Source organism: Butyricimonas sp. DFI.6.44 (assembly GCF_022132345.1).
Lineage (GTDB): Bacteria > Bacteroidota > Bacteroidia > Bacteroidales > Marinifilaceae > Butyricimonas > Butyricimonas muris.
The window spans coordinates 1-57671 of the sequence record NZ_JAKNJD010000017.1; the positions used below are offsets into that span (position 1 = coordinate 1).

General features: G+C 43.8%; 45 protein-coding genes and 1 tRNA gene (1 of these 46 running past the window's edge). 20 read left to right on the plus strand and 26 right to left on the minus strand.

What is annotated here, in order from left to right:
* Positions 1–264: 264 nt before the first annotated feature.
* From L0M98_RS19935 to L0M98_RS19970, 8 genes are all read left to right on the plus strand, one after another.
* Positions 265–852: an RNA polymerase sigma-70 factor gene (locus tag L0M98_RS19935; protein WP_227217478.1), complete on the plus strand. Its 588-nt coding sequence runs from the start codon at positions 265–267 to the stop codon at positions 850–852.
* Between the two features lie 99 nt (positions 853–951).
* Complete coding sequence (locus L0M98_RS19940) at positions 952–2136, plus strand: FecR family protein (protein WP_227217477.1); 1185 nt, start codon at positions 952–954, stop codon at positions 2134–2136.
* 81 nt (positions 2137–2217) lie between these two features.
* The gene (locus L0M98_RS19945) at positions 2218–5778 is read left to right on the plus strand and encodes a SusC/RagA family TonB-linked outer membrane protein (RefSeq protein WP_227217476.1); all 3561 of its coding nucleotides are present in this window, start codon (positions 2218–2220) and stop codon (positions 5776–5778) included.
* Positions 5779–5789: 11 nt separating this feature from the next.
* Positions 5790–7352, plus strand: coding sequence for a RagB/SusD family nutrient uptake outer membrane protein (locus L0M98_RS19950; protein ID WP_227217475.1), 1563 nt, complete (start codon positions 5790–5792; stop codon positions 7350–7352).
* Positions 7337–8032 (plus strand): hypothetical protein, encoded by a 696-nt coding sequence (locus tag L0M98_RS19955; protein ID WP_227217474.1) that lies wholly within the window; start codon positions 7337–7339, stop codon positions 8030–8032. Before L0M98_RS19950 ends, L0M98_RS19955 begins: the two co-directional genes overlap by 16 nt.
* 12 nt (positions 8033–8044) lie before the next feature.
* A complete protein-coding gene (locus tag L0M98_RS19960; protein ID WP_227217473.1) occupies positions 8045–8830 on the plus strand; it encodes a hypothetical protein in 786 nt (261 codons plus the stop codon).
* A gap of 191 nt (positions 8831–9021) precedes the next feature.
* Positions 9022–10302 (plus strand): thioredoxin family protein, encoded by a 1281-nt coding sequence (locus tag L0M98_RS19965; RefSeq protein WP_227217472.1) that lies wholly within the window; start codon positions 9022–9024, stop codon positions 10300–10302.
* Positions 10299–13073, plus strand: a complete 2775-nt coding sequence (locus tag L0M98_RS19970; protein ID WP_227217471.1) for a M16 family metallopeptidase — start codon at positions 10299–10301, stop codon at positions 13071–13073. The genes L0M98_RS19965 and L0M98_RS19970 overlap by 4 nt, the downstream gene beginning before the upstream one ends.
* Before the next feature lie 56 nt (positions 13074–13129).
* Here L0M98_RS19970 and L0M98_RS19975 read toward each other — a convergent pair whose 3' ends face one another.
* Entirely contained in the window at positions 13130–14296 is a 1167-nt protein-coding gene (locus L0M98_RS19975) for a SpoIIE family protein phosphatase (protein ID WP_227217470.1), read from the minus strand.
* A 36-nt stretch (positions 14297–14332) separates the two neighbouring features.
* On the minus strand, positions 14333–14911 hold the full coding sequence (locus tag L0M98_RS19980; RefSeq protein ID WP_227217469.1) for a PDC sensor domain-containing protein: 579 nt from the start codon (positions 14909–14911) through the stop codon (positions 14333–14335).
* A 542-nt stretch (positions 14912–15453) separates the two neighbouring features.
* Here L0M98_RS19980 and L0M98_RS19985 point away from each other — a divergent pair.
* From L0M98_RS19985 to L0M98_RS20000, 4 genes are all read left to right on the plus strand, one after another.
* Positions 15454–17046, plus strand: a complete 1593-nt coding sequence (locus L0M98_RS19985) for a thiamine pyrophosphate-dependent enzyme (RefSeq protein WP_227217468.1) — start codon at positions 15454–15456, stop codon at positions 17044–17046.
* 51 nt (positions 17047–17097) lie between these two features.
* Entirely contained in the window at positions 17098–17685 is a 588-nt protein-coding gene (locus L0M98_RS19990; RefSeq protein ID WP_099293979.1) for an indolepyruvate oxidoreductase subunit beta, read from the plus strand.
* A gap of 161 nt (positions 17686–17846) precedes the next feature.
* A complete protein-coding gene (locus tag L0M98_RS19995; protein WP_227217467.1) occupies positions 17847–18149 on the plus strand; it encodes a GNAT family N-acetyltransferase in 303 nt (100 codons plus the stop codon).
* A 12-nt stretch (positions 18150–18161) separates the two neighbouring features.
* Positions 18162–18380 (plus strand): (4Fe-4S)-binding protein, encoded by a 219-nt coding sequence (locus tag L0M98_RS20000; protein ID WP_227217466.1) that lies wholly within the window; start codon positions 18162–18164, stop codon positions 18378–18380.
* A gap of 187 nt (positions 18381–18567) precedes the next feature.
* Here L0M98_RS20000 and L0M98_RS20005 read toward each other — a convergent pair whose 3' ends face one another.
* The 9 genes from L0M98_RS20005 to L0M98_RS20045 form a co-directional block, all read right to left on the minus strand.
* The gene (locus tag L0M98_RS20005) at positions 18568–19368 is read right to left on the minus strand and encodes a metal ABC transporter permease (RefSeq protein WP_099293983.1); all 801 of its coding nucleotides are present in this window, start codon (positions 19366–19368) and stop codon (positions 18568–18570) included.
* A 63-nt stretch (positions 19369–19431) separates the two neighbouring features.
* Positions 19432–20187 carry a metal ABC transporter ATP-binding protein gene (locus L0M98_RS20010; protein WP_227217465.1) on the minus strand — a complete coding sequence of 252 codons (756 nt, stop codon included), beginning with the start codon at positions 20185–20187 and terminating at the stop codon, positions 19432–19434.
* A 4-nt stretch (positions 20188–20191) separates the two neighbouring features.
* The gene (locus L0M98_RS20015; protein WP_186978020.1) at positions 20192–21055 is read right to left on the minus strand and encodes a metal ABC transporter solute-binding protein, Zn/Mn family; all 864 of its coding nucleotides are present in this window, start codon (positions 21053–21055) and stop codon (positions 20192–20194) included.
* A complete protein-coding gene (locus L0M98_RS20020; protein WP_099293988.1) occupies positions 21052–21534 on the minus strand; it encodes an S-ribosylhomocysteine lyase in 483 nt (160 codons plus the stop codon). The genes L0M98_RS20015 and L0M98_RS20020 overlap by 4 nt, the downstream gene beginning before the upstream one ends.
* A gap of 2 nt (positions 21535–21536) precedes the next feature.
* Entirely contained in the window at positions 21537–22232 is a 696-nt protein-coding gene (locus L0M98_RS20025) for a 5'-methylthioadenosine/adenosylhomocysteine nucleosidase (RefSeq protein WP_099293989.1), read from the minus strand.
* 6 nt (positions 22233–22238) lie between these two features.
* Positions 22239–22877, minus strand: coding sequence for an MBL fold metallo-hydrolase (locus L0M98_RS20030; RefSeq protein WP_227217464.1), 639 nt, complete (start codon positions 22875–22877; stop codon positions 22239–22241).
* Positions 22878–22936: 59 nt separating this feature from the next.
* A complete protein-coding gene (locus L0M98_RS20035) occupies positions 22937–24037 on the minus strand; it encodes an MBL fold metallo-hydrolase (RefSeq protein ID WP_304503027.1) in 1101 nt (366 codons plus the stop codon).
* Between the two features lie 164 nt (positions 24038–24201).
* Positions 24202–25098, minus strand: coding sequence for a YitT family protein (locus tag L0M98_RS20040; protein WP_099293994.1), 897 nt, complete (start codon positions 25096–25098; stop codon positions 24202–24204).
* Between the two features lie 4 nt (positions 25099–25102).
* Positions 25103–26806 (minus strand): glutamine--tRNA ligase/YqeY domain fusion protein, encoded by a 1704-nt coding sequence (locus L0M98_RS20045; RefSeq protein ID WP_227217462.1) that lies wholly within the window; start codon positions 26804–26806, stop codon positions 25103–25105.
* An 80-nt stretch (positions 26807–26886) separates the two neighbouring features.
* Between L0M98_RS20045 and L0M98_RS20050 the strand changes: the two genes are divergently transcribed.
* From L0M98_RS20050 to L0M98_RS20060, 3 genes are all read left to right on the plus strand, one after another.
* On the plus strand, positions 26887–28866 hold the full coding sequence (locus tag L0M98_RS20050; protein WP_227217461.1) for a putative porin: 1980 nt from the start codon (positions 26887–26889) through the stop codon (positions 28864–28866).
* Between the two features lie 250 nt (positions 28867–29116).
* Positions 29117–30508 carry a transglycosylase SLT domain-containing protein gene (locus L0M98_RS20055; protein WP_227217460.1) on the plus strand — a complete coding sequence of 464 codons (1392 nt, stop codon included), beginning with the start codon at positions 29117–29119 and terminating at the stop codon, positions 30506–30508.
* 223 nt (positions 30509–30731) lie between these two features.
* Positions 30732–31481 carry a hypothetical protein gene (locus tag L0M98_RS20060; protein WP_099294001.1) on the plus strand — a complete coding sequence of 250 codons (750 nt, stop codon included), beginning with the start codon at positions 30732–30734 and terminating at the stop codon, positions 31479–31481.
* 75 nt (positions 31482–31556) lie between these two features.
* Here L0M98_RS20060 and hydG read toward each other — a convergent pair whose 3' ends face one another.
* On the minus strand, positions 31557–33062 hold the full coding sequence (hydG, locus tag L0M98_RS20065; RefSeq protein ID WP_227217459.1) for a [FeFe] hydrogenase H-cluster radical SAM maturase HydG: 1506 nt from the start codon (positions 33060–33062) through the stop codon (positions 31557–31559).
* A gap of 135 nt (positions 33063–33197) precedes the next feature.
* Complete coding sequence (locus L0M98_RS20070) at positions 33198–33647, minus strand: GatB/YqeY domain-containing protein (protein WP_099294003.1); 450 nt, start codon at positions 33645–33647, stop codon at positions 33198–33200.
* Positions 33648–33742: 95 nt separating this feature from the next.
* Here L0M98_RS20070 and L0M98_RS20075 point away from each other — a divergent pair, with 95 nt between their 5' ends.
* From L0M98_RS20075 to L0M98_RS20085, 3 genes are all read left to right on the plus strand, one after another.
* Positions 33743–35074, plus strand: a complete 1332-nt coding sequence (locus L0M98_RS20075; protein ID WP_227217458.1) for an MATE family efflux transporter — start codon at positions 33743–33745, stop codon at positions 35072–35074.
* A gap of 112 nt (positions 35075–35186) precedes the next feature.
* Positions 35187–36086, plus strand: coding sequence for a lytic transglycosylase domain-containing protein (locus L0M98_RS20080; RefSeq protein ID WP_237961903.1), 900 nt, complete (start codon positions 35187–35189; stop codon positions 36084–36086).
* A 59-nt stretch (positions 36087–36145) separates the two neighbouring features.
* Complete coding sequence (locus tag L0M98_RS20085) at positions 36146–37816, plus strand: nucleoside kinase (protein ID WP_227217456.1); 1671 nt, start codon at positions 36146–36148, stop codon at positions 37814–37816.
* Between the two features lie 283 nt (positions 37817–38099).
* Here the strand turns inward: L0M98_RS20085 and L0M98_RS20090 are convergent, their stop codons facing one another.
* The 8 genes from L0M98_RS20090 to L0M98_RS20125 all read right to left on the minus strand — a co-directional run bounded on the left by L0M98_RS20090 (position 38100) and on the right by L0M98_RS20125 (position 48767).
* Positions 38100–39542: a thioredoxin family protein gene (locus tag L0M98_RS20090; protein ID WP_227217455.1), complete on the minus strand. Its 1443-nt coding sequence runs from the start codon at positions 39540–39542 to the stop codon at positions 38100–38102.
* A gap of 91 nt (positions 39543–39633) precedes the next feature.
* Complete coding sequence (locus tag L0M98_RS20095; protein WP_227217454.1) at positions 39634–40689, minus strand: hypothetical protein; 1056 nt, start codon at positions 40687–40689, stop codon at positions 39634–39636.
* Positions 40690–40708: 19 nt separating this feature from the next.
* Positions 40709–42220 carry a RagB/SusD family nutrient uptake outer membrane protein gene (locus tag L0M98_RS20100; RefSeq protein WP_227217453.1) on the minus strand — a complete coding sequence of 504 codons (1512 nt, stop codon included), beginning with the start codon at positions 42218–42220 and terminating at the stop codon, positions 40709–40711.
* 12 nt (positions 42221–42232) lie between these two features.
* Positions 42233–45955, minus strand: coding sequence for a SusC/RagA family TonB-linked outer membrane protein (locus L0M98_RS20105; protein ID WP_227217452.1), 3723 nt, complete (start codon positions 45953–45955; stop codon positions 42233–42235).
* Positions 45956–46053: 98 nt separating this feature from the next.
* Entirely contained in the window at positions 46054–47238 is a 1185-nt protein-coding gene (locus tag L0M98_RS20110) for a FecR family protein (protein WP_227217451.1), read from the minus strand.
* Positions 47239–47292: 54 nt separating this feature from the next.
* On the minus strand, positions 47293–47865 hold the full coding sequence (locus L0M98_RS20115; RefSeq protein ID WP_227217450.1) for an RNA polymerase sigma factor: 573 nt from the start codon (positions 47863–47865) through the stop codon (positions 47293–47295).
* Positions 47866–47965: 100 nt separating this feature from the next.
* Positions 47966–48622 carry an HAD family hydrolase gene (locus tag L0M98_RS20120; protein ID WP_227217449.1) on the minus strand — a complete coding sequence of 219 codons (657 nt, stop codon included), beginning with the start codon at positions 48620–48622 and terminating at the stop codon, positions 47966–47968.
* 72 nt (positions 48623–48694) lie between these two features.
* Positions 48695–48767: transfer RNA gene (locus L0M98_RS20125), tRNA-Trp, on the minus strand.
* An 81-nt stretch (positions 48768–48848) separates the two neighbouring features.
* On the opposite strand from L0M98_RS20125, the gene mnmA reads away from it, so the two are divergent.
* On the plus strand, positions 48849–49910 hold the full coding sequence (gene mnmA, locus L0M98_RS20130; protein WP_227217448.1) for a tRNA 2-thiouridine(34) synthase MnmA: 1062 nt from the start codon (positions 48849–48851) through the stop codon (positions 49908–49910).
* On the opposite strand, the gene L0M98_RS20135 is transcribed toward mnmA, so the two are convergent.
* The 5 genes from L0M98_RS20135 to lysS form a co-directional block, all read right to left on the minus strand.
* Complete coding sequence (locus L0M98_RS20135; protein WP_227217447.1) at positions 49887–51548, minus strand: putative transporter; 1662 nt, start codon at positions 51546–51548, stop codon at positions 49887–49889. The two genes, mnmA and L0M98_RS20135, sit on opposite strands and share 24 nt — an antisense overlap.
* 42 nt (positions 51549–51590) lie before the next feature.
* Positions 51591–52778 (minus strand): hypothetical protein, encoded by a 1188-nt coding sequence (locus tag L0M98_RS20140; protein WP_099294741.1) that lies wholly within the window; start codon positions 52776–52778, stop codon positions 51591–51593.
* A gap of 4 nt (positions 52779–52782) precedes the next feature.
* Positions 52783–53724, minus strand: coding sequence for a nucleoside recognition domain-containing protein (locus tag L0M98_RS20145; RefSeq protein WP_227217446.1), 942 nt, complete (start codon positions 53722–53724; stop codon positions 52783–52785).
* An 11-nt stretch (positions 53725–53735) separates the two neighbouring features.
* Complete coding sequence (locus tag L0M98_RS20150; RefSeq protein ID WP_099294037.1) at positions 53736–54740, minus strand: NAD(P)H-dependent glycerol-3-phosphate dehydrogenase; 1005 nt, start codon at positions 54738–54740, stop codon at positions 53736–53738.
* A 92-nt stretch (positions 54741–54832) separates the two neighbouring features.
* Positions 54833–56557 carry a lysine--tRNA ligase gene (lysS, locus tag L0M98_RS20155; protein WP_186978065.1) on the minus strand — a complete coding sequence of 575 codons (1725 nt, stop codon included), beginning with the start codon at positions 56555–56557 and terminating at the stop codon, positions 54833–54835.
* 296 nt (positions 56558–56853) lie between these two features.
* Between lysS and recJ the strand changes: the two genes are divergently transcribed.
* Positions 56854–57671, plus strand: partial view of a single-stranded-DNA-specific exonuclease RecJ gene (gene recJ, locus L0M98_RS20160; RefSeq protein ID WP_227217445.1) — the 5' end (the start) only. 904 nt of this gene lie beyond the right edge of the window; only the first 818 of its 1722 coding nucleotides appear in the window; it begins with the start codon at positions 56854–56856; its stop codon lies off the right edge, out of view.

Here is a 57671-nt window from a genome sequence, read left to right on the forward strand (position 1 = left end):
TTGCTACCGAACGGAATATAGGGACATGGAAAGTCAACGCTTGAGTGCCGCGGAGTTCATTCTCAATGCGTGTAATCCAGCACTTGAATGTTCTCCCCCACCTTCCGCGCGATAGCCGATTTTATCTGCCCGGCATGGGGACACGGGAACCCGATGAGTGTTCCTTTAAAAGGACTTTATGAACTACAATTTTGAATTTTACAGTTTTTCTACTATTTTTGTCCTAGATAGGGAATATCTATCAACAAACAGGAACGGCAAAATATGGATAACAAACAATCAAACGGAGGAATATCAAACACATTTTCCCCAAGCGAACGTGACACAATTCGGGAATTATTCGAGCAACACTACACCCCGCTAGTCTTGTTCGCGAGAAATTATGTCCCCGACATGGAAGCCGACAAGGATATCGTTCAAGAAATATTCCTCGCCTTGATCGAATCCGCCAAAACATTCGGGACGCCCGACGAACTGAAAGCCTATCTTTATACTGCCGTCAAAAACAAATGCTTGAAACACCTGCGCCACGAGAAAGTGAAACAGGAATATTCCGACGCCCACCGGGATGAACCCTCGGAAGAAGAGACCTACTTCAACCGGGTGTTGGAAGAGGAAGTATGTTACTCGCTGCTCGTGCAGGAAATCGAACTTTTGCCCGACCAATGCCAGAAGGTATTCAAGTTGATACTGGAAGGGAAAGCGAACCCGGAAATCGCCGCAGACTTACATATCAGCATCGAAACGGTCAAATCGCATAAACAAAGCGGCAAAAAGATACTCCACGATCGCCTTGTACATATCGTGGAAAGAAGTATTCTCCTTTTCATATTGGAAAAAATGGGGTTGTAAACAACTGATATTCCATGTCCTAAAAAATATTTCAAAAAAAATCATATTTTCACTCACTCTTTTTCTCACTCGGGGGTTTTACAAGAAAGAACAACCCCAATGACTCAAAAAGAGAAAAACATATTCCGCCTGTCCCGTGCCATCACGAACTCCCTGCGAGGGGTTGCCAGTGAGAAAGAACGGGGTACGCTGGAACAATGGCTCGCCGCCTCGAAGAAAAACAGGGAAATATACGAGGGATTCAAGCAAGGCAGCTATCTGGAACAAAAACTATCGGATTACAACGCCGTCAACAGGCTCGGCGATTACGAGCGATTCATCACGACACGTCGTAAACGAACCCGTTTTTCCATCAAGACATTCGTCCGCTACGCGGCGATCCTTATCCTGCCCTTGGGATTAGCCCTCGTCCTGTTGTTGCGTGAAAAACAACCGGAACCCGTGATTGCCATATCGGAGGTAATCACACCCGGAAGCCACAAGGCGATACTGACCATGGGAGGCGGAGAGCGCATCGTATTATCCGACAGCACGTTCACCCCGTTGCAGGAACAGAACGGAATGATTGTCAAGATACAAAATAGCAAAGTATCCTATCTTACACCGACAGATACCTTGATCAGTGAAACCACCCCGATATACAACACCTTGCAAGTACCCCGGGGAGGAGAATATTTCCTGACACTTTCCGACGGCACGCAGGTATGGTTGAACGCCGAATCTGAAATTCGCTACCCGGTACGCTTCACTGGAAGCAAACGGGAAATCTTCCTCGAGGGGGAAGCCTTCCTCACGGTAACCCCGAACAAAGAGAAACCCTTCGTTGTCGTGTCGTCGAAAGCCTCGGTTACCGTGCTGGGAACCGAATTCAACTTCCGGGCTTACCCGGATGAAGAGAACGTGCAGACCACGCTGGTCGAGGGTTCGGTTATCATGCAATCGGCAAGATACAAACAGCAGATAAGGCTGATTCCCGGGGAACAGGGAACCCTCGAAATAGAAACCGGAAAACTCTATAAACAAGAGGTCAACACGTACCTCTACACGGCATGGAAAGACGGACGCTTCGCCTTCCGGAATACCCGACTGGAAGAACTGTTCAACATCCTGTCCCGGTGGTACGACCTGCACGTGTTCTACCTTAACCCGGAAGCGAAAGACATCCGGTTCACGGGGGACATCAACAAAACCGAAGATTTCAACGCAATATTGAAAATAATAGAAAATAACGAGAGAGTAATATTTAACGTGAACAAGAGAACAGTATCAGTACAGCTGAAGTAATAAAAACGAGAGCATCCGGTGCGCTAACACCGGATGTTCTATTAAAATTGTTTTAGTTTCCATTTAAAACATTACAAATGTATGAAAAAAATGAACAGTAACGGCCATTCCTCGGGAGGATTATGGCAAAAAGAATTTAGAATTATGAAATTGTGCCTTATTTTTACATTTATCGGCGTGATGCATATCTCTGCAGCCACTTACTCGCAGGATGTAAAACTGGACTTGAAGGTGAAAAACGCCTCTCTGGAGAGCGTGATGAACTCCATTCGCACGCAATCAGAGTATAGCTTTTTCTTCGACGACATCGCCGTGAAAAAAATCTCGAATATCACGTTAGACCTCAAGAGGGCTAGCATCGAGGAAGTACTGACCTCTTGCCTGAAAGGCACGGGATTCGGTTTTCGGGTACTCGACAAGACAATCATCCTTTTCAAGGAACAGGCGAAAGACGACAAGAAGAAATCGTACATCATCCAAGGAAAAGTAGTGGACGAAAAGAACCTGCCCATGCCGGGAGTAACCGTTATGCTCGACAGCACCACCGTGGGAACAGCCACGGATACCGCCGGACATTTCGTGTTGCCCTTGCCTATGCCCAAGGGAACACTCGTGTTCTCGTTCATCGGTTTTAAAACTCAAAAAGTACAATACACCGAGGGAAAACAAATCGTGGTGAAGATGCAGGAAGACATCTCCGGATTGCAAGAGGTACAAGTTGTTGCCTACGGTTCACAAAAAAAGCGGACTCTGGTCAGTTCCATCTCCACGCTGAAAGCCGACGAGATGAAAGAACTCCCGACGCATAGCTTGGAAAGCTTGTTACAAGGTCACATGGCAGGTGTGGAAGTCAACAACCTTTCCGGTGCTCCCGGAGGTGGTGGTTCCATCGTGGCTATCCGGGGATATAACTCTTTCTTCACGAAAGGGAACGATAATAATGGCGGCGAAGGAGACGACCGAAAATACGGAACTCCACTTTACGTGATTGACGGAGTCCCCATGCAAGCATTCACTTCTCTAATTACGGGCACGAACACCCTTTCCGATATTGATCCTTCTATGATTGAATCTATCGAAGTACTGAAAGATGCAGCATCGGCAGCCATCTACGGTTCCCGTGCCGGAAACGGAGTCATCTTGATCACCACGAAGAAAGGACGCTCGGGTAAAGCCCAATTTACAGCCAATGCCTCCTATTCTGTTTCATGGCTACCGGAAGCTCCCGACCATAGCGGTGGAAATTTAGTTCGCCGGTATAACATAAACGCATTGCGCAACACGGTGAACCCTTACCAGAATGCCGACGGGAAATGGGTTATGCCGACTTCCTACGAAGAGGTATATAAATACACAACGAACACAGACCCCGTGTACAACTATTTCTTCGGACACAAATCCGGAGCAGGAAATGCCTATACATTACAAGACAGTCTGAACGAATTTTACAACAATTCCACGGATTGGTGGAGATACTCATTCCGCACGTCCAACGTGTACAATGCGAATTTACAGGCAAGCGGTGGAAGTGAAACCATGAATTACATGATCGGCGCCGGCTATTACAAGGAGGAAGGTATCATGCTGTCAAGCGGATTCGAACGGGTGAACGTGATCTCAAACGTCCAGGCAAATCCCACGAAACGCCTTCAACTTAACAATCAGATTTCCCTTTCTTATAGCGACCGCAGCCGCGGAGGAAAAGGCGGTAGCGGACAAAAAGTAGAGGGAATATCTGTCGAACTTCAAAATCAATCTTCTTTATTACCCGGTGAAGATTATGTTAAAGAATATATGTTAAAAGACTTGAACTCGAAGATCGAAAAGAACCAGAGTTATTCACTCCGTTACAATCTCGTGCTGGATTATAATATCATACGAGGTCTGAATCTACGTGTATCGGGCGCTATTGACTACAATCAACAAAATCAGAATAATTTCGAACCAAGCACGCTGGACAAAGACTTCCACCGTTCCACAAGCAAAGGAACAATCACGAAAAACATTTCCATCTTGAACGAAAACTTATTGACTTATGATTTCAAGATCAAGCAAGACCACCACTTTAACATTCTGTTAGGACTCTCCTTTCAAAAAGACCAATCTTACTCGAACCAGGGGAAAGCCATCGGCGGACCGAACGATTATGTTCATTACGCGAGCGGAATCTGGGGAGGAACTAACGGAGTGAACAATATCAATTCGAACAAAGACGAAGCACCGCAATATAAATCCGCTTTTGAATATAATTCCAGCCTCCAAGAAGAACGCATGAACAGTTACTTCGGACGGTTAAGGTATGATTACAAAGAAAAATATATGTTTGAAGCGACCATTCGCCGGGACGGTTCATCTGTATTCGGCGAGGACGTGCGGTGGGCTACATTCCCCTCCGTTGCCGCGGGCTGGGCATTCTCGGACGAATCGTTCATGAAACCCCTCTATTGGTTGAGTTTCGGTAAAATCCGCGCAAGCTGGGGACGTTCAGGACAAAAATTCTCACAACCTTATCTCGCCCACGGTTTAATCTCGAGTTCACATCAGGTGTTCTTGGGCAACCAGGGTATGCAACCAGATACCGAGGGAGGATTACTGAACCAGAAGTTAAGCTGGGAGAAAACGGACCAATATGACATCGGATTGGACGTAAGTTTTCTTAATTACCGCCTCAAGTTCACTTTGGATTATTACTACCGGAATACCAAGGGACAACTGCAACAGATGACTCTTCCGGGAGACTTGAATTTCCAGACCTTCCAGTGGCAAAATGCACTAGGCGCATCAAACGAAGGCTTGGAACTGGAATTGACTGCCGACATCTTCCGGGAAACAACCGTGAAATGGCGAATGAAACTGAACGCTACCCGCAACTGGAACCGCTTCAAGAAAAGTAGTGACGGGTACGATTTTAATGAAAATATCATTGGAAAAGGATTGTACAATATAAAAGCATATAAAACAGACGGGTTCTACAACTCGATGGACGAAGTTCCCATTTACGCGTCTGCATGGGGTGTACCTCAACCACTTAAAAGCTTGGTAGGAGGGATATTCACTCCCGGTACTCGAAGAATTCTCGACCTGGATAATAACGGTTCGATTTCATCAAACGATATGTATTATGCTGCCAGTCCCCTTCCCCTTGCACACGGAGGGTTTATCAACGAAATCAAATGGAAACAATTTGATGTAAACATATTCTTCACTTACTCGCTGGGAAGACATATATTGAAAGTATACGACGATATAGAAATCCAACCCAGTGATAAGGGAAGTGCCCTAAATCTTGATATCAGGAAAGTATCGTCATGGACAGGTCCGGACAGTAAAAATCCCGAGTATCCCTACTTGATACAACACGGAGAACGAACACAATATAACGGACGATATGATTGTGATATCGAAAATGTAAGTATGATACGCCTGAAACAACTCACGCTGGGATACAATCTGCACGAACAGTTCGCAAAAAAACTCGGGCTCAGAAGCGCACGCGTGTTCATCACGGGAGAAAATCTATTCTTACTCACGAACTATTCGGGGGTTGATCCGGAAATCATAGATATAACCTCGGGAATCGATGGACTAAATGGTTATCCACTACCGCGCAAATTTACTATCGGATTAACCGTTAATTTTTAAAGTTTATGATTATGAAAAAAATACTAATTCTCATTTTATTTTTCCCCCTGTTCTCGTGCAACGATTGGTTGAACGTGGACTCGGAAGTATCCGTGACTTATCGCAATTATTTCCAAAGCGAACAAGATATTGAAGATATTTTCATCACTATGCTTGGTTTTGAAAGAACAATATTAGCAAATCCCAGTTTGTCTCAATTAGATGTTGCCGGTCTATATTGTACGGATGCTTCCAGTGGAAATTTTCCGTTCCGAAATTTCGAACAACAGGAAATTGTAAAACACATACAAGGTTGGTCTGACTATTATAAAACCATTTATTTGGCAAATATGCTGGAAGATAACAGGCATCGTTTCGAGAATGTTTCAGAAGAACGTGCTGATTATTGGATAGCCCAGGCAAATTTCATCAAGGGATTGATGTATTTCGAGATCGCGAGACAATGGGGCGATGCCCCGATAGCCCCCAGGACAGAGGATCCCTCTCCTAAAGCCAAAAGCCCGGTGGACACGATTCTGGCGTACGCTATCCGTGCAGCGGAAACAGCCTTGATCCTACCGACACACGACAAACTGACTGATGCCCAAGGAGAGAAAGTGTATAGCCGACAATACGCCAGTATCGGATCGGTTCACACGTTACTCGCTAATATCTACGCATGGATGGGAGGATTGTACAACGATGACAAATACTGGAAAAAAGCGGAGGAAGAAGCATCTCTCGTGATTGAAGGCAAAGCAGGGACTTACGATCTCGTGAGCATGAAAGATCTTGTCGAGAAGACACTTGGAAGTGCACGCGACGTGACAGAAGTGATTTTTGCATTGGAAACAAACCAACAGGATCAAGATAACTACGATATAGTATTTTTACTAAAACAGTATCCGGGATTTGAACTGATCAATTTCCCCAATGGCGTAACCAATCCGTGGGAAATCGAGACAGGTGCCGATAATACCAAAATCAGCGTGGAGGACGTGAAGGCATTGTACCCGGACGAAAAAGACCTACGCCGCAAAGAGTACTGGCTCAAATTGGGAGAGAATCCTTATGACGATGATGATGATGATGAAAATATAGATAAAGAGCGGATTCCCTTATATGCCTATCTCAATAAATGGCGCGAACCCGTTTATTCTGTCAATCCCGAAACCAATAAAGATGGTACGAAATTGATCGCTATGGAAGGCAACCGGGTATACTGGCGGCTAGCCGATTTAATCCTACTGAGAGCAGAATGCCGTGCTCATTTAGGTATGCCGGACGCCGTTGCAGACTTGAACCGCATCCGTCACCGTGCCGGACTTGAAGGTTACACGGGTTCCAAGGAAAAAACAGCTCTGCTAAGAGAAATTTTTGACGAACGCGACCGCGAATTGTTCGGTGAAACTCGCCGCTATTACGATATCGTGAGAAACGGGTACGTTCGTGACGAATTACAGGGAAATTATATTACCTTAAAGGAGGAAGATATAAAAAACGGGGCTCTTTACCTCCCCATTAGCGATCAAGCATCCAATAAGAATACACTCATGAAACAAAATACATACTGGTCAATATGGACAATAAAATAATAAACACAATAAAAGGAGTAGCGTTACTGTTACTGGTCAACCTATACTCCTGCACCGACTATAATTACATTGACGGTGGATTAGCAAACGGAGTTCACGATTGCACGATGTGGCAATATTTCGAGAATCAAACCGTGGATTGGGATTCCACGATGATCATGATCGAACACGCCGGGATGAAGTCCTGTTTCGATGGCAGCGGACAATACAAGCAGATCACTTTTTTCGGTATTACCGATATAGCCATTGCAAGATTTATGCTACAACATAACAGCGAATTGGATACTAAAAAAGAAGCTGGAATTCCGGTAGATGACAATGACTATTGGAACAAAGTGGAAGATATGCCGGCAGATAGCTGTGCCGCGATACTAAAAAAATTAATCGTACCCGAACAAAAGATTATGCTGAAAGACATGCCGCGGGGGAATCGGTTATTAGTAGACCAAAAGTATGTCGAAAGCGGAGGCAAGCCATTTACCACGTTATACGGTGACGAAATTTTTACATGGATGGTACCGGGTGACTATGACGAGTTGAAAGATGCCGGTGCCAAAGTCCTTTGGATCGCCCGGCGACGGAACACCTCATCCAACCATAGGATTGCTTCTACTGATATACAGACCACAACCGGAGTGATAAACTCCATGGATTACGGCTTCGCGATGGGAAACTTTTAAACTGAAAGAACAATGAAAAAATTGATCTATTTACTGGCATTTGTTGCCGCGGGATTATGCTACGCATGCCATGATATTACCGTGGGATATTTGATTGTAGGTGAAACAGCCGGGTATCCCAATGACACTATGATTGTTATCACGAAAGCAGAAAACGAGTTACAGAGAGTGAAGAACATAGAAGCTTCGTTTTACTTGGAAAGTCAAGAAATTCAAGACAGAATAGAAGAACTTGATAACCAAATTGACGACATCAAAAATAGCGATGAGTATTGGGACGATGAGTTGTGGTTTGAGGCGGATGAAGACGATTTTTGGGATGATCCTGATGCATGGGAAAAACTCACGGCAAAGGTAGATGAGAAATACGGGATAACACCCCTTCAAACGGAACTTGATGAACTATCCTTGAAACTAAATAATCTTGCAACAGAAATGGGTATCGAATCTCTGGAAATACTGAAAAAAGATATCGAAACTTGGAAAAACAAAGTAGATTATAAACTTCCATATCTTTCATCCGAAATCGATGGAGTTAAAGGAACAGCTATCTTGTATTTCCGTGTCGTTGACGTAAAGAGCGACAACTCGGAAAACGCAGCCAAGTTTATGGATTATGTCGAAGTAAAAGGACACGGGCAAATTAGCGTGAAATATAACCCGGAAGTACCTGTCGGAACGTATCTCCTGACCCTAGAAGTCGAGAATGAAGGAAGATCAAAGATTATCGAAGATGTATTCACGGTGATCTTAAAAGATGTTCCGGAAGAAGCCCCTATACCTATGCCGGACGAATAATTTAAAGAGGCTGTCCAAAAAGGACTTTTATCAATAAACAACTACCCCCTCCGACTCCCCCTTACACAGGGGGAGGGTTGATTACCAAGCGGTTTCTCCCCCTGTATAAGGGGGAGTTAGAGGGGGTAGTTAAAGTAAATTTACTTGTTAGACGGCCTCATTTTCCTCTGTTTATTTAACATTATTAGAATATGAAAAAGACATTTTATTTAATGGTATTCCTAATATTAGGAGTACTGGGAAACTTATCGGCTCAAATGACGCTGTTTAAAGGTACATTTGACGAGGCTTTGCAAAAAGCACAACAAGAGAAAAAGAATTTGTTCGTGGATTTCTTCGCGGAATGGTGCGGACCATGTAAAATGATGGCTACCGAAATATTCACGCAAAAAGAAGTCGGGGAATTTTTCAATGCCCATTTCGTATGCATACAAGTAGACGTGGATGCCAAAGAGAACAAAGATATCGCAAAGAAATATAATGTAACGGCATTGCCGACCATGGTATTTATCAGCCGGGACGGCAAAGAAATGCGCCGGGTACAGGGAGCCGCTCCTGCCGAATCACTTATCAAAGAGGCAAAGATTGCCACGGGCGAGGAATTAAGCTTCGAGCAACTGTACGAGAAATATAAAAAGAAAAAAAATGACCTTGACGTGCAACAACAATTGTTGATCGAGGCTCCGGCATTTATAGCCACGCAAGAGGGATACAACCAACAGAAATGGGGAACCCGTATCGAAAGCCTATTCCCGGAATACTTGAAAAATAAAAAGATTGAGAATATGGTAAACGAAGGCGATTTTCTGGTCTTGACCATGTACCACCGCACGACTTCCAAGGAAGACCCCATTTTCGATTACATGGCACAGAACTACCCCAAATTTGCCAAGGAAATCGGGAAAGACAACGTGGCTCGTTACTTGGTATCATTGAACAACTCGTATGTCATCCAACTTTGCCAAAAAGGAGATCTGAATTATAAAAAACGGCTCGAACGGGTAAACGGAGATTTAAAAGACGTTTACGCTGGATTCTCATTTGGAAACCTTTCCGTGCTGGATGCCATCACGCTACTTGCCGATGCCACGTACAGCCTCTACCGTCATGACGAAAACACTTTCTTCGAGAAGATGGATACTTATCTTGACGGAAAAGGCGACAAGGCGGAGTTAAACGATTATTTTCAACCCTTGCAAGACATCGCCGTCGTGTACGAGGGCAAATTGTCGGAAAACGCTTACCGGAGATGTATTAACTGGATTGCCAAAGCCCTCACATTCGACAACGTGGGAGCGTCAAACCGTACCCGCCTATTGATGATGATGGGTGATTGCTTAAAAAACACGGGCGACAACGCCAAAGCAAAACAATCCTATAACCAAGCATTCTTGGCAAGCGCACAAATCAAGAATAAAATGGAGATGCAACAACTCCAACAAGCTATCCAACAATCGTTACAAGGCTTATGAAAAAAAAACTACTTCTTATATGTATTATCGGATTGTTTACCCCGGCAGTACTACACGCACAAGATAATGCAAACGTGTTCCGCCACGGGAAACTAAACAACGGATTAACTTACTACGTGCGCCACACGACCATGCAGCCGGGGAAAGCAGACTTTTACCTCGTGCAGAACGTGGGAGCGCTTATGGAAGAAGACAACCAGAACGGGCTTGCCCATTTCTTGGAACACATAGCTTTCAACGGGAGCGAGAGCTTCAAGGAAGGGATTCCCAATTTCTTGAAACGCCGGGGAGTGACACGCTTTAACGCCCAAACAGGACAGGACGAAACGGTGTACTACATGACAGGGATTCCCACGAACGACACGGGACTGATAGACTCCTGCATTCTCGTGATGAAGGACTGGTCGGGCTTCCTGTTGCTCAAGCCGGACGAAATAGACAAAGAAAGAGGGGTTATCCGGGAAGAACGCCGGATGCGCCGGAACTTGGGTGCCCGCATAAAAGAACAAACAGACCCTTTCGTCTTCAACAACAGCAAGTACGCCACTCGTAACGTCATCGGCAGCGAAGAAATCATAAACAACTTCACTCCCGAAGAATTACGGGCTTACTACAACGACTTCTACCGCCCGGATCTGCAAGCCGTGATCATTGTCGGAGACATCGATGCCGCCCAAATAGAGGTAGAAATACAGCGTCTTTTCAACCCCATCCCGAAACGGGAGAATCCGAAACCCCGGTTGGTGTACGAGATCCCGAACAATAGCGAACCGTTCTACACGAAAGCGTTCGACAAGGAAATGACGGGATCGTCCATGACGCTGCTTAAACGGGTGCGCCAGACACCACCCACCTCGTTGCAGGAAATGATGAAGGTCAACCTAATCAATATGTTCTACAACCAGATCGTGCAGAAATACCTGCAAAAGTATATCGAAACCCAAGACCCCGCATTCGTGCAGACCACGGTCGGGTTCAGCGGACTGGTGCGAAATTACGACCGTTGGAATATATACGTGGAAGCCTACCCAAACAAGGAACGGCAAGCCTTGAAAGATTTGATGGAAGAACTGGAACGCGTTCACCGCTATGGAATAAACGACAAAGAAGTAAAAGAACAGATCACGGTATATCTCTCCGGACAGGACGAGACGGAAAAAAACAAGGACAAATTCCCGAACGAGATTTACGTGCAAATGTACCAAAATAATTTTCTGGAAGGGAAGCCGCTCACGAGCATCGAGGAAGACATTGCCCTGTCGAGGGAGATACTGTCTGAACTCACGGCAAAAGACATACAGGACTGGATTGCCTCGTGGAACAGCAATAGCAAAAACTGGGTGTTTATCATGCAGGGCAACGACCCGGATTACGATTTCCCGACAAAGGAGGAGATTATGACTATCATGCAGGAAGCCAAAGACGTCAAAGCCGCCGAGGCTACCGAAGAAATCAAAGCAGTTCCCTTATTGGATTACGAGGTAAAAGGCGGAGAGATCGTGAAAACCAAACCGATCAAGATGCTGGATGCCGAGGAATGGACGTTGTCGAACGGCTGCAAAGTATACTACAAATTCAGCGACCAAAACGGAATCAAGGTGAGCCTGTTGGGCGAAAGTTCCGGCGGGATGTCATTGCTCCCGGCAGAAGACCTGCCGTCAGCCTCGGCATTATCAACGCTAGCGATGTATTCCGGGCTGTACAAGCACAACGTGCAGATGATGCAGGAGATACTGAAAGGTCATCACGTGCAGCCCAATATCACGCTCGGGGAAACATTCGAGGGCGTGAGCGGCGTGTGTGACAATAACGAAATGGAAATGTTACTTCAAATCATCTATTTGTTCTTCGAGCATCCCCGGTTCGACCGGAATGATTTTGACAAATTCGTGTACCTGAACAGACTACAAGCGGAAAACACTCCCCGCACGGTAAACGACACGATAGCGGAACAGGTGCAAAAGTTACGGGTGAAAGACTCTCCCCGCTTGTGGAAACAGGATGCCAAATTCTACGATGCCATGAATTACGACAAAATGGTCGCCATCTATCATGACCGTTTCCAAGATGCCTCGGACTTTACCTTTTATCTGGTAGGAAATATCCAACGGGAAGAAGCACAAAAACTGGTGGCGAAATACCTTGGAGCCATCCCGTCCATTCACCGGGTTGAAAAAGCCGCACAACACGACTTGAAAAAGGAAGGTTCCATCACGGAAACCATCACGGCTAATATCCCGGACAACAAGTACATGACGAACATCGAGTTCACGAACACGCTGAAATTAAAACCCGTGGAGGATTTGGCTATCGACGTGATTCGTTTCGTGCTCTCGAACCGTTACCAGAATATCATCCGGGAAGACGAGGGCGGTGCCTACGGGGTAAACGTTGCCGCATCATATAACGCTTACCCGACACACACGCAAGCCATTGCCGTCAACTTCCAGAGCAACACGGAGAAAGGCGACCGGATGCGTGCCATCGTCCACGAGCAAATTGACAAACTCGTCGCCGAAGGTGTAAACGAGGAAGACGTGGAAGATATGGTATTAATGATGAAAAAAGGACGTGCCAATATGCTGGAAAACCGAGGGAACGCCCATTGGCAGGAAGCCTTACGATATTATGCGGAAACGGGAAAAGATATCGACTCTCCCGTGATGTTCGAGAAACCGATTGAAAAACTGAATGCCAAGGTAGTACACGAGGTTGCCAAAAAGTTCTTCGGTTCGGCAACATGCGTGGACATTGTAATACGGTCAAAATAATAAGTAGTGTGCGTGTGTACCAAAGGGGATTGTTGAAAAATAATCCCCTTCCAAATTTACAACCATCTTACCCCTTTCTGTTTCTCGTACCGCAAACTCATGACAGTTAAATCATCCGACTGTTCCGCTTTTCCGGCGTAAGCATCAACATGAGCAATAATCTTCTCAACCAACTCTTTTGAAGACAAATTCTTGTTTTCTTCAATAAATTGAAACAACCGATCTATTTTATAGAATTTAGCATCCTCGTTCTGGGCTTCCGTTACCCCATCCGAGTAAAGAAGCAATTGAGAACCCGAAGCGAAATAACACTCCTGTTCCTCGTATTCATAATCAGAAGACACGCCCAAAGGCAAATTATCGGCAGTCTTAAACATTTCCACCGTTCCATCCGGCTTAATAATTATCGGGTAAGGATGTCCCGCGTTACAGAATCTCAATCGCCGGGTATTCAGATTCAGTACTCCGGCAAAAAAAGTAACAAACATACTCGTGTTACCATTCCGAATAAGGCTGCGATTGATAACATTTACGATGTAATTCAATGAAGTATCTAACATCGCCACGGAACGCATCTGACTAATCGTGGTCGACATAAACAAGGCCGCCGGAACACCTTTCCCGGAAACGTCGCCGATGGCAAACCCGAATTCGTCCTCGTTAAGCATGAAATAATCATACAAATCACCACCCACTTGTTTCGCCGGACGCAATACCGCATGTATATCTATTGTTTCTCTGCCTGAAGGAGGAATAAATTGCTTCGGCACCATTCCCAACTGTATATCATGGGCGATACGCAATTCACTTTGAATCTTCTCGTTGGCAGTCGTGGTATTCCGCAATCGTTCCACGTATTCCGTCAATTGGTGTTGCATAAACTGGAAAGATTCGTACAACTCACCCAACTCGTCTTTAGAACGAATAATCGGCAAAGGCGTGTTAAAATCTCCCCCGGCAATATTTCTTGCCGACATGGAGAAACGGGTCAACGGTTTCGTGATCCGTCGCACGGCTACAAAGCACATGATATAAACAAACACTAACAACAGCAGGAAACCGATTAACATATACATGTTAAACTTATTCAACTTCCCGAATACCTGAGCATAAGGGCACACGACCGCCATATACCAGTCCGTGGCAAAGACTCCGGTATAATAAACGTATGACAATGTCTTTTCATCCTTCACTACCAGACTTCCGCTTTTGCCCGCCGCCATTTCACGAACAAGTCTGGCAACATTGGGATCCGAAGCCTATTCCGCTGTCTGGAACATATTTTTCCCGATAGTCGTTTCCCCTTCTTTACGCATGATATATCGTCCTTGCTTGTCGATAATCACCGTGTAACTCCCCTCGTAAGGTTTCATCGAATTAGCCAAATCCCTCAACCATTTATTCGTCAAATCGACCGACAATACAGCAATCAGTTCCCCATCTTTCCCATGGATCGGCACGGCGTATGAAGTAGTTATCACGTCCGGATCCCCGGCATCCCGATAAGGCTTACTCCAGTATCTGGTTTCCCGGGCTCCTTTATACCATCCCTTCTCGAAATAATTATAATCCTCACTCCCAACCTGCATAGTCTTCACCGTATCCCCACTCATGAAAGAATAGGGAGCGAAATAATGACCTTTCGACGGAAAATAATAAGGCTCGAAAGCGATAGCGCATCCGAATATCTCTTCATTCTCTTTCACGATCCGGCTGGTTATTGAAAACAAGGAATCCGGATCTTCCACGTATGCCACAATCATCCAACCCAAGTTATCCGGAATCTTTTCCACCTTACTCAACAAAGCACTCACTTTCAGATTAGCGATCTCCGCCATTGTTTCAATTTTATCTTCCGCCTCCTTCGATAACGTTTTCGTGGAATAATGATAAAATATCCCGAAAAGTATAACGGATAACACTGTAATAAAAGAAATTACATAGAAACTTAATTTCGCTGAGAAAGATTTATTATATCGTGCAAACATAATTTATCGTCAATTGATAACTACCCTCTATTAAAAGCAATTCAAGGGCACTAATATACAAAAAAACATAAAACAAACATAAGAAAACTAGTATTCCATCGTGCAAAAATAGAAAAATAATTTATCAAAGACTTCTGTTTAAAAATTTGTTCTTATTAAATATTAATGCTAACTTCGTCGCAAATTAAAGACGAAAACGTTTTAAAAATTAGTGTGATGTACGATCCATCAGAATATTATTTCGTTTTGGCCTATATCGTGGGAGTGTTAAAATTGTTCGGGGGACTATAAAAACTCGCCCGGGAATGATTATTCCCGATAATTTCTCTCAGCAACGTACAGTTGCATCCAGCTAAAAAGATAAATAACTTAAAATCAATAATCTTTCAACTATGCAAAAACAACTATTACTAGGTGTTGAAGCTATTGCACAAGGTGCCATAGACGGAGGTATATCCGGCGTATTTGCCTACCCGGGAACCCCTTCAACTGAGATCACGGAGTACATTCAAGAATCGAAACAGGCAATCGCCCGCAACGTTCACCGGATGTGGTCAGCCAATGAAAAAACGGCTATGGAAACCGCACTGGGTATGTCTTATGCAGGCAAAAGAGCCTTAGTATGCATGAAACACGTGGGCATGAACGTGGCTGCCGACTGTTTCATGAATGCCGCTATCACCGGGGCTAACGGGGGTATGGTAATCATCGCTGCCGATGACCCGTCCATGCACTCTTCTCAAAACGAACAGGATTCCCGCATGTACGGCAAATTTGCTTTAATTCCGATACTGGAGCCCTCCAACCAACAAGAAGCATACGATATGACTCGCTATGGCTTCGACTTGTCGGAGAAATTGGGAACCCCTGTATTATTGAGAATCACGACTCGTCTGGCTCACTCCCGTGCCGGTGTTGAACCACGTGAGGCAAAGGCCGAAAATGAAATGCGCCTGCCGGAAGACAAACGCCAATTCGTGCTCCTTCCCGCTATTGCCAAGAAAAGATATAGATTATTGTTGGACAAACAAATCGCTTTCGAGGAAGAGTCTGACAATTCACCATATAACAAATACATCGACGGAGCAGACAAATCCATGGGTATTATCGCCTGCGGAATCGGTTACAACTACCTGATGGAAGTATTCGGCGGTAATTGCCCTTACCCGGTAGTGAAAGTAAGCCAATACCCGCTCCCGAGAAAAATGATTACCAAATTAGCCGAGAGCACGGAGAAATTACTCGTTCTCGAAGAAGGCTATCCCATTATCGAGGAAGCCTTGAAAGGTTACCTTGAAAAAGAAAACGTTCACGGACGCTTGGATGGGACTCTACCGAGAGACGGGGAATTAAATCCCGACCACGTGGCAAAAGCATTCGGGCTCCCGTCCGTTGAAGGTGCTCCCGTACCTGAAATCGTGGTGCCCCGTCCGCCCGCTCTTTGCGTGGGATGTAGCCACAGAGACGTGTACACCGCGTTAAACGCTGTAGTGGCAGAGTACCCGAACGCTCGCGTATTCTCCGATATCGGCTGTTACACCTTAGGAGCACTTCCTCCTTTCCAAGCAATCAACTCTTGCGTTGACATGGGTGCTTCTATCACCATGGCAAAGGGTGCGGCTGACGCCGGATTATTCCCGGCAGTATCGGTTATCGGGGATTCTACATTCACTCACTCCGGAATGACCGGCTTGTTGGATGCTGTCAACGAGAAAGCGAATATCACGATTATCATTTCAGATAACGAATCTATCTCTATGACAGGAGGACAGGAATCATCCGCACTGGGACATCTGGAAGCTATCTGTAAAGGTATCGGTGTTGACCCGGAACACATCCGCGTATTACTTCCCGTACCGAAGAATCATGACGAATTGTGCAAGATCATCCGTGACGAGATCGAGTACAAGGGGGTATCTGTAATCATCCCGCGAAGAGTATGTATCCAGAAAGCCGCCAGAGACGCCAAGAAAAAGAAAAAATAAATTGACTCATAATCGATTCAATTTAAAATCTAAAATTTAAAATTTAAAATTATGAAGACAGACATTATATTAGCGGGCGTAGGCGGACAAGGTATCCTTTCCATTGCAGCAGCACTGGGTTCTGCCGCCCTCAACAATAACCTGTACATGAAACAAGCGGAAACTCACGGCATGAGCCAACGCGGAGGTGACGTACAGTCATTCATGAGAATCTCTGACAAACCGATATTCTCTGACTTGATCGCAAAGGGAACGGCAGACATCATTCTCTCGGTAGAACCCATGGAAGCATTACGCTACCTTCCTTTCTTGAAACAAGGCGGATACGTGGTAACCAACGCAACCCCGTTCATCAACATCCCGAACTACCCGGAAGAAGCTACTTTGATGGCAACCTTAAAGGCTCTACCTCATCAAGTAATTATCGACGCCGATAGCATCGCCAAAGAAGCTGCCGGCAACGTACGTGCCAGCAACTTCGTGATGTTGGGAGCTGCTTCTCCCTTCATCGAAATTCCTTTCGAATACCTCGAAAAAGGTATCACTGCCATTTTCGAACGCAAAGGAAGCGATGTAGTCGAAATGAACCTCAAAGCATTACGTGCCGGACGTGCATTCGCTCAAAACTACATTAAATAATCGAATCAATAACAGGGCATAGTCCTAACCAATCCCTTCCCGTCACACGGAGGGGATTTTTTATATATATCCCATTTCTTTAAAAATAATAACGGGACAATATCAAAACAAAATTCATATTCTGAACGTTTAATTTACAATAGACATTAAAATTTAAGGTTATGACAGAGGATTATGAATTAAAAGATGATATACATCGTCAACAGTACGAGTTCCGCATCGGTAATTATACACCCAAAATCGAGTATATAAAATCAATCAACGGGGAAATCTACCTTACACACACGGAAGTTCCGTCGGAACTGGAAGGTCGTGGAATAGGTTCACAACTCGTCGAAAAAACACTAAAGGATATCGAGCGTCAAGGACTGCGTCTAGTACCGCTTTGTCCTTTCGTGGCTGCCTATATAAAGAGGCATCCCGAATGGCGGCGCATTGTTATGCGAGGTATAAATATCAAATAAAAACAAAACATCATGGAAAAGAAGTATGAATACACGAACGGAGAACTGACCATTATCTGGCAACCCTCAATCTGTCAACACGCAGGGATTTGCGTAAAAATGTTACCTAAGGTATATAACCCGCAAGAACGTCCTTGGATAAAGATCGAGAATGCAACGACAGACAAATTAATAGCACAAATCAATAAATGTCCCTCCGGAGCATTGAGTTACAGGATGAACAAAAAATAAAAGAAAAAATTCCACCACAAATAAGAACAGGAGTGCGTGTCAAAACACGCATTCTCGTCCATAAAGTCTAAAAGTCCATAAGGTCGTAAGGTCAAACGTGCGGGTGGTATGCGTATCATTATATTGAATATCATTAATTTATTGGATTACAGACTTTATAGACCTTAGGAGCCGAATGCTCGACTTTTCATTTACGGCGGCGTAATAAATAACAAACAATAAATATCAGCAAAAAACAAAGCACAATCGTTGCCCCGGACGGGAGCTTCAATGCTGCGGATGCGAAAAGCCCGATAACAGAACCCACGCAACTAATAATCGTGGATAAAACCAATTGTTTCGTGAAGTTCTTGTAAAACATACCCGCTATTGCTTGAGGCATCGTCAGGTAAGAAATCACCAGAATAATTCCCGCCAACTTCATACACAGCACGATACACAAGGCTATCAGCACGGTAATACCAATCTCCAACCCGTTTAAAGCAACAAAATGCGTCCGACTGTACTCCTTGTCAAAAGCGATATAAAACAACGGACGATAAAACTTCGCAAAAAACAAGATAATTGCCAGACACAACACTCCCGACAGAATCACCTGTTCCCCTGTGACTGTAAGAATATTCCCGAACAGATAAGACAATAAATTAGGCGCATATCCCGGAGTCAGGTAAATAAACAACACTCCTATCGCCATACCCGCCGACCAAAAGATACCAATCAAAGAATCTTCCTTAAACCGCTTATTATCCGAAAGGTATAAAATACAAAATGCCGCTGCCAAGGCAAACACGGCAGCCCCGAAAAGAGGTGACAAACCTAAAAAATAAGCCAATCCCAATCCCCCGAAAGAAGCGTGCGTGATCCCCCCGCTAATAAAAACCATTCGTTTGGCAACAATATATGTCCCGATTAACCCACAACTCACGCCGATCAATATCGTGCACAAAATTGCGTTCTGGAAAAAACCGTATCTTAATAATTCAAACACCTTGGTAATTTTAGATTTATGATTTATGATTTTAGATTCCCACCGCACAAGGACAGTGCTTTTTCAATTTTCAATTGCCTTGTCGTGCTCCAATAACACCCGATGCGGTACGGTTCCGTGGGAAATCAACTCGATCGGACAGTTATACAACTTCAACTGTTCCGGTGTAATCAAGTTCGATTCATGATAATGCAATCCCCCGTTCACGCAAGCAATAGTCTTCACGTAGGAACAAATAGTTCCCAAATCGTGTGAAACCATCACGATACTCATTTTCTCGTTCAACTCTTTCAACAAAGAATAAAACTCAATCTCGAAATTCGAATCCACGTAAGTGGACGGTTCATCCAGAATCAGTATCTTCGGGGAGGATATGATAGCCCGACACAAAAATACCCGCTGCATCTGTCCCCCGGAAAGCTCTCCGATCGGACGATTTTTATATCTGAGCATGCCATACTTTTCCAGTATCTCATCCACCTTCCCCCGGTCAGCTTTCGTGTAAGAATGAAATATCCCTTTCTCGGACATCAATCCGGATAACACTACTTCCTTTACACTGATCGGGAAACGAGCGTCGAACTTACTGTTTTGAGGCAAATACCCGAACAACGATTGCTTGGACGTGTGATAAATGATCTTCCCGGAGAAAGGCTTTATCAACCCTAATATAACCTTTAACAAAGTCGTTTTTCCACCCCCGTTCGGCCCGATAATTCCGATAAAATCATTCTCCCGTATGGTCAAATTCACTCCTTGCAACACGGTCGTCTGCTCGTAACCTGCCGAAATATCCTTCAACTCCAAAATCTCTTTCATCCGGTTATTCCATTTTTTGTTCTATAATCCGAAGCAACGATTCCATTTCCTTTTTCCAGTCCGCGCTCAACGGATCAATGGCAATAACCTCGCCGTCGATCTCCCGGGCTATAGCTTTGGCATTCATCACGTCAAATTGGTTCTGGATAAATACAATCTTTATACCTTTTGCCCGACAAGTATCGACCACCGCCTTGATATGTGACGGATTAGGTTCTTTTCCCTCGTCCTCGATCGCGATCTGTTCCATACCGTAATCTTTCGCCAGATAAGTCAAAGCCGGATGATAAATCAAGAAAGTCTTGTTCTGCTTCGCGGGAATAATCCTTCGGGCTTCCGCATCGATACTGTCAATCTCCTGTTTGAACTGCTTGAAATTCTGCTCGAACTCGGTCTTCTTCTCCGGGAACTTTTCAGATAACACCTTACATATCGTTTGCGCCATCATACCCGCGTATCTTGGAGACATCCACACGTGAGGGTCAAAATTACCGGGGTGTGTATGATGATGCCCGCAATCACACGTTCCCTCTTCCAGCTCCATCCCCTCGGATTGCTTCACGAGTTGTATATGCTTCTCCTGTTTTTCCAGAAAAGGATATAAATTACTAATCTCGAAAGGCAGATACCCCACGGCAAAATAGATAGAACTATTATGCAACGCTTTCAACTGTTCGGTACTTAAATCACTCACGGCAGGATTAGCCCCCGGCGGAATCATCACGTTCACCTTCACGTAATCCCCCGCGATACGCTCCACGAAATAACGTTGAGGCAAGATACTCACGCTGATCGTCTTCTCCCGATCCTTGTTTTCATCACAAGCCCAAAGCAAGGCTACCAACATTAAAATGATTCCTATTCTCATTCGCCCGGATATATCAGATTCTTTTCCTCGATCACGTCCAGCACTTCCGCCAGATATTTAGCAGCCTCGTATTTCGCCATCGGCAGATTATGTAATAGATAATTACCACAATCTTTTGCAGCAACACCGGGAACTTCACCTTCAAAATCACGAATAAAACGGAATGTTTCCCGCATCAATTCCACGATATCACGAGAAGTCAAATCACCCCGCATCAAAAAATAATTTCCCGTGCAGCACCCCATCGGTCCCCAGAAAATAATCTTGTCGCCCCACGTCTCGTGATTTCTTAAATAAGTCGCCGCGAGATGTTCTATCGTATGCAATTCCCCCTGTCCCAACACGGGCTCTCGGTTAGGCTCCTTCATACGTATATCAAACGTCGTGATCACCTCTTCTCCTACATAATCTTTACGGGACACGTAGATTCCCCGCGACAGGCGAAGATGATCTATGGTAAAACTAGGTATTTTTTTCATCTTTATTCTTCTGATAAAACAGTGATTAACTTTCTAATCATCTCGAAAGAGCGTTTGGGAGCCTCTTCCCAGAAATTCAAATATTGATTATAATGATCTTTCACTCCCGGGGTATCGCTAATAATACGATAACTCAAGAAAGGTACGCCACACAAGTAGCATACTTGCGCGATAGCGGTCGATTCCATATCAACCGCCAAGCCTTCGGGAAAACGCTTTTTGATCTCGGTCAACTCCTCTTTTTCCGTCACGAAACGATCACCGCTGCAAATCAATCCCCCGTATACATTCCCGTCATGTTTCACGGACAAAGCCTGTTCATACAATTTCTTATCCGAAACAAAACGAGCCGGCAATCCTTGAATCTGCCCGTACTCGTTTCCCTCGCCACACCACACGTCATGATAAACCATGTTCTCCCCGATCACGATATCCATAACTTGTGTCAACGGGTCTATTCCCCCCGCAACACCCGTGTTTACAATCACCTCCGGGGCATATTGCCGGATCATTTCCAACGTCCCTACCGCCGCACAAACCTTACCGATCCCGCTTTTGGCCAACACGACGTCAACTTCTCCCATACGCCCCTCGATAAAGGGGATTCCCCGAACCAAACGTTCCTTTCCCCCGTCAAGTAAAGATTTCACCAGACCGTATTCCGAAGTCATGGCTACAATTATACCGATCTTCTTCATCTTTTTTTATTGAAAAAATGGATTCATACGTTTCTCTTCTCCTATCGTGGTAAACCCGCCGTGTCCCGGTACTACCCGAACATCATCCGGCAACACGAACAATTTTTCCCGGATTCCGTCTATCAACTGACGCATATCTCCCCCGGGTAAATCCGCACGTCCGACACTCCCTTGGAACAACACATCCCCGGCAACAAGCAATTTATCCTGTTCACTATAAAAACAAAGTCCCCCCGGAGAATGTCCCGGTACAGGGATCACCTTCAATTCCGAATGTCCGAATTTCACGACATCCCCGTCATGCAAATATTCTCCCAATGCCGGAGGCGGTGTAATTCCCCGTATTCCCAACATCGCCGCATACTTCTCCGCGTCTTCCACCCAAAACGAATCCGCTTCATGCGCCCGGGCAGACAACCCGTATTCGTCCAGCATAAAATTATTCCCGAAAATATGATCTATATGCAAGTGCGTATTCAACAACGCTACCGGTTTCAAATGATTTTCCGCCAGAAAATCTATCAAACGTCGCTCTTCGTCTTTCGAAAAACAACCGCAATCAATCACCACGGCTTCCCCCGTTTCATCGTACAACACAATCGTGTTCTCCTGCCATGGATTATTAACAAATACTTTTATCTTCATCTATCATGCATTTTATTCAGACAAAAATAACATAAAATCGCGAGAACGAGAAAAAAACCTCATTGTTCCACCTTCTCATTCCGAACTATTTCCCCGATAGTAGGTACAAGTACTTCAAAAGGGACATCTTCTCTCATCTTCAACGCATTCTTCAACGGTTCATCCCAAGGATGCCTTGCCAAAGCATATTTCGAATGATGCACCGTCAAAACACTCTTCGCACCCAAATCCTTCGCGATCTGTTCCAAGTAATCCGGCATCACGTGAATATACTTCCAATCTTCATTATATTGCCCGTTCTCGATGACTGCGAGATCAATACCCGGGAAACGCTTGCCAATCTCGGCGAAATGCGTGTCATACCCCCCATCACCACCTATATATATCTTCCTCGAGGGACTCTCCACGAGAAAAGAAGCCCACAGCGTCTGGTTGGCAGACAATCCCCGTCCCGAGAAGTGACGCGCCGGCAAACAATGAACGGCAAAACCATCATCCAGCACGGAGTCTTCAAACCAATCCAATTCCACGACACGTTCCTTGTCAAATCCCCAATACTCGAAATGTTCCCCGACTCCCAATCCGCATATAACCTTGCCAACCCGATTCTTCAATGCAGTCACGGTTCCGTAGTCCAAATGATCCCAATGGTCATGGGAAATCACCAGATAATCGATATCCGGCATATCTTCCGGCTTATAAACATCCGTTCCCTTGAAAGGCTTATTGACAAATGATACCGGGGAAGCCATGCAAAATACCGGATCGACCAGTATTCTTTTTCCTCCCGTTTGGATCAGATAGGATGAATGCCCGAACCACACGACCACCTCCTCGTCCAAGGGGATACTCCGCAAATCTGTCTTAATGACAGGCACTGCCGTCTCCGGTCGCAGCCTTTCTGTTTTTCTGAATAAAAAATCAATCATAGTCCCGACACGCCCCTTGTCAGAAGCAATCATCACGGTTTCATGCAAATTTTGAAACCGTCCGTCCCTATAATGAGGCGAACGCTTCACACGCTCCATTCGCTCCCCCCGGGGAAGTCTGCCAAAACTCCGTTGATTCACGAAAACAACCGCTATCACGGCAATCACCGCGACAACGCCTAATACACTCCAAATTACCATGTGTCTCCTATGCTTTTTTAATGACCTCATATCAATCCTTTTAATTATCAAACACCGTGCCACTCAATTCCATAAAGACACAACGTCATTATAAATTAGTGTGTTTTATCAAAAAAATAAGGTTTATAAAGAAGCCCCTCGTGAGGAATGGCAACTTTATAAACCTTATGAACCTTATAAACTTTACGAACTCCCTAAGTCCGCAGCGTATCAAATCCCCTACCGTACACACCCATGACCGTATTCATCGTGAGGAACGCGTCCGGATCAGCCAATTTCGTCACACGCATAATATTCTGCATCTCACTCTTGCGGGCTACCACAATTAACATTTTGCGTGCCTCACCCGTGTACCAGCCTTGACAATCCACGACGGTTACACCCCGTTTCAAATCATGAGTAATCAGATCGGCAACCTCCTTGTATTTTAACGAGAAAATAAAGAACTGCACGGATTGCATCTGTCCCGTGAACACGAGATCAATCGTGTACGAGTTCACACCCATGACCACGTAACCGTAGATAATCGTGGCAATCTTTGCCGTCGGATCGACTGTCGTGTTTTCCCCGATAAAATAACTACAACCGATAATAAACACATCTATATACATGATAATCTTACCGGGACTGATATTCCGGTACTTGTTAATCATCATTGCCACGATATCCGTACCCGCCGTGCTACCTCCGTTGGCAAGCGAAATCCCGATACCCGCACCACACATGATACCGGAAAGTACCGCGCACATGAATTTGTCCTCCAACAGCGGCTCATGAATCAGATTCTGTAACAAACTCAACAGGAACGAACTCATGAAAATAGCATATATCGTCTTGAAACCGAACCGGGGCCCGAGCACCTTAATCGCTATCGCCACTAGCAAAAAGTTAATCACGAAATAGCTATACCCGATAGGAATCACCTCCCCGGAAAGAAAATAAATAATTGTCGAAATACCGGTCACACCACCGCCCACCATACGATGCGGTGCTAAAAACGCGGTAACGGCAAAAGTATAGATAAGCAAACCGAACGTAATCAACAAGTACGCCCGCGCTTCTCTTGCAAACTTATCCCTCGTAACTTTCATTGTATTAATTGTTTTGTTTTGCCCACGTATCCTTTAATCCCACGGTACGATTAAACACCAGAGCCCCCGGTTTGGAATCTTTATCCACGCAGAAATACCCCAAACGCTGGAACTGGAAACGATCGCCTTCCTTGGCATCTTTCAAACTCGGCTCCAACTTACACCCCGTCAACACTCTCAACGAATTCTCGTTCAAGAACTCTTTGAAATCGATATCCTTGTGTCCGGCAGGATCCGGATCTTTAAACAAACGATCGTATAAACGTACCTCTGCCTCTATCGCGTCGGGTGCGGAAACCCAGTGAAGTGTTCCCTTTACCTTCCGGTTGCTTGCGGCACCGGTACCACTACGCGTTTCGGCATCGTACGTGCAATGGATTGTCGTAACATTTCCTTCCGCATCTTTCTCCACGCTCTCGCATTTCACGATATACGCACCTTTCAACCGTACTTCGTTGCCGATCGTCATCCGGAAGAACTTCTTCGGGGCGTCTTCCATGAAATCATCCCGCTCGATAAATAACTCACGGGAGAACGGCACCATTCTCATTCCGGCAGCCTCATCTTCCGGGTTATTCTCGATCTCAACCACTTCGGTCTGTCCTTCCGGATAGTTATCTATCACCACCCGCACCGGATCAAGCACCGCCATTACACGGGGAGCCACCTTGTTCAAATGTTCCCGCACGCAAAACTCCAACAACGCCATATCGACCACGATCTCCCGGCGTGCCACCCCCACTTTTTCGGCAAAAGCACGAATAGACTCGGGCGTGTATCCCGCGCGGCGCAAAGCCGTGATCGTAGGCATCCGGGGATCATCCCACCCGGCAACAATACCCTTCTGCACCAGTTCCAACAGACGGCGTTTACTCATCACCGTGTAACTCAAATTACGACGGGCAAACTCGATCTGACGGGGACGGTATTCCGTGTCGAACAACTGATCCAAAAACCAATTGTATAACGGGCGATGCACCTCGAACTCCAAAGTACAAATAGAATGAGTAATCCCCTCGATATAATCACTTTGCCCGTGCGTGAAATCATACATCGGGTAGATACACCATTTATCACCCGTGCGGTGATGCGCCACGTGCATGATCCGGTACAAAATAGGGTCACGCATCAACATGTTGGACGAGGCCATATCTATTTTAGCCCGCAATACTTTCTCCCCGGCTTGAAACTCCCCTGCCTTCATCCGCCGGAATAAATCCAGATTTTCTTCTGGAGTCCTATCCCGGTAAGGACTGTTCACTCCCGGTTCCATCGGGTTCATACGTTGCGCGCTGATCACCTCTGCCGGTTGGTCATCCACGTAAGCTTTTCCCTCCGCGATCAACTTCTCCGCCCAATCATACAATTGCTGGAAATAATCGGAGGCGTAATGAGTTTCCCCTTCCCACTGGAAACCTAACCATTGAATATCTTGTTGTATGGAATCAATATACTCGACATCCTCTTTAGAAGGATTCGTGTCATCAAAACGCAGATTGCACTTACCGTTGTACTTGGCAGCCAATCCGAAATTCAAGCAAATAGAAGTTGCATGACCGATATGCAAATAACCGTTCGGCTCGGGCGGGAAACGCGTATGTACCCGACCGCCGTTCTTCCCCTCGGCCAACTCCTCCTCAATAATCTGTTCGATGAAGTTCAACGATTTGCCTTCACCTTCTTCTTCCACGAGATAATTCTTATCCATACTGAAAATTTTATAACATATTCGACCGCAAAGGTAATTAATTTATGAGAGTTTTAAAAGTTTCCGTATATTTGCACGCCATGAAATATATATTTTACACCATATTATGCTGCTTAATGTCGCTCACGTCTTTAGCGCAGAGCGATTTTGATTACGGGCATCCGGACGAGGAGGATCCCCGGCGTAGCGCTTTTGACCAAGATAGCACGAGAGGAGAACAACGATACGTGAAACCGCAACGAGTGGCGTGGAAATGGATGCACGACGGCGTGTACAAACAATATATGTCCATGACGGACACCCTGACCGACGGGATACACAACACGAACCCCATATTCAAACACAGCGTGTCTAACACCTACCTCGGCAACCTACCCTCACCTTATATTTCCAATGTTTTCATCCTTCGCTCTCGCGGAGAAGATTTTCTTCCGCTCGACAGGGTACGGGATTACCTTTTCCGTCCCGAGGACGCCTTGGATTACAACACCTCTACCGCTTTCGCCCAAATCAGCTATTTTAACGGGGGGGGACGAGGAAAAACAGAAGACCGGGTAGACGTATGGTACATGCAAAACATCAACCCGTTCTGGAATGCGGGATTCCGGTACAACCTCATGTCTGCGGACGGGGCATACTCGTACCAGAAATCAAAAACATACAACTTCTCCGTTTTCAGTTCATACGAGAAAGAAAGAGTGGCAGTATCCTTCTTTCTGAACCAGAACGTGGGACATTACGCGGAGAACGGCGGTATTGAAGTTTTGGCAGAAGTCCGGGATACCGTGCTTGATCCAAAAATAATCGGAACGAAACTAGTCATGGAACCCCGAAACAACATAGCCAACTTCAATCTCAGCACGCTGGCACAATACAACATCGGAAATGCCAAAGAAATCATCACACCCGTGGACTCCATCAACATGGATACCACGTACACTTACCCGATGAAATTTGCACTCGCCTTGAAAATCGAGGACAATCGTTACCGTTTCAGAGAAGAAAGCGTTGAAACCAATTTTTGGGACACGACCTACTTAAACACCCAATCCAACCAAGACATCACCAACAACCAAAAATACGAAATAGACGCCAAATTCATACTAAACGAACATCCAAAATACAAATACCTGCCGGGCGTGTACGGCGGGTTAAAATTCAAATACCTGAAATACGACCAACGTGTATCCTCGGACACAATCAACAACCGGGCAACAAACAAATACACCGGCACCTACCTCACTGCGGGAACGTTCAACATGGACTCGACCACCATGTTCAATTTTGATATCTGGGGCAGTTTCTGCCTTGCCGGGGAGTATTCAGCCGACTATTCTTTAGAGGGAAAAATCGTCCAATACCTAAGCAGAAACAGAAATTCATCCGTGACGGCGTATGCCCTATTGGAAACAACCACCCCCAACCGCTATTATGACCAATACACGGGAAATCACAACCAATGGGAAACGAACTTCTCCAAAATCCATGCCTATAACATCAAAGGACACTATAACAACAAACGCCTCCGTACCGAAGTCGGAATCGCTCTGAACAACACGAAAAACTATATCTATTTCGACACTACGGCCTATCCCCGTCAGTATGACGGTAATCTAGTCGTATTCACGGCATGGGCAAAACAAATTTTCAGATTAGGTAAATTCTACTTCGATCAAAAAGTGTACTACCAGATCTGTAACAAGGACGAAATATTGCAACTTCCCAAAGTTGCGCTATACTCCCACAATTACTACCAAAACCGTCTATTTAAAAAAGTATTGGGACTGCAAATCGGTATAGACTTGTTCTACAACACCTCGTTCTATTCCAACGCCTACGACCCGAGTATCATGCAGTTCTACAACCAAGATATCGAGAAGACCGGCAACTACCCAAAACTCGACGTGTTCCTCACGCTGAACATCAAACGTGCCGACTTGTTCGTGAAATACGAGCATGCCAACGAGCGCTTAGGAAGTCGGGATTACTTTTCCGCCTACACCTACCCGATCAACCCCGCCAAAGTAAAATTCGGCATCCGTTGGAATTTCTTTGATTAAAACGTCCGCCGAGGTTCATTTGACCGTTCTCTAGGGATTCGCTCGCCCGTACTCATATCAAAAACCCTACTCTTTCGCAGCATAAACACTCGTGAGCGTCTATGCTACGAAGATGATACGTTCATGATACGTTCATGAGGTAGCGAATGGGTAGAGCAAGAATAGAGCAAGGGTAACAATGTTATTTCTCGAATAGACCTCTCGAAATCAACAACTACACGATTTCCATTTTATTTCGTATCTTTGCACCATGTATATAATAAGAGTTATTACATACACTTGGTTATTCTGGTTTTGTTTATCGGCCTGCGAGACAAAACGCAAAGAAGAACCATTTATTATACCCGATGCCGGGACGCTGGAAAAAATCGAGCGACGAGGCGTCTTAAATGTATGTACTTATTACAACACGACAGACTACTACGTGTATAAAGGCATCCCGAAAGGTTTTCATTACGATCTGGTTAAAGATCTCGCCGATTTTCTCGATGTTAAATTACATATCGAGGTCAATTCCAACGTGGAAGATTGTCTTCGGGAATTAAACGAGGGGAAATACGATCTGGTAGCCATGAGTCTTTCGGTTACGGACGGCAGGAAAGAACAAATCAGCTTCACGGACCCGTTATTCTATACGAGTAACGTATTGGTACAAAACAAGAAACAAGATTCTTTAATACGGGACATACAAGATTTACGTGGAAAAGAAATTTTCGTTCAAGAGGGTACTACATACAAAAGTTTTCTCCGGGAATTGAGTGATTCTCTTCAACTGAATTTAAAGATCACGGAAGTAGAATATCTTACTTATGAAGATATCCTCCTGCAAGTAGAGAAAGGTGAGCTTCCACTTACCGTGATAGATAAAAATATCGCACAGATCGCGGCCCAATACATGACACACATAGATTACTCTCTGGAATTATCGGGAGCGGAACCCGTGGCGTGGGCAGTAGCCGGAAAAGCAAAATACCTGCTCCATGAAGTAAACCAATGGTTGGGTGCCATGAAGAAAAGGGAAAAGTTTCCAGTACTTTACAACCGCTATTACAAAAGCAGTTACGTAACTTCGCTCCACAACTCGAAATACTACAAATTAAAAAACGGGATTATATCCAGCTTTGACCCGATCATCAAAAAAGAAGCCGCCAAAATAGGTTGGGATTGGCGTTTGCTGGCTGCCATAATTTTCCAAGAATCCGGATTCGACCCGGAAGCGACATCCAATTACGGGGCTGTCGGATTAATGCAAGTGATGCCGGAAACCGCGTTGCAACTTGGTTTCGAAGATTACATAGAGCCGGAAGATAACATCAAAGTAGGAAGTTACTATCTCCAATACCTTGAAAAAATGTTTACCAAATATGACCTCGACACCTTAAACCGGATCAAATTTACTTTAGCCGCATACAATGCCGGAGCGGGACACGTGTTCGATGCCATGAGATTAGCCGAATCCTACGGGAAAAACCCGAACATCTGGAATAATAATGTAGATTACTTCATCCGTTACAAATCCCGCCCCGAAATATACCGGGACACCCTGTCCCGCAACGGCTATTGCGACGGCAAACAAACCTTTAACTTCGTGAATAATATTATCGAAAACTATACCCATTATAGAAATACCATCCCAAGATGATTTACGATTTATGATTTACGATTTATGATTTACGATTTATGATTTATGATTTACGATTTATGATTTACGATTTATGATTTACGATTTCGTGGTTAAAGAATCATTCAATCTAAAATCATAAATCGTAAATCTAAAAATACCTCAGGCGAATATTGATTTACTTTTATTTTTTTCATACCTTCGCATCAGAGTTTCGATCATCATTTTATTAATTATTAAAGACATGCCTTACAGAAGATTACCGAATACAGATGCAGCGAGGATAAGGGCATTGGAAACGGCCTTGAACAAAGAGGATTTCTCTGATATCAATAATTTACCGTTTTCTTTGAGCCTAAGGCAAAAAATTGAATTCTTTTTACCGAAATTCAAAACGGCAATCACAAATTCACAATGTGCCAGAGAAAAACAAATGGTAAATAGCCGGAAATACGGGGAATACACTAAAAAAGCCAAACTATATATATCGCACTTTTTGCAAGTGCTGAATTTTACTATTGCACGAGGTGAGTTAAAACCTATCGCGCGTACATTTTACGATATAGCGGAAGATGATACCAAACTTCCATCTCTCGTTTCCGACCAAGATTTGTTGGAATGGGGTGCAAAAATAATAGCCGGAGAACAGGAACGTACTCGTAAAGGGGGCGGAAATCCGATATATAGTCCCTCTATCGCTTTAGTCAAAGTAAATTACGAGAACTTCAAGCAAGCCTACGCTTCTCAAAAACAATTCCAACAAAACTCTGCCCGCTGTAGTGCCGAAGTAGCGCAATACAGGAGTGAAGCAGACGAATACATTCTTTCCCTGTGGAACGAAATCGAGGCACATTACGCCGATATAGACGATGAAGAAGAACGCCGCCAAAAATGCGAACGCTTCGGTCTTGTCTACGTGTTCCGCAAAGGAGAACGGGAAGAAATAAAAAGAAAAAAGGAAGCCGAACGAATTACGCTCAAACTTCCGTTTTAATTTTAAATTTATGGATTTTAGATTTTAAATTTCATGGATTATTTCAATCTAAAATTTAAAATCTAAAATTGTAAATTACATGTATAAATCTCTTTCCCCTCTCGCGATCCGGTCGTAATATGAACGGAAGGTCGGGAGTAATTTATTCTTACTAAAGAAGGGGGTAGCCTCGATCTCTCTTAATTCCTGCTCGATCAGTTTCTCGCCGATCTCACGGGTCGCGGGAGAAGCATAGTCATTCAAATACTCCCGGAAGGTCAAAACAGCGTTTAACTTACAGAACTTACCCTCGACTCCTTTTTCCAACAGGGTCATGATCTTATCTCCAGTACGCCCGCAACGATAGCCGGCTGTACAGAAAGAGGTAATCATCCCGTCGTTAGCCAATTCCCGTATCACTTCATCGAGAGAACGCTGGTCACCCAACATAAATTGGACTTTCTCGATATTTTCCTCCTGTTTCAATTTTTTAGAGTAAGCCCCGATACCCAATTTTGAAGAAGCGTCGGTTTGCGTGCACCCGAAATGAGTCAGCAAATCCCGTTTCAAGTTCGGTTCCTCGCGTGCCGTCACGATCAACCCGCTATACGGGATCGCCAAACGTAACACCGCAACCACCCGCCTCATGGCGTCATTGCTAACCAGATAAGGAGAATTCTCGCTCAAGAAAGAACCCGGGGCCGGTTGCATACGCGGGAAAGACACCGTGTGCGGTCCGATACCGAACTGGCGTTCCAAATCCAAAGCATGATGCAACAATCCCATCACTTCAAACTTCCAGTCGTACAACCCGAACAGCGCCCCAATAGCCACATCGTCGATTCCCGCCTCCATGGCACGATGCATCGCGTAAAGACGCCAACGGTAATTCCCTTTCACCGTGTTGGCCGGGTGCAATTCCGCGTATCTCTCCCGGTGATAAGTTTCTTGGAACACTTGGAACGTACCGATACCCGCTCTCCACAATTTCTTCAAATCGGCAATCTCCATGGGTGCCGCGTTCACGTTCACCCGTCGGATATTATTAAAACCGTTCCCGGTAGGAGTTTCCCGTTTCACCGAATAAATCGTGGAGATAGATTCGGCTATATAGTCAGCCCCGTTTTTCGGGTGCTCGCCATACACGGCAATCATTCGCTTGTGTCCCTCGTCGATCACCGCGGCCGTTTCCTCCCGCACCTCGTCCATCGACAACACGTGGCGAATCTCCTCTTTATTTTCTGCCCGGAAACCACAGTATTTACAACTATTCACGCACAAATTCGACAAGTATAAAGGGGCAAAGAAAACGATACGGTTATCATACACTCTTTTCTTCACTTCCAAGGCAGCCTCTTGCATCTCGTGAAAGAGTTCAGGGTCTTCCACGTTCAACAAAGTAGCCGTCTCGTCAGGCGTCAATATTTTTATTTCCAGCGATTTTTGTAAAATATCGCGCACTCGTTGCTTATCGGGGTTCTTGCCCTTTTCGATCTCTTCAAATATCTTTTCCTCGTCAATAAAATCTTTCCCGTCAACCAGATACTTATCAATCTCTGCCTGTTTAATAACATGAGCAGTCCAATCTTTCACAGTAGCCATTTCTTTCATTTTAATCTTATACAAAGATCGGAATTATTTACTCAATTCCTCTCCATTCCTGATACTTATTTTCAATCACGTCATAGACGGAATCAATAAAATACCCCGATCTTACGCGGACTTATTAGCACGTGATTACGCCAACAACTCTTTTACAATAGCGGAAATCATTTTGCCGTCAGCTATTCCGGCCAACTCTTTGGTAGCAACACCCATCACTTTCCCCATTTCTTTGGCTGAAGTTGCACCCGTTTTCTCGATAATTCCTTTCAAGGCAACACGCAATTCATCTTCACTCAACTGTTTCGGCAAAAACTCGTTCATCACCTCCACTTGAGCCATTTCATGAGCGTACAAATCCTCACGCCCCTGTTGCTTGTAAATTTCGGCAGACTCCCGTCCTTGTTTTGCCAATTTCTGGATGATCTTGATACTTTCGCTGTCGGCAATCTGCTCCGGGGCTCCTGCCACGGATTTAGCCTCGATGAAAACCTTCTTTATATTTCTTAAAACCTCAAGGCGGATCGTATCTTTCGCTTTCATGGCTGCCATGATGCCCTTACTAACTTGCTCTTCTATTGTCATTTTTGCTTGAATTTAAATTTATAACCCACGAAGTTACAATTTATTCTGCAATTTATAAAGATTATCCGTTAATTTTGCAGCCAAAACAAGAACACATGAAGACGGTCATCACGAACAAAACAGTTTGGAATATAGCCTACCCTATTATCCTTGGAAGTTTGGCACAAACACTCATTACCTTAACGGACACCGCCTTTCTGGGGCGTGTCAGCGAGATCGCCCTAGGTGCTTCCGCCATGGCAGGAATCTACTATTACGTGTTTTCCACGCTGGCATGGGGATTTTCCATCGGGATCCAGATCATCGTGGCACGGCGGTTGGGAGAAGGACGTCTGAACCGGATCGGAGTTGTTTTCGAGCACGGGTTATGTTTCGTGTTTCTGCTATCCACGTCGCTATTCCTCATTCAACGATATTTCAGTGATGTACTCTTGGGAGCTTCCATACAGTCGCCCAATATCTACGAGGCGGCGATGGAATACATGTCATACCGCCATTACGGGATTATATTCGTGTGCTTCAACTTCTTGTTCAGGGCTTTATATATCGGGCTCTCCAACACGAAAATCATAGGCTACTCCACTGCCGCTATGGCAACGATCAACGTGGTATTCAATTATCTGTTGATCTTCGGTAAATTCGGTTTCCCCGAGATGGGAGTCGGCGGAGCCGCCCTAGCCTCCGTCATGGCTGAAATATCGGCGTTCTTGATTTTTATTTTCTACACGTTGCTGAAACTCCCCATCAAACAGTACGCCTTATTCTCCTTCCACAAACTGGAAGGATGGCTCATGCTGACCGTGCTTAAAACAGCGTTCCCCACCATGTTGCAAAAACTACTGTCTTTCGGGACATGGTACATCTTTTTCATGCTCATCGAGCACATGGGCGAACGTCCTATCGCCATCACGATCGTCGTCCGTAGCGTTTATATGCTGATACTTATCCCCGTCTTCGGTTACGGAGCGACAGCCAATACCCTTACCAGCCGACTCATCGGGGAACAACGGCAACCGGAGATCATGCCTACCTTGCGGCGGATCATGAAACTCGCCATGCTAAGCGTGCTTCCGGTGTTATTGATATGCTATATCTTCCCGCAACAGGTGTTATCTATCTACTCCAACAGCAGTGAGCTGATTACCGCCTCCATGCCTTCCCTTTACGTGGTCGGATTAGCCGCGCTCAGCTTCTGCTTCGGGATCACGTTCTTTGAAGCCATATCCGGAACGGGCAACACGACTCATGCCTTGATACTCGAATCATTCGTACTCGTATTCTACACATTCCAGACATGGCTGCTCACCACCGTCGTGCACGCTAACGTGGAATTCGTGTGGACTGTCGAAGTCACCTATGGCATGCTTATCGGTATCGTTTCTTGGCTTTACTTGAAATACGTGAAATGGCAACAGAAAAAACTGTAAAAGGATTTATAAACTCTTTTTCTCTATTTTTGCAACAAAAAGTAGGGGAAAAACCGTATATTCGAAAAATATAAATTTATCAACCGTGCTAAAAAATATTATAATAACATTCTTGACTATATTAGTCTTAATAAACAGTGCTGTAATCGGATATTACATCTACAAACAGGAGTTTGAGGAACCTGAAGAAGAGGAATATATACCGCATTTCTTATTGCCGTCAGACGTATTTTGTCCCGATACATTCTATCTGGCAGGTGAACGGGTCCCCTTGGAAAGAATCGACGTGATTGAAGCATTCAAGAAAGAATTGATCGTCAACACGAATCTTCATTCACACACGATACAGGTAATTAAAAATGCCCCCCGCTATTTCCATATCATAGAACCTATCTTAAAAGAAGAGGGCATACCGAACGATTTCAAATACCTCGCCGTCATTGAAAGCAGCCTCAACCCCTTAGCGGTATCTTACGCGGGAGCCGTCGGGATATGGCAATTGATGAGCGGTACGGCAAAAGAACTCGGGCTTGAAGTCACGAACGACGTGGACGAACGCTACCATATCGAGAAGGCCACCCGTGCCGCTTGTGCCTACCTGAAAAAAGCACACGAGAAATTCGGTTCGTGGACAGCGGCTGCCGCGTCCTACAACGGGGGGATGAATATGCTCTCCAAACAAATAGACCGCCAGAAAGAGAAGTACTTTTACGACCTGCTGATGGGGGAAGAAACGGGTCGCTACGTCTACCGCATGATGGCGCTGAAACAGATCATGGAAAACCCTCACTTGTACAACTTCCACGTGGGGATCAAATACCCCATCGAGCCGACAACACAAGTCAAGGTAACCAAATCAATCAAAGACTTAGCGGACTTCGCCCAAGAACACGGGATCACGTACAAAACGTTGAAACGATTCAACCCATGGCTCAGACAAACATCATTAAAAAACGGAAAACATAAAACTTACTATATATTGATCCCGGAAAACAAGGAAGCATATAAATAAAGTTTGCGGCACGTTATTTGCAATCTTTGTCAATGTGAATTACATAAATGACTCGAAACATGGAAAAAAATAAAATAATTGTATTTTGTGAAAATACACAGGAAGCCTATCAGATTCCGACAGGCTCCAGCTTGAAAGAATTCAAAAAAATCGTGTTCCCCGATAATCACCAAAACATATTGGGTGCCTTGGTCAACAACGAGGTGCGTGACCTTCATTATGAAATATATAACCCGAAATACGTCAACTTTGTAGACGTAACTACATTGGACGGGTACAGCGTGTATACGCGGTCGCTGTTGTTCGTACTTTACAAGGCGGTAATCAATCTTTTCGGGAAGAAAACCCTAATCGTGGAGTATCAACTCTCCAACGGGGTATTCTGTCGTCTGGCAAACAAGGACGTCATCCTCACGGGTGAACGGATCGACACGATCAAAGCGGAAATGCAACGCATCATTGATCATGACTACGAAATCACGCGAACGGAATACCCGACGGAAGAAGCCATCAAATTATTTAAACGCCAAGGACTGAAAGACAAGGAACTCTTACTTTCATCCCGGGGTAAACTATTCACCTCTGTTTATTCAATAGACGGCACGTGCGACTATTTCTACGGGACATTGGCTCCCTCTACCGGATGCCTGAAAGTATTCGATCTGATGGACTATAAAGACGGAATGTTGCTTTTGCTTCCCGACCGGATGAACCCGACCGAGATACTTCCGTATTACCCGCAGGAAAAACTATATAACACGTTCAGCGAATTCAAGCGCTGGGGTAAAGTACTGGAAGTCTCGCAAATCGGGCACTTGAATCAAGCCATCGAACACCGCCATGCCGGCGAAATGATTAAAGTCAGCGAAGCGCTTCACGAGAAGAAAATTTCTTTGATCGCCGACATGATCCGGAAAAGAAGGAAAAAACTAAAAGTAATATTAATCGCCGGTCCCTCTTCATCCGGGAAAACGACTTTCGGCAAACGACTGGCTATCCAACTTCTGGTAAACGGTATCAAGCCGGTCAATCTCTCGTTGGATAATTATTTCGTGAACCGGGAACAAACTCCTAAAGATGAAAAAGGCGAATATGATTTTGAAACCATTGACGCGTTAGATATCAGCACGTTTAATGACAATATCGTCCGACTGTTGCGAGGCGAGGAAGTCGAAATCCCCAAGTTCTCGTTCGAAACTGGACAACGCTTCTATGATGGTGAAAAATTAAAAATATCCAAGAACAACGTGATTATCGTGGAAGGAATCCACGGGTTGAACCCTAAATTAACCGAATATCTCCCGCAAGAGAGTCTGTTCAAGATATTTATCTCGGCATTAACCGCTATCTCTATTGATGATCACAATATCATTAACCCGTCGGACAATCGCTTGATTCGCCGCATGGTCAGAGATCACAAATACCGCGGTTACTCGGCTCTGGATACACTGAAAAGATGGGAAAGCGTCCTTTCCGGGGAACAAAAACACATCGTTCCCTATCAGGAAGAAGCAGACGTCATGTTCAACTCGGCATTGGCGTACGAACTCGGTGCATTGAAACAACAAGCCGTTCCCCTGTTGGAAGAAGTTCTGGTAAAATACCCGGAACACTCGAAAGCAACCCGCTTGCTGAAATTCTTCTCGTACGTGCAAGCCGTACCGACCCGGGAAATCCCGCCGACCTCGATTCTTCGAGAATTTCTGGGTGGAAGTTCCTTCAAATATTAAATATATTCAGCCCCGGTCTTTTTCAAAAGAAACCGGGGCTGATTCATACAAGACCCACTGTAATCCCAAAGAAGTTATACCCAAGTCATACCCCTCTTTCGTTCTTCCTCCGTTTATCCTCTGGACATCCTATAATCTTTCATATAGAATCAATAGAGCGAAACTGTCCGGACTACGTTCCTTTTTACTTATTTCCCTAGGTCTTGGGTATAATTACAGTGGGTTCTCTATAGGACTAATATCCCGCCACACTTCCCCCGCCACAGCAAATAATACACAAACACTATTTCATTTTTTCCAAACCTACCTCTATAGATTCTCTGAATAATTCATCCTCTTTGATCATACCTTCCCAACTATACTTGATTTCTCCATCTTTGTCCAATAAAAAATAAGCAGGATAGGTTGTTATTCTAAATTTTTCCTTCAAGAAAGCCACTTCCGGATCATCCATATCTATCCTTACACTAACACACAAGGAATCCAGATAAGCAACTCGTTCCGGGGAATCCCAAACCCAATTGCGATTTATAAAATATGCATCACTACATTTCACACATTCTACTAGCAAGGGTTTATTACACCGTTTCATTTGCTCCAAAGCGTTTATCCAAAATTGTTTATTACAATCTACAAAGAAACCCAAGTATTTGAATTTCTGGTAAAAGTCCCATTGTTCCACTTCATTTCTAGCAAATTCAAACAACATTGTTGAAGTAAACTCACTCATTAGTTCCCGATCTTCATCATTTCCTTGTTCCCCGATCTTCATCATAGCATACCATAAACAATCCCGCCATTCTCCCATCTCGACTAATTTTTTCATTTCTTTCACCATTCCATGTATATCATTATCTAAAAAAGCCTTAACCTCTTTAGTCCATGTCAATACAATATCCCTGTTATTTTGCCCTAAAAGATCATCCTGTTCCATCAGAATCCGCTCAATAGATTCTATCACATCAAACGCTTCAGCTGGAGTTTGTTTCTCATACATAAAATATTGCAATTCTTCCTTGTACATTCGCGCCAAATAATTATCAACACGTTCTCTTCCTTGATTTACCTGAAATTCTTTTCTATGTTCCACCACGTAATTAAAATACTTGCTCCCAAAAATTTCGTTTTCAAAAAGCCCCCAGCATTCCGTCATTGCCAATTTCTCTGGGGAAGTCTGTTGAAACAAAGCTTCCCGCAAACTATCAGCTTCATGCAATCTTCGAGTATCCTTTAAAACCAAGTAGTAATCAGTCTTATTTTGTAAACTCATCTCTTGTCCGCTTTCCAACATATTGTTCAAGAAAAATAACGAGGATGTTTCATTAAAACCACGTTTAGCCCAATTCAAAAACTCCTCGGCATTTCTTGTGCCCCGCAATTGATGGCGTACGGTCCCATCGGGTTGTAAAATAAAAAACATCGGTATAGCCCTCACTGGATATTTCTTTTTAAATTCCTTACCATCAGCTTGATCGACATCAACTTTTATACAAACAAAACGCTCATTACAATAATCCCCAATTTCTGGTAAAGATAAAACCTTATTCGCCATTGTTTGACACGGTTCACACCACGAAGCTGTAACATCAACGAATACTAACTTTCCTTCATTTCTAGCCCGTTCTAACCCTTGACTCAAAGAAATTGTATCAAACTTCATCCCTTGCGCAAAGGTATAGCAATAACATAAAAGACAAATTCCCAATAATAATAATATCTTTCTCATACTATTTTAATAAAATATCCATCCTATTTCTTTGATCGGAATTTTAAGTGAAAGAAGTGGTATGGACCACTTCTCCACAAAGAATATATTTCTATTTAAACTCTTGACGAATCACACCATGTTTTTCATGAAAAATATCAACCAGTCTTTTCATATACACCCGTCTTCCAATGCATTTTGAACTATACTCTACTCCTGTAAACATTGTCTCAAACTCTTCATCTGAAAATGCATATACCGATGCAATATAACTCATGGCATCAGAATTTTTTTTGGGGATTTTACGATATACTCTTATCCTATCATCAAAATTTGGCTCATCCTCCTCCCACTCGTTATCAGCCCATTCTAAAAATCCCATTCTCCAATAATCCCATAATTCCGCCCCAAAATAGTAATCACTATTTCTGTCTATGCGTTCCCCCGTATCTGTCATTCTCCAATAGTAATAACTATTCATGTTATACAAAGTTCTAGCATCAGAGGGCAAATCAGAATTTGTCATTTTATAAAAAATCTTCAATGAATCGGCGCAATTATTATTCAACCACGTGTACACTTTAGTGCTTAATACCATACCTGCCCAAAATTTCAACGTTCGTTCATCCATTTGCTTGATATCTGCCAACTTCCCCACGGGTATCATTTCAATAGACTGGTCAAATACCCATGCGGTCTTTCCTCCCTTTCTTATCGTATCCCCTCCATACTCCTCCGTGAGCAAACTATCCACCAGTAACACTGATTTTATCCTGTCTTCTCCCGGTGAAGGTAGATTCGGTAATACCCAGTCTTCGATTGTTCTAACAGCTTTTAGCATAGCTGTTGTATCCGAGGATAACACAAAACGTATATCGGTAGACAACGTACTATAAAGAAGATATCTTTCATTTATCGTCTCGTAATATCTCACAGGATTACCGTACGCATCAACACCTCCATCCATATAGCCTAATGTATCATTAACAAAAATTGAAACTCCCGATTTTTGATATATATCATAAAGTAAATGTCCTAATTCTCCCGGTTTATCTTGTATAGCAAACCAATCCACAACGTCACTTTCTCTCAATTCTATATCTTCCTTACGGCAGGCTGTTAATGCCACAATGACACTCAATCCATACAACAAATATTTTTTCCACATAATCTTTCAATTTTAAAAATCATTCTAATTTTCGGCTTTTTCTCTCCGGATTATCAATTAATTTACCTTGATTATAAACAATTTCATAACCGGGAATCGGTAATACCCAAGCAGGATCTTTGCCATAAACATCAAGTATATAACTTCCTTCTAAAACTCCATTTTTATCATAAGTCGTATGCTTTATTGACTTCCTTTCAGGATATTTCGAAGACACAGCATACCTGCGTAAATCAAACCAACGATGAGCCTCGAAACAAAGCTCCCGACGCCGTTCATCACGAATAAAGGAAATTAATTTTCCCCCTTGCAATTCATCTATAGCAGGTATTCTTCCTTCTTCAAAACGTTTACTCAGTAATGTTTTTATGGTCGACACGGCTTCCGCTTTATTCAACATTGCTTCAGCCTCCGCTTTATTCAAGTACAATTCTGCACTCCGAATAACAAAACAATCATACACTTTTCCATCTCCAACCTTTACGATTTTGTAAAGTTCGTCATCATAAGCCTCAAAGAAAACATCCATCCTCAAATCCCTGATTCCTTGAATATTATAATAATTATATAAAGAAATTAGTTCCTCGGAACAAGCAAAAGAGCATATTGTATACCAATCTATATCCTTGTAAAATGTACTTGTTGCACTATACCCCTGAGTAAATATAATCTCCGGGTTACTAGCATCCAACATGTATTGCCTTTCCTCTCCCGTGAACGTGTTCAAATCAATTAACATAACACCATCCAGTGCCATAGCCTTCTGGCATTCCTCCAAAGCCAACTGCCACTCTTCCATGTATAAATATACCCGACTCAACAAAATACGTGCAGCAAGTTCATTCGCTCTATAAAACATTGATTGTTTTACCCCTTTCAATTTTTCTGCTGCAACTTTAAGATCTTCCACGATTACCTGATAACACTCCGCCATCGTGTTTCGAGTATAATATTTATCCTCGATGTCTTCCGTGAGATTTAATGGTACCCCCATATCCCGAGTCGCAGTTTCCTTAACGTAGGGGGATGCATAAAGATTTGTTAACAAGTAATAATAAGCTCCTCTCAAAAAACGTGCTTCTCCCTCTATCCGATCGCGTATCTCTATCGAATCATTCGTGAACTTTTCCACATGAGCAAGGATTACATTCAAATATCCAATATGACTGTAAATCTTTTCCCAATCTTTATCTTCCCACTCTTCCCCTGATTCGGGGTTAATCGTCAATTGATCAGACCAGTCATAAAAATTCTTATATAAAGTAACCGGATTAATTACATCAATTTTCGAACCAAACAAGGTCAATGTTACATCATCATCCATCACATGAATATAAGGATAATACCCGGAACTATAGACACTCGCCTCAGCAAAATACAAAGGTTGTTCCATATACCCGTTCCCGATAAGAATCTCATCTAAATCCGCACAACTTTCAGCATAAGCCAAATCCTGTGAAAATTCTTCTAAGAATTTTCCACAAGAACAGAATAAGATAACCCCCAGTGTCAATATAAAATATCTTTTCATCACTTCCATCCATTAAAATGTAACATTCAAACTAAGACTATAAGTCGGACGAACAGAAATATTAATCAATTCGGAAGAACCAAATTGAGATGGGTCCTGTCCTTTCAACTTTTCACTACAAATTGTAAACATATTCGTTCCACTTGCATTCAAATACGCCGATTTTATGTGCAACGCTCTACATATCTTTTCCGGAACCACATAACGCAAGGATAAATTTGTCATTTTCAGATAATTTCCAGAAACGACCCGTATATTAGAATTATCATACATATTCCAGATTGTTCCAGCGAATTCATACGGTTTATCATCCCACCATGGTTTTCTTGTCGCTTCAAAACTCTTGAGATCCAATAATCCCGGAACATTCGTGTGTAATTCATCTCCGGGACGTTGCCAACGATAAACAAATTCTTTTCTCATATTCATTACAGGGGCGGGAACAGCCGAATTAGCACTCCCATACATTTGTAACAAACGCACCTTAGAACCGATACTGTAAGCTAAATTAAAGGACAATCCCCAATTTCGCCAACCAAAATAATTACTAATACTCCCTTGTAAAAAAGGTTCCCGACAACCGGAATGTTCCATAACCTCCATACAAACATCCCCTAAAGTCATCGTTTCATAAGATTTTTGTCGAGTAATTTCATTTCCATTTCTATCTTTCCCAACAATCTCTCGCGCATCAATTCCATAAAAAGTAGGACGACCATCTTTAGAATCTAGACCCGTGAATTTATACGAATAGAAAGTATTCACTGGTCGTCCAGCGACCTGCACCCTTCCATTCAAATAATCACTATACCTAATTTCATCTTGTAACACCTTATCTTTAGGTTTCAATTTATCAACCAATTGATTAAACACAGAACCAAAATTCGGATTTATTCGCCATACAAACCCTCGCCGTTCTCCATTAGTCCCAACATTATTGATAGGTGTAAAATTAATAGCAAACTCAAAACCTTGATTAGTTAAAGTTCCCCTATTTACAGTGTAACTACTTACACCATTAATTCTAGAAACTGTTTTAGACATAAATGCGTCTGTTGTACGTCGATAATAATAACTGAAATTCCCGACCAATTTATTCTCAAACAATGAATATTCTAAATCGATATTATATGTTTGTGTCTTTTCCCATTTCAGGTGTGGATTCGGATAGTATTTTATAGAGGAATACAATTCATTAAATGCCCAATGAGTTCCTTTTCTTTGAACTATCAAATTCGGAGAATCCTGAGCTGACATATTCCCTTGATATCCGAATGATGCTTTTAGTGCTAACGTATTAATCCACCGTTTACCTAGTAATAAATTTTCATGAATATTCCAGCGACCGGAAATAGACCAAATCGGATTTAACTTTTCATTACTAGCGTCCCCGAACTTATTACTTGCATCAATACGCACGTTAGCGTTAAAAATGTACGCATCCCGATAAGCATAGAACAAAGTTCCTACCAAACCGGCTTGACGAGTCAAATTATGCGTCAAGATTCCTTTGGCAGAAGCATCTGTATTCAACCATATGTCATAATTCGGGAACTCTACATATCCCCAAGTATCAGGTACATTTATATCATCAAAAAGCATTCCACGCTCCGGAATATACCCTCGCTTGGTAATTGAAAAACCGGTATAAAGACTTGAAGTTAATTCTCCGATAATAGAAGCTTGTAATTGATGTACGCTTTGTTCATCCAGATATTTATTGAAAGACAAACTTGCCCGAACACTATAGTTTTCATTTCTGGTACTATTCATTCGTAATTCTCCCCCTCTAGGCATCTCCGACTCACTAGCAATAAACCCGTAATTATCGGTCCCCGGAGCGTACTCTTTCCTCAGATTTGCCGCATACCACGAATCTTCTCCAAAATATACGTTTTCTTCAAAATTTGAAATATTATACGAAAATTGTACGCCAGCTTTCAAACAAGAAATAAAACGATATTCCATGTTCGTACTTACACCCATTGCATTATTTTTTATATTATCATCCGTATTCTCTCTCTCGTTGATAATACTAAAAGGTTTGCTAAACCTATGTTCTGAATCATCATCCTTCTGGTAAAACATCAAACTTCCATTTTCATTATACGCACCAACACTACGAGCCGTATTTTGCGCATACGTCATCAACCCCACTTCCGAAGGCGTATAATTCCTCTTTTGTATACTTCCGTTTAGATTGAAGGACATAATAAACTGCTTGTGGTTTATATCCACTTTCGCCATACCGCTATAACGATTGTTTTCTTCTCCTTTCAAGTTTCCTTTTTCCCCGGAATAACCTAACGAAGTATAATACCGCACATTCTCCGAGCCTCCTGAAATACTTAAAGTATGAGCATGAGAATATGTATCTTGCATCAACAAACCTAGCCAATCCGTATTTACCGTTTCCATGAATTTCACTTTTTGGACAAATTCTTCTGAAGTAATCCGTCCTCTCACGTAATCATTGTAGGCCGCTTCATAACCCACATAACTCGACAAATCAGGTATTGTTTGTTTTTTACGTACCACGTCTTTAGAAAAATCAATACGTTCTTGTGAATTCATAACATTAACCGAACGGTCCGTGTAACGCGGACGTTGCCGAAAAGTACCTGATAAAGAATAAGAGACTGAAGGTGTCCCAACTTTTCCTTTTTTCGTCGTGATCACGATCACTCCATTAGAAGCTTTCGGTCCATAAATTGCCGTGGCGGAAGCATCTTTCAAAACATCCAGTTTCTCGATATCCTCCGGATTCAAACCGGAAATTGCATTTCCTAACAAATTCACGAAATCTAAATCGTTGATATTTGCCGGATCTACATTTACCGGATCTGTTAAAATCACACCATCTAACACCCACAAGGGTGCAGTACTTCCTAACAAAGTTGTTGTTCCCCGGATCTTGATCTTGGGTGTAGCCCCCACCTGCCCACTATTTTGCATGAATATCATACCGGGAACCCTTCCCTCCAACATCTGATCTATCGTACTGACACCCGGTTGCATGATATCATCCATCTTCAACGATGTCACGGAACTCGTCAAGTGGCGTTTATCTACTTTAAAATATCCCGTGGATATCGTCACTTCATCCAACTCCATCAAATCCTCTTCTAGAACAACATGTAATGTATCGGTCTTCTCCGTGAAATTCACAATCTGTTTTTTAAATCCGATAAAAGAAAATTCCAGAGATCCTTTCAATATCGGCAAAGTAATAGAAAACCATCCTTGCACGTTAGTAGAGGTTCCGACAGATACCCCCTTCACCTTCACTGTCACTCCCGGTAAAGGTTGGCTATTTTTATCATGCACATATCCTTTCACAACTAAAGATTGTTTCTTTTCCGGCTCTCCAACTTTTTCTTTAATAACAATCACATTACCATCAAAAGAATACACTAGCCCCAATCTCGGCAACAGAGCATCAAGCACCCGGACAAGCGCCTCATTCTGAGCTTTTACGCTTACCGTACCCTTTGCATTCATCAATGCATAATTGTAAAAGAAATCACATTTCGATTGCTTTCCCAACTCTTCCAACACGGTGGTCAAAGACACATTTTTCAAATCAATCGTCACTCTTGCATCTTGCGCCAACACGTTAGCTTGCATTGATATACATGTACAGAACAACAACACGCATAATAATTTCATAAACATTAACATTTTGCGCCATGACTTCCAACGGAATGTCAAGACACGATTTCGCCATTTTTTCATAGATTTGTAATTCTAATTATACATGAATACTTTCGTTCCAGTGCTAATGAGATAGAAAGTATGTTTAATTAACAACAGATTGAGGATTGATCAAGTCTTCAATCTGTTTTTCTTTTTATCGTTATCGTATTTCCTTTTATTATAAATTCTACATCTTGCGTTTCCTCCATTCTCTTCAACAAGTAATTGATATCCTCGTAACGTTTCAGACGTCCACCGAACTCCAGATTTTTTAAATCGGAATGCTGGTAAAAGATATCCAAGTCATACCAACGACTAAGAACATCCATAATATTTTCAAGTGTTTCCCGTTTGAAATAATAATATCCGTCTTTCCAAGAGGTGTAGACTTCGATATCCACGGGGGCGATCTTAATACTCCCGTTATTTCGCTCATATACAAGCCGAGTTCCGGGTTGCATAAATCGTTGCTCCGCCCCACAATCGACTTGCACTTTTCCTTCCACTAATGTCGTTGCTATAACCTCTTCGTCAGGATAAGCGTTCACGTTAAATGCCGTTCCCAACACATGTACATCTATATTTCCGGCTTTCACGATAAAAGGCCTCGCCGTATCTCTTGTCACCTCAAAATACCCCTCACCGATCAAAACAACCTCTCGTTTATCTCCGGTGAACCGAATCGGATAACGTAAAGAAGAACCGGCATTTAAATAGACTTTTGTATTATCCGCTAATTGAAGATTATACTCTCCACCCCGGGGAACACGAATCGTGTGATATTCCACTTCTTCCCCCTTCTCTCTCGAATTATAAATCAATGTATTCCGGTAACTCACAACCTGTGTCATACTATTTGCAACCGACACAACCTTTGCTGTTGTATCTAAATGAATCACTTTACCTTGTGGTAAGATCAATTCAGCCCGTGGTGCACCCGGTACAATAGTCGTTGCCATTTTCAACGGTTCTCTTGTAGAATTATGCGATAAAAGGATAAAATAAGCTGTCATCCCTACAAGCAAAACGATACCAACCGCCACGGATAACCTTTGCAATAACCGGACTCTCCGCCTTCTCATCACGATCTGCTCCACTCGTTCGAAAACAAGTATTTTATTTTTCCTAGACTTCAATTCGGAACCGGAATAAGCTAATTCTTGAATATCTTTTTCAAAATAAAGATGCTTTTCGGAATCCCATTTCCATTTTTCCAAAAATCGCCGATCTTCGGCGGAGATATTTTCTCCGGCCATCATATCGGCTAATATTCGATCTATTTCATTTTCCTTCATCTCCAAATAATGATTATTTATATACATATCACCGCACTTTTTATTTAGGGTGAAAAGAAAATGAAGTTTTTTAGAAAAATCTTATTCCAGTATGGCCAAAAAAAGTAAAATCGAAGAAAAAGATTCTTTACTCAAATGCTCCCGCAAAAAACGAAGGGCTATTTTCATTTGTGTCTTTACCGTATTTATACTGATTTGTAATGCATTCGCTATTTCCTGATATTTCATGTCATCAAGACAAGCCATCAAGAATATCTTCCGACATTCATCGGGAAGGCCATTTATCGTCCGATACAATAATTCGATTTCATGTCCCACCTCCTCCTCCCGAGCAACTACAGGCAACACGTATTCTTCCGTGAATGAATCGTCGTGCATCTGGTCTCTCCGATGTTTATCCCTGATATAATTAATTGCCCGAAACTTCACAGCTTGAAACATAAAACGTTCCAAATCTCCTGCAAAATTCTGTAACCGACGGGAAAACCACAGATGTACGAAACACTCTTGCACGATATCCTCTGCCCCCTCCACATCGTGTATCATCCGAAAACAATACAGCAAAAGAGATTCATAATAAACATCAAAAAGCAGCTGCATTGCCGCCTTCTCATCTCGCTTATACAACGATAATATTTTTTCCGTACGAACCATGCCACTCACATTTAGGGCAAAGTTAGCATATATTTTCTAATTTCAGATTTAGAGATTCTAGTTTTTAAATTTCCCTACTGCTGCCACAACTTTTTTCACTTCAAATACCTTTCATTATCTCCAATATATCCGAAGGCCGATCCGCGATATGACAAGCCCCGTTTTCCAGTAATTCTTTCCGATCCCGAAATCCCCAAGTTACACCGACGGACGTCACGCCGCTATTCACTGCCGTTTGCATATCCACCCCGGAATCACCTACATAAAGTACTTCATCTTTATTTACTCCCGCCGCTTTGATGATATCGAACACGATGGTCGGGTCCGGTTTAATGGGAATCCCCTCCCGTTGTCCGAATACAAAATCGAAAACTCCTTTCCCGAAATACTCGGGAATCAACTCCACCGTCGCCGCGTGATACTTATTGGAAGCCACCGCCAGCAACACACCACGTCGTTTCAACTCACCCAACAAATCGGTAATCCCGGCATAAGGAGCCGTGAAATCCGCCTTATGAATAGAATAATAAGCCACGAAGTCTTCCCGTACTTTCATCACGTTTTCTTCCGTACGAACGGCTTCGGGCAAAGCTCTTTCCAATAATTTATTTATCCCGTTTCCCACGAAATGACGATAAGCCGGTAACTCATGCTCCGGATATCCATGCTGCCGCAAAGCATAATTCGTACTCGCGGCTAAATCTTCCAATGAATTCAACAATGTTCCATCCAGATCAAAAATCACCAATTTTATCATATTCTTCTCCCGTTCTTTTTATTATGACTAATAAATGACAAAAAAGGATACCTTCAAAAGGCATCCTCTTTGCACGGGAGGAGAGGTTCGAACTCCCGACCCTCGGTTTTGGAGACCGATGCTCTACCAACTGAGCCACTCCCGTGTTTCGTGCTGCAAAATAAGAGAAATTAATCGAGAAAAACAACAGGAGAATGATTATTTTTGTGCAATAAACAAAGAAAGCATGACAAAAATAATCGTTGGTCTGAGTGGTGGAGTGGATAGCTTCGTGACCGCACTCTTGTTACAACAACAAGGTTTTGAAGTGATTGGTATTCATCTTCGGTTATGGGATGCACAGGTACAACCGTCACAAGAGGAGAGTCTAAACGAACTTTGCTCCCGAACCGGAATAAAATTATACCGGATTGACGGTCGGAAACTCTTCCAAGACACGGTTGTCACACCATTTATCCGCGGATACCTCTCCGGTGTTACCCCGAATCCCTGCGCTATCTGCAACAGTTTTGTCAAATGGGAACTTTTGCGTTCATTCGCGGATGAACTACAAGTTCACCATATCGCGACAGGGCATTACGTGAAAATTCTTCCTCACGATAAACATTATTACGTGCACAAAGGGGTTGCTCCCAACAAAGACCAATCCTATTTTTTATGGGGTGTCCGGGAAGACATCCTTTCCCGTGCCCTTACACCATTAGGAGATTACACGAAAGCCGAAGTGAAGGAATACGCCCGACAACACGATTTCCGGCAAATGGCAGATAAACGGGAAAGCATGAGCATTTGCTTTCTCGAAGGGAGCGATTACAGGGATTTTATTGCCCGTCAACCCGGTTCCGCGGCCTGCTTCACCCCCGGCATAATCATGGACAACACGGGGCAAATAGTAGGAGAACATAACGGCATCGGCAACTACACGATTGGGCAAAAGAGAGGCATCCCGTTGAAAGACGGTCGCCCCCAGTACGTGGCACGAATCAATCCCCTCGAAAACCGGATTATCGCGGGTGATAAATCTTCCCTCGATTGTACGCGCCTAGTCGTGAAAGACTCTCATTTCATCTGCCCCGAAGAAATCAAGGCGAATGACATTGAGGTAAAAGTACGGGGATTAGGGCTAAACCCACAAGGCTACGCTCAAATTTCCTCGCTCCCCGACAACACGCTTCTCGTGCAACTCTCCTCTCCCGCGTGGGCGGTTGCCCCGGGACAACCCGTGGCGTTCTACCGGGACGATAGGGTTATCGGGGGCGGAATCCTAAGCGAACAGCAATATCAGTAATTGTGCCGTCAATACCCGCAAGAACATCGTGAGCGGGTACACGGTAGCATAACTCACCGAAGGCGCATCATTCCCCGCCACACCGTTAGAATATGCCAAGGCTGGCGGGTCTGTCATACTTCCGGCAATCAATCCCATTAAAGTGAAATAGTTGACTTTATACACGGCTCGCGCTATGATTCCGATGATAATCAAAGGAACCAGCGTGATGATAACACCATAACCTATCCAAGCATAACCACCTTGATTGATAATCGTTTCCACGAAACCGTTTCCCGCACGCAATCCCACGCTGGCAAGGAACAAAGCGATACCCACTTCACGCAACATCAGGTTCGCACTCATGGTGGTATAAGTCACCAACCCGTATTGAGGCCCGAAACGGCTAACCAGAATAGCAATAATCAAAGGACCTCCCGCCAATCCCAGTTTCACGGGTTGCGGGATTCCGGGGAACGTAAACGGAATACTTCCCAGTACAATACCTAAAAATATACCCAAGAAGATAGGTACCAAATTCGGTTCGCGCAAACGGCGTAGAGAGTTACCCAACACCTTTGCCACGTTATTGACAGCCGCCTCCGGTCCCACCACCGTCAAACGGTCACCAATCTGCAATTGCAGATTCGGTCTTGCCACCAAATCCACTCCCGCACGATTCACCCGTGTCACGTTCACCCCGAAACAATTCCTCAACTTCATCTCACCCAACATTTTCCCGTTCACCGCGGCTTTCGTGATAGCAATACGTCGGGATACAAGTTTTTTATCTAATTTCTCCCATTCGACTTCAACCCTTTCGCCCAAGAATGCCGTGATAGCATCAATGTCTTGCAAGGCCGCCACCACGAGTAATTTATCCCCGGCACTCAAACAAGTTTCGGAAGAACCAAGTTCAATACTATCATCTTCGTGATAAACCCGGGAAAATACAAACTTCCGGTTTATCAAACGAGTTACTTCCTTCAAATCTTTTCCAAACAAGGCAGGATTGGTCACCCGCACGGAAAACTGTTGCGCATTGCTTCCTTTGTCCGTATCTTCCCGTTCCAACGCCTCATTTTCCTTTTCCAGATTCACCCGGAAAAGCACCCTCATCAACATAATCGAACAGATAATTCCGACCACACCCAACGGATAGGCAACGGCATATCCCAACGCAATCGTCGGGTCTTCCATCCCGGAAGCATCCATGTAAGCCTGCTGCGCGGCTCCCAGTCCCGGGGTATTCGTCACGGCTCCGGACAGGACTCCAACCATCGTCGTGATAGGCAGTCCCGTGACAACATGAATAATATAGGTAGTGACAACACCCAGCAACACGATTCCCGTCGCTAACATGTTTAACGTCATTCCTCCTTTCCGGAAAGAAGAAAAGAATCCCGGTCCCACTTGCAGCCCGACCGAATACACGAACAGGATTAACCCGAACTCCTGTACGAAATGCAAAATATGCCCGTCTACCTGCATTCCAAAATGACTACAGATAATTCCCACAAAAAGAATCCACGTGATTCCCAAAGAAATCCCCCAAACCTTCACCTTACCCAACACGATTCCCAAGGCGATAACGATCGCGAACATCAAAACGGAATGTGCAACCCCTTGCCCGAAAAACAATTCTCCTAACCAAGACATACCGATTTACGATTTAGTGATTTATGATTTTAGATTGACGCTTTATGATTTCATTTGCTTTTTATCTGCTGACCGATGAAATTCAATATCATCCCTGAACAATTTCCGGTACGTGATATACGTTTGGGATTGCTTCGCCCCGATGTAATGCATCAAATGCATCATTTGGGGATTGAAATCACCAACCCAACTCAAGTCCAACCAATCGTATCGCTTTTTATCCTCTATCATTCTTTTACAGAAAGCATAGATCATGGCAGCCTCCACCCCGCGTCCTTGATACTCCGCGGCAACCCCGAATATCAATCCCAAAGCGACACGTCCCGGTTTTAGATAGCGATAATACAAGAATTTCAAAATACCCAGACCGCTAATTTTCCCGTTCACGTGCTTCACGATATAATTCAATTCGGGAATCGTGATAAAGAATCCTATCGGTTCACCTTTGTAATGAGCGAAATAAAGCAAATCCGGATCCAATACAGGCTTCAATGTTTTGAACAACACGTCCACTTGCTCTTTCTCCATGCCTGCCACACCATGCACGTCCATATTCCATGCCTTGTTATAAATGGTAAGAAAAGAAGATTTCGCTTGTTCCGGTGTCATCTCCCGGTAAGATATAATCCGATAATCTCCGTTTTTCAACAACCTTTCGGATTTCCAAATCACCACTTCGGAGAGGCTCTCCATCACCATCGGCGTACGATAAATATATTGCTTGAAGTAATCGCGAAACCCGTAATTCTCGAAAAACGGTACATAATACGGGTGCGTGTACGGCATCTGGAATACTGGCGGTTTAAAACCATCCACCAACAATCCCCACCATTCATTACGTTCCCCGAAATTCTCCGGTCCCTCCATAGCTTCCATCCCCCGTTCTTCCAACCAAGCACGGCAACGATCGAACAACATAAAAGCAGCTTCCTGATCGTTAATACATTCGAAAAAACCCATCCCCCCCACGGTATAGGAATCTAACCGGCAAGTATCCTCGTCGATAAACGACGCCACACGTCCGACACATTTCCCGCTTTCATCCCGAAGCAACCAACGAGTACATTCGCCGTGTTTAAAGAAAGGATTCTTATCCTTATCAAATACTTTCGTGATATCACTATCCAAAGGTCGTACCCAATTCTTGTCATCCTTATACAAGGCTACCGGCAAAACCAGAAATTCTTTTGCCTGCTTTTCGTTTAAAACCTCTTCTATGGTATATTTCATATATTTATATACTAACATTTTCTACTTTTACAGCCGGATGCACGTGCGACCGCAAACCATAAATTCCCCGCCTAATCCATACCACGATTATCGCCAACACGACACGGGGAAATATCAACCAGCCTATAGGCAACCCCATCACCATAAACAACAAAGGATCTTCCAATTGTGAATGGGAAATCGCCAAATGATAATTCAACAAATCCGCTTCCTGATGCGCCAGTTTTCCTTCTTTAGCATATTCCAGCATAATTGCCGAACCGTAAGCCAGACCAACCGTGTTACCCACGAGCCACAGGAATGCCACATCCGGTTTTAACCCGAACACCCGCATCAACGGCGACAACATCGAGGAAAGAATCTTCAACACCCCAAATTCCTCCAAAACCCGCTGCAATATCATCAACCCGGTAATCATCAACACGATCTTCACGCACAACATCAAACTACTCTCCAACCAATGGATTAAAGTATCACCCAAGTTCATCGCGACTGCCGTTTCCGCCATCATCTTACCACCCATCTCCGGCAATATCCAATTTAACACGATAGCCGCCACGAAACTTCCCGCTACGCGAAGGAATATCATTCCCCTTGCCGAAGATCCCGTTTTCTGCAACACCAAGGTTTCCACGATAAAGTTGTGCGAGATCAAGCACATGGTCGCCATAATAAGGCTTTCCCTCACGGAAAAATCCAACGTGGCAAGCAACGCTATCACCGTGTATATATTCGTGAATATACTGGTCACAAAAACCAAAGCCGCATCTCCCGGCAATCCGATCAACGTGAACAGGGGAGCCGCAAAAGAAGATATATAAGGCAGGATGTTAAAATACGAAAGCAATGTCACGAACAAAGAAACCGGCAACATGATTTTCAAAAACCACATCGATGTCTTCATTGCCACGGGCACGGCCTTTCGTACACACTTCCAAAACCTCATACAATTGAAAATTATCTCAGTTCATCTGTCAGCAAACGGATCTCCATCGTGGGACTGATACGCTCGTAGAGAATGTTATACACGGCATTGGTGATCGGCATATGCACCTTGAATTCTTCGTTAATCTCGTGAATACCTTTCACTCCGAAATATCCCTCGGCAATCATTAACATCTCCATTTGAGCCGATTTCACGGAATAGCCCTTCCCGATCATCGTTCCGAACGTCCGGTTCCGGCTAAACTGCGAATAGGATGTCACGAGTAAATCCCCCAGATAAGCCGAAAACTTAATGTCCCGCTGCATGGGATGTACCGTGTTCACGAAACGTTCCATCTCCTGAATAGCATTGGATATCAGCACGGCTTGAAAATTATCCCCGTAACGTAAACCGTGACAAATACCCGCCGCAATAGCAAACACGTTCTTCAACACGGCTCCGTACTCCGTCCCGTAAATATCATCGGATATCGTGGTCTTCACGTAAAAGCACTCGAACAATTGCGCCACAGCACGGGCAACTTTCAAATCTTGACTGGCAAAAGTGAGATATGACAAACGCTCCAAGGCAATCTCCTCCGAGTGGCAAGGCCCGGATATAATCACAATCTGTTCCAAGGGCACCTCGTATTGTTGATGCAGAAACTCCCCGATAGTCAGATTCTCTTCCGGGATCAACCCTTTAATAGCCGAAACGACCACCTTATCTTTCAACGGAAGGTGCAATCTGGTAGTAACGACATTTTTCACGAATGCACTAGGGATGGCAAACACGATCACATCGGAATTCATTACCAATTTATCCAAATCATCCGTGAAGGTAATCTTGTCCAAGTCGAATTCGGCTTCACACAAATATCTCGGGTTGTGTTTTAATACTTTAAAGGCTTTAATCGATTCAATATTTCGCATGAACCAATTGATATGCCCGTTATTTTCTGTCAGCATTTTCGCAATCGCAGTAGCCCAACTACCTCCGCCCACAACACCAATCCGCGGTTTATCCACTATTTCCATATCATATAGTTTATAAAGTTTTTAAAGTTCATAAAGTTCATAAGGTTAAAAAAAACTTTATAGACCTTATGAACCTTATAAACTTTATGAACTTATTTGAACCAATCCTTTACTTCGTCCTGCGACAAAGTCTTCAATCCTAATTTCATCTTCTTGTTCAAGCCGCTCAACTCTTGATGCAACTTGTTCGGATTTTCCACCGTTTTCAAAGCCTCTACGGTCTGGAATCCGGCCTTGCGCACCACTTGTACCCAGTCGGCAGGAATACCCAACTCGATAAACTTCTCGTCCGGATCGTTCACGACCACCTTTTCCGGCTTCATCTGCGGGAAAAGCAACACATCTTGGATAGACAGGCTATTTGTCAAGAACATGCACAAACGGTCGATACCGATACCCATGCCGGAAGTCGGCGGCATCCCGTATTCCAGCGCACGCACGAAATCATAATCAATGAACATCGCCTCGTCGTCCCCTCTCTCTTGAAGAGCCAACTGATCCTTGAACCGATTCAACTGGTCGATCGGGTCATTCAACTCGGAATAAGCATTAGCCACCTCTTTCCCGTTCACGAACAACTCGAAACGTTCCGTCAATCCCGGATCATTACGATGCATTTTAGTCAACGGGGACATCTCTACCGGATAGTCATAAATAAACGTCGGTTGGATATAATGCCCTTCGCACTTCTCCCCGAATATCTCGTCAATCAATTTTCCTTTCCCCATGGTTTCGTCTACCTTTAAACCGATAGACAAACAAAACTCACGTATCTCGTCCTCGCTCTTGCCGGTAATATCAAACCCGGTATATTCCATGATTGCCTCGGACATCTTCACCCGCTTGAAAGGTGGTTTGAAATCCACTTCATTCTCCCCGAAAACGGCTTTTGTAGTTCCGTTCACGGCAATAGCGGCAGCTTCAATCATGCGCTCCGTGGAATCCATCATCCATAAATAATCCTTATAAGGCACGTACACCTCCATACAAGTAAATTCCGGGTTATGTGTACGGTCCATACCTTCATTCCGGAAATTCCGCGAAAACTCGAACACGCCGTTAAATCCCCCCACGATCAGACGTTTCAAGTACAACTCGTTGGCGATTCTCAAATAAAACGGGATATCCAATGCATTATGATGCGTGATAAAAGGACGTGCTGAAGCACCGCCCGGTATCGCTTGTAACACGGGAGTTTCCACCTCCAGACATCCCATTTCCGTGTAGAACTGCCGGATAGCGTTGATCATCTTCGTCCGCTTGATAAAAACATCCTTCACCTGCGGGTTCACGATTAAATCCAAATAACGTTGACGATAACGCAATTCCGGATCGGTAAAAGCATCAAAAACCTTCCCGTCTTTCTCTTTCACGATCGGAAGCGGACGCAAGGACTTGGACAACATCACCAGCTCTTTCGCATGCACGGAAATCTCTCCCATATTCGTGCGGAACGCGAACCCTTTCACTCCAACGATATCCCCGATATCCATCAACTTTTTGAATACCGTGTTATACATCGTGCAAGCTTCATCCCGACTCACATCATCCCGACTCACGTAGACTTGAATCCTACCCTCGGCGTCTTGTAATTCAAAAAATGAAGCCTTACCCATGATGCGTCGACTCATCATTCGCCCGGCAATCACAACTTCCTGCAATTCCTCCGGTGATTTTTCAAATTTATCAAGAATCTCTTTAGAAAGGTGAGTTACTTTAAATTCCGGTGCCGGATAGGCATTAATTCCCAAATTCTTCAACTCGTTCAAAGAGTTCCGGCGAATAATTTCCTGTTCGCTTAATTCTGCAAGACTCATTCTTATATACTTTTAAGGGTTATATTTACTTTTGAACTGCAAAGATAATAATTAAAGTTTATAAAGTTCATAAGGTTCATAAAGTTTATAAGGTTTAAGACCCTGTCCGAAGGACGTCCGTTACTTTATGAACTTTATAAACCTTATAAACTTTATGAACTTTTCAAACTCTACCCGATTGAAATACAAACGCATAATCCCCCATCGCCACAACCTGTTAAAAAATATAATCGCTATTCTTTTGAAATCCCGAGGAAATTCCGCTTCTTTGTAAGTTGAATAGGAGAAAGTAAATAATGAAGAAAAGATGGGTTATCAATACCCCACCCGAGTGGGCAAAAATAGACGCATTATCCAAAGATCTTGACTGCAGTTACGTCATTGCAAACCTGTTACTTCAACGGGGTGTGAATACTGCAGAAGAGGCTCATGCTTTCTTCAACCCAACCCTTAACATGCTGCACGATCCATTCCTGATGAAGGATATGGATAAAGCGGTCACCCGATTGGAGAGAGCCATTGGCAACGAAGAAAAGATCATGATCTATGGCGATTACGACGTGGACGGGACAACAGCTGTAGCCTTACTTTACAAGTATCTCAAGAACAAATGCGAGAATCCGGAATATTACATCCCGGACCGTTACACGGAAGGATACGGGGTTTCCATTCGTGCCATTGATTACGCGGCAGAGAACGGCATATCACTGATGATCGTCACCGACTGCGGGGTTAAGGCTGTTGAAAAGGTACGTTATGCCAAATCAAAAGGCGTGGATGTTATCATCTGCGACCACCACACGCCGGGAGATGAACTTCCCGATGCCGTGGCAGTCCTCGATCCGCAACGAAAAGACTGTAATTACCCCTACCGCTGGCTAAGCGGTTGCGGTGTCAGTTTCAAACTAGCACAGGCATACAGCCTCAGACACAACCTCCCCATGTCCGACTTGTACAAGTTGCTCGATCTGGTTTGTGTCAGCATAGCTAGCGATATCGTGCCGATCACGGGAGAGAATCGTATTCTTGCTTATTTCGGACTGTTGCAATTGAACCAGAATCCCAGTCTTGGGCTGAAAACCATATTAAAATTCTCCGGTATTGACAAAGACCT

Bases quoted from the DNA above. Each gene is read 5' to 3' on its own strand.
- L0M98_RS19935 (WP_227217478.1), top strand. From the start codon at position 265: ATGGATAACAAACAATCAAACGGAGGAATATCAAACACATTTTCCCCA.
- L0M98_RS19940 (WP_227217477.1), top strand. From the start codon at position 952: ATGACTCAAAAAGAGAAAAACATATTCCGCCTGTCCCGTGCCATCACG.
- L0M98_RS19945 (WP_227217476.1), top strand. From the start codon at position 2,218: ATGAAAAAAATGAACAGTAACGGCCATTCCTCGGGAGGATTATGGCAA.
- L0M98_RS19950 (WP_227217475.1), top strand. From the start codon at position 5,790: ATGAAAAAAATACTAATTCTCATTTTATTTTTCCCCCTGTTCTCGTGC.
- L0M98_RS19955 (WP_227217474.1), top strand. From the start codon at position 7,337: ATGGACAATAAAATAATAAACACAATAAAAGGAGTAGCGTTACTGTTA.
- L0M98_RS19960 (WP_227217473.1), top strand. From the start codon at position 8,045: ATGAAAAAATTGATCTATTTACTGGCATTTGTTGCCGCGGGATTATGC.
- L0M98_RS19965 (WP_227217472.1), top strand. From the start codon at position 9,022: ATGAAAAAGACATTTTATTTAATGGTATTCCTAATATTAGGAGTACTG.
- L0M98_RS19970 (WP_227217471.1), top strand. From the start codon at position 10,299: ATGAAAAAAAAACTACTTCTTATATGTATTATCGGATTGTTTACCCCG.
- L0M98_RS19975 (WP_227217470.1), bottom strand. From the start codon at position 14,296: ATGGCGGCGGGCAAAAGCGGAAGTCTGGTAGTGAAGGATGAAAAGACA.
- L0M98_RS19980 (WP_227217469.1), bottom strand. From the start codon at position 14,911: ATGGCGGAGATCGCTAATCTGAAAGTGAGTGCTTTGTTGAGTAAGGTG.
- L0M98_RS19985 (WP_227217468.1), top strand. From the start codon at position 15,454: ATGCAAAAACAACTATTACTAGGTGTTGAAGCTATTGCACAAGGTGCC.
- L0M98_RS19990 (WP_099293979.1), top strand. From the start codon at position 17,098: ATGAAGACAGACATTATATTAGCGGGCGTAGGCGGACAAGGTATCCTT.
- L0M98_RS19995 (WP_227217467.1), top strand. From the start codon at position 17,847: ATGACAGAGGATTATGAATTAAAAGATGATATACATCGTCAACAGTAC.
- L0M98_RS20000 (WP_227217466.1), top strand. From the start codon at position 18,162: ATGGAAAAGAAGTATGAATACACGAACGGAGAACTGACCATTATCTGG.
- L0M98_RS20010 (WP_227217465.1), bottom strand. From the start codon at position 20,187: ATGAAAGAGATTTTGGAGTTGAAGGATATTTCGGCAGGTTACGAGCAG.
- L0M98_RS20015 (WP_186978020.1), bottom strand. From the start codon at position 21,055: ATGAGAATAGGAATCATTTTAATGTTGGTAGCCTTGCTTTGGGCTTGT.
- L0M98_RS20020 (WP_099293988.1), bottom strand. From the start codon at position 21,534: ATGAAAAAAATACCTAGTTTTACCATAGATCATCTTCGCCTGTCGCGG.
- L0M98_RS20025 (WP_099293989.1), bottom strand. From the start codon at position 22,232: ATGAAGAAGATCGGTATAATTGTAGCCATGACTTCGGAATACGGTCTG.
- L0M98_RS20030 (WP_227217464.1), bottom strand. From the start codon at position 22,877: ATGAAGATAAAAGTATTTGTTAATAATCCATGGCAGGAGAACACGATT.
- L0M98_RS20035 (WP_304503027.1), bottom strand. From the start codon at position 24,037: ATGAGGTCATTAAAAAAGCATAGGAGACACATGGTAATTTGGAGTGTA.
- L0M98_RS20040 (WP_099293994.1), bottom strand. From the start codon at position 25,098: ATGAAAGTTACGAGGGATAAGTTTGCAAGAGAAGCGCGGGCGTACTTG.
- L0M98_RS20045 (WP_227217462.1), bottom strand. From the start codon at position 26,806: ATGGATAAGAATTATCTCGTGGAAGAAGAAGGTGAAGGCAAATCGTTG.
- L0M98_RS20050 (WP_227217461.1), top strand. From the start codon at position 26,887: ATGAAATATATATTTTACACCATATTATGCTGCTTAATGTCGCTCACG.
- L0M98_RS20055 (WP_227217460.1), top strand. From the start codon at position 29,117: ATGTATATAATAAGAGTTATTACATACACTTGGTTATTCTGGTTTTGT.
- L0M98_RS20060 (WP_099294001.1), top strand. From the start codon at position 30,732: ATGCCTTACAGAAGATTACCGAATACAGATGCAGCGAGGATAAGGGCA.
- hydG (WP_227217459.1), bottom strand. From the start codon at position 33,062: ATGGCTACTGTGAAAGATTGGACTGCTCATGTTATTAAACAGGCAGAG.
- L0M98_RS20070 (WP_099294003.1), bottom strand. From the start codon at position 33,647: ATGACAATAGAAGAGCAAGTTAGTAAGGGCATCATGGCAGCCATGAAA.
- L0M98_RS20075 (WP_227217458.1), top strand. From the start codon at position 33,743: ATGAAGACGGTCATCACGAACAAAACAGTTTGGAATATAGCCTACCCT.
- L0M98_RS20085 (WP_227217456.1), top strand. From the start codon at position 36,146: ATGGAAAAAAATAAAATAATTGTATTTTGTGAAAATACACAGGAAGCC.
- L0M98_RS20090 (WP_227217455.1), bottom strand. From the start codon at position 39,542: ATGAGAAAGATATTATTATTATTGGGAATTTGTCTTTTATGTTATTGC.
- L0M98_RS20095 (WP_227217454.1), bottom strand. From the start codon at position 40,689: ATGTGGAAAAAATATTTGTTGTATGGATTGAGTGTCATTGTGGCATTA.
- L0M98_RS20100 (WP_227217453.1), bottom strand. From the start codon at position 42,220: ATGAAAAGATATTTTATATTGACACTGGGGGTTATCTTATTCTGTTCT.
- L0M98_RS20105 (WP_227217452.1), bottom strand. From the start codon at position 45,955: ATGAAAAAATGGCGAAATCGTGTCTTGACATTCCGTTGGAAGTCATGG.
- L0M98_RS20110 (WP_227217451.1), bottom strand. From the start codon at position 47,238: ATGTATATAAATAATCATTATTTGGAGATGAAGGAAAATGAAATAGAT.
- L0M98_RS20115 (WP_227217450.1), bottom strand. From the start codon at position 47,865: ATGGTTCGTACGGAAAAAATATTATCGTTGTATAAGCGAGATGAGAAG.
- L0M98_RS20120 (WP_227217449.1), bottom strand. From the start codon at position 48,622: ATGATAAAATTGGTGATTTTTGATCTGGATGGAACATTGTTGAATTCA.
- mnmA (WP_227217448.1), top strand. From the start codon at position 48,849: ATGACAAAAATAATCGTTGGTCTGAGTGGTGGAGTGGATAGCTTCGTG.
- L0M98_RS20135 (WP_227217447.1), bottom strand. From the start codon at position 51,548: ATGTCTTGGTTAGGAGAATTGTTTTTCGGGCAAGGGGTTGCACATTCC.
- L0M98_RS20140 (WP_099294741.1), bottom strand. From the start codon at position 52,778: ATGAAATATACCATAGAAGAGGTTTTAAACGAAAAGCAGGCAAAAGAA.
- L0M98_RS20145 (WP_227217446.1), bottom strand. From the start codon at position 53,724: ATGAGGTTTTGGAAGTGTGTACGAAAGGCCGTGCCCGTGGCAATGAAG.
- L0M98_RS20150 (WP_099294037.1), bottom strand. From the start codon at position 54,740: ATGGAAATAGTGGATAAACCGCGGATTGGTGTTGTGGGCGGAGGTAGT.
- lysS (WP_186978065.1), bottom strand. From the start codon at position 56,557: ATGAGTCTTGCAGAATTAAGCGAACAGGAAATTATTCGCCGGAACTCT.